We start from the raw sequence: 55422 nt of genomic DNA, 5'->3' as shown, positions 1-55422 counted from the left end.
TTGTTTTCATGCTGCTGATCCTGCTGGTGCGTCCCACCGGCCTGTTCGGCTGGCGTCATGTGGAGCGTGTGTGATGGACCCGTCCGGAATCTTCTTCACGACCCACGCCGGCGATCGCTCCCTGGTGCGAACCCGTGCGCAGCGTGTCTGCCTGCTGCTGCTCGTTCTTGCCCTGGCGACGCTGCCCTATTGGGCCTCCGAGCGCTGGGTGAGCATCGGCTACACCACGTTCATCACGGCGGTGGCGGTGATCGGGCTGCAGATCTGCACCGGCTACGCGGGGCAGATCAACCTGGGCCAGTCGGCCTTCATGGGTGTGGGCGCCTACGGTGCGGCGCTGGCCATGATGGCCGGCTGGAACGCGCTCGCGGCGCTGCTCGTCGGCGGCGCCGGTGCAGCGGTCTTCGGCGTGATGTTCGGGCTCACGGCGGCGCGCATCAAGGGCTTCTACCTGGCGCTCACCACCATCGCGGCGCAGGCGCTGTTCCATTTCCTGGTGCTGAACCTTCCGCAGGGGTGGCTGGGCGGCGCAGGCGGCCTGCACGTGGCGTCGGCCTCGGTGTTCGGCGTGTCGCTGGACAACGACCGCGCGATCTACTGGTTCTCGCTGGCGGTGCTGGCGGTCATGACCGTCGGCGCATTCGGCATCGTGCGCTCGCGCCATGGCCGCAGCTTCGAGGCGGTCCGCGACGACGACGTGGCGGCGGGGATGATGGGCATTCCCGTGGCGGCGACGAAGGCGCGCGCCTTTCTGGTGAGCGCGTTCTACGCCGGCGTGGCGGGCGGCTTGTGGGTGGTGGCGCTGCGGCACGTGTCGGTGGAGCAGTTCACGCTGTTCAACGCCATCTGGATGATCGCCATGATGATCGTCGGCGGCCTGGGCTCCATCGTCGGTGCGCTGATCGGCACGGTGATGATCCAGCTGGCCCGCGAGGGCGTCACCAGCCTGGGCCCGAGCTTCGTGCAGTGGGTGCCCGCGGTGGGACAGGACTTCGTCTTCGCCGCCATGAACGTGCTGCTGGGCACCGTGATCATCCTGTTCCTGCTCTTCGAGCCCAAGGGCGTGATGCACCGCATCGAGCTCTCGAAGAAGGCCTACCGGCTCTGGCCATTTCCGTACTGACCGCCATCGGGGCGGCTTCCTTCACGACGGACGGAAACACCATGCAGATGGCGATCCACCGTCGATCCATTCCACACGAGAGACACACATGACATCCATCAAGAGTTGGGCGGCACGCGCCGCCGCCGCGGCCGGCCTGTTCGCATCGGCGCTCGCGCCTGCCGCGGCGCAGACCGTCTACCAGATCCCCGCGCTGTCGGACTACTCCGGGCCGTTCGCAGCGATCATGCCGATGATCGGACCGGCGCGCGAAGGCGTTGTCGCCTGGTGGAACGCCGAGAACGGCGCCAGGCTGGGGGTCAAGCTCGAACTCAAGACCTACGACACCCGCTACGACACCGCGCAGACCGCGAGCCTGTGGCCCGGCGTGCTGGCGACCAAGCCCGTGATCGGCCTGTCGCTCGGCGGCCCCGACACCTCGGCGCTGCAGCAGCGCCTGCCCACCGACAAGGTGCCCATGATCCTGGGCTCGGCCGCAACGGGCTTCCAGTGGCGGCCCAACCAGTGGGTGCTGGCCACGCGCCCGACCTTCGTGCACGAGGTCGCCGGTTTCCTGGAATGGTTCCAGAAGAACAAGGCCGGCGGCTCGCGGGCGGTGAAGGTCGCGATGTTCACCACCGAGGCCTCGCCCACCTTCGCCGACATGGGCAAGGGCGTCCTGGCCTATGCCAAGGCCAATCCGGGCATCGTGAATGTCGTCGAGATGGTCTACGTGGAACCCCAGCCGGCCGACGTGACGCTGCAGCTGCGCCGCGTGCTCAACGCCGGCGCCGAGCTGGTGCTGGTGCCCACCAACATCCAGCAGGCGGTGGCGGTGAAGCGCGCGATGCAGGCGCTGGGCAAGAACGTGCCGATCGCCTACAGCATCCAGAATTCGCCCGCGATGCTGCAGAAGCTGGTCGGCAGCATGGGCGCCATGGACGGCGACTACGAAGTGCATGCCGGCGTGATCGCCACCGACGAGGACACCGAGTCCAAGCGCTTCTACGACATGTTGGTGGCCAAGTACGGCCTGAAGGCGCCGTGGCACTCGATCACCTCGATCGGCCTGAACCAGACGCTGGTCATGGTGCGCGCCGTGGAGGCCGCCGCAAGAAAGCACGGCGGCGACAAGCTGACCGGCGAGATCCTCTACAACACGCTGATCGACGTCGACTTCCCGGCCAAGGATTTCTTCGGCTTCACCGGCGGCGGCGAGATCGACTTCTCGGTGGAGGCGCCGTTCCCGACCAAGGACCCGCGCGTGAACATCGGCCAGGTGGTGGGCGGCAAGCTGGTCACCGTGGCCAGGGGCGTGCCGGTGCCCAGGCTCTCCAAGTGGTGAGGGGCACGCCGTGTCGCAACCGCTGATCGCGCTGAACAACGTCGAGGTGCTCTACGCCGACGTGATCCTGTCGTTGAAGGGGATCGCGCTGGAGGTGGCCACGGGCGGCTGCACCGTGCTGCTCGGACCCAACGGGGCGGGCAAGAGCACCACGCTGAAAACCATCTCCGGCATGCTCGCCGTGGAGGAGGGCCGCGTGTCGTCGGGGCAGGTGCGCATGCTGGGCGAGGACGTCACAGGCGCCTCCGCCGGGCACATGGTGGCGCAGGGCGTGGTGCACGTGGTCGAGGGGCGCAAGGTGCTGCGCCACATGACGACCGAGCAGAACCTGGTCGTGGGCGGGCACCGGCTCGCGCGGGCCTCGGACGTGAAGCAGGGACTGGAGCGCGTCTACGGATTCATCCCGCGCCTGGCCGAGCTTCGCACCCGCACCTCGGGCTACCTCTCGGGCGGCGAGCAGCAACTGCTGCTGATCGGTCGCGCGATGATGGCGCGACCCAGGCTGCTGATGATCGACGAGCCGTCGCTGGGCCTCGCGCCGCTGATGGTTCGCGAGATCTTCGACCTGCTGGGCAGGCTGCGCGGCGAGGGCATGTCGCTGCTGATCGTGGAGCAGCACGCGCAGGCCGCCCTGGAGATCGCAGACCACGGCTACATCCTGGAAAACGGCCGCGTGGTGCTGGAAGGCACCGCTGCCGAACTTCGGGCCAACGAAGACATCCAGGAGTTCTACCTGGGCCGGCAGGCGAGCGGCGAGCGCCGCAACTACCGGGAAGTCAAGCACTACCGCCGGCGCAAGCGCTGGCTGGGATGAAGCGATGGCGGACATGAACGGCATCGAGGCGACGCCCGTCGCGTCCACCCTGGTCGAGCTGCTCGCCCGCAATGCCGGTGCCCACGCCGACCGTGCAGCGGTGATCGTCGAGGACGGCATCTGCACCCATGCCGCGCTGTACGAAGCGGTGCAGCGGCAAGCGGCGGCGCTCGCGGCGCTGGGCATCGCGCGAGGCGATCGCGTGGTGCTGGTGGCCGGCAATCGCATCGAGGTGCTGGTGCTGCTAGGGGCCGTGGCGTGGCTCGGCGCGATCCTCGTGCCGCTCAATCTTCGGCTTGCACCGGACGAGATCGCCGGGCAGTCGGCCGATGCCGTGCCGGTGCTCGCGGTGGTGGATGCCGCTTGCGCGCCCTTGTGGCAGGCGGCCTGGCCCGATGGCATGCCCCAGGTGCGAACGGTGGATCTCGACGCCGCGTCATGGCCATCGATCGCATTCGCCGGACCCTCGAACGCCGCCGCGGTGCCGCGGCAGGATGCGCCCGAACTCGGCGTGGCGATGCTGTACACCGCCGCGGTGGACGGGCGCGCGCGTGGGGCGCTGCTGGCGCAGTCGCACCTGGCTGCATCGGCTCGGCAAACGGGCCGCGTGTGGTCGCTCGGGCCGGACGACCGCTGGCTGGGCGTGCTGCCGCTGTTCCATGCGGCCGGCATCGGCCTGGCGCTGGCGCTGCTGGAGGCCGGCGGCGCATGCGCGCTGTTGCCGCGCTTCGATGCGGCCTCGGCGGTGGCGGCGGTGCAGCGGCATCGCCTGACGGTGTGCGCCACATTCGCGCCCATGCTCGGCGCCATCCTCGAGGCGGCCGACACAGGCACCGCCTGCACCGCGCTGGCCAGCCTGCGCATCTGCATGGGGCTGGAGCCGCCGGCCACGCTGGAACGCCTGGCCCTGATGTGCCCTGCGGCCGGCTTCTGGTCGGCCTATGGCCAGGCCGAGGTGTCGAGCATGGTGTGCCTGGGCCTGCAGCGCGAGCGTCCCGGCGCCGCCGGTCGCGCGGTCGCGCCATCGCAGCTTCGTGTGCAGGATGCGGCCGGGCAACCGCTGGCCGTGGGCGTGCAGGGAGAGATCGCCGTGAGCGGCCCCACGGTGTTCCTGGGCTACTGGAACGCGGAGACGCAGGGCCCCTTCACGCCGGCCGACCCCTGGCACCGCACCGGCGACCTCGGCCGGCTCGATGAAGACGGCTGGCTGTGGTTCGAAGGGCGCGCGCCCCACAAGCAGCTCATCAAGACGGGCGGCGAGAACGTGTATCCCGCCGAGGTGGAAAAAGCATTGCTGGCACACCCGGAGGTGGCCGAGGCCTTCGTGTTCGGCCTGCCCGACGAACGGTGGGGCGAGGCCGTCCACGCGGCCGTCGCGCTGAAGCCGGGCGCGGTCGCGACCCAGGACGACCTGGTCGACTTCGTCGCACAGCGGCTTGCGCGCTACAAGCGGCCGCAGTCGATCGCCTTCGTGCCTTTTCCGATCGACAGGACGGTGCGGGATGCGCCGTCGTCCACACGCTGATCGGCCCGCTTCGTTCGCGTGAAAAGGCGCTGGGCTGTTTGCGGCGAGCGATCGTGTAGGTGGAAGTACCCCCGTGATTCGGGGCGTTCGGTCATCGCGGACGCAGGTTTGGCAATTGCTGGAGTGCATGGCCCGCTTCAAAAATCCTGGGTGGAAGGCCGCAGGTTTTCGTCACGCGATGCGTACCGGAAACCCACCCGCGGCCAGTTCGCAAACACACAGGAGACAAGCAATGCGTATTCATATCCAGGTCCCGAAACGGGTGCCGGCCGGTCTGGCCATTTCGGCCGTGCTGATCGCCACATTGGCCGGCTGCGGCGGATCGGGTGGCGGCTTCGGCTCGATACCCGTGTCCATTCCCGTCAGCGGCGAGACGCCCGGAACCAGCGTTTCGCTCGCTGCAGTCTCGACCCGGAAGGACATGGTCAGCGACGGCGATGTGGTCGTGGAGGCGACGCCTTCCACCGCGGTGCCGACTTCGCCGATCACCTTCATGCTCAACGGCACCGACGTGACCGACAGGTTGGTGCTGGACAAGTCGACATCGAGAATGCGCGGCCTGCTCACCGGACTGAAGGTTGGCGCCAACGTGCTGACGGCGGTCAGCGCAGGCAAGGAGATCGGCAAGCTCGAGCTGAACAATTTCTCAGCGACCGGCCCCATCTTTTCCGGCACGCGGCAGAGTCCCTGGAGCTGCGAGACGGAAGCCTCCGGACTTGGCCCGCCGCCCGCTTCGGGGCCGTGCGTGGCGAAGGTCCGCTACGACTGGTTCTACCGCACGAAAGCGGGCACGTTCGCACCGCTCGCTGTGCTGAAGCCGCCGTATCCCGCGGACCTTGCGAGAACGACGACCACCGAAGGCAAGGAGGTCGACTACATCGTGAGAGTCGAGTCCGGCACCGTCAATGAGTCGATCTACCGGATCGCGATGCTGGACGATCCGAGCGACCCGGTCCGTGCGCCCTGGAGCAAGGACGGAAAGAAACCCGGCAACGGATGGAACGGCAAGCTGAACTACCCGTTCCTGGGCGGCGCTTCCCCGGGCTTTCGCTCGGGAAAGAACGAAGCCAGGGACGCGCTGCTGGACACGCCGCTCAGCCTCGGCTTCGCCGTCGCGTTCGGAACCCGGAACACCTACGGAACCGGGGAGGACGACGTGACCTCTTCCGAGACGACGATGATGGTCAAGGAGCGATTCGTCGAGCAGTACGGGATACCGAAGTTCACCATCGGCACGGGTGTCTCGGGCGGTTCCATCCTGCAGCACTACATCGTGCACAACTACCCCGGGCTGCTGGACGCGATCATTCCGGGTGCGAGCTTCTCCGACATCCCCACGCTCGCCGTCGACATCATCGACTGCAAGCCGCTGAACAACTACTTCGACACGCTCGCGACCGACCCCGCATCGTGGACCGCGGCGCGCAGGGCGGCCGTGGACGGCGGCTCGGTGGCCACTTCGCCCCTGGCGGGACCCGACATCGGGCGGACCGTGTGCCAGACGAACTGGGCCGGGTTCTCGAATGCCTTCCAGAACCCCGTCAACGGTTTCAATGTCGGGAGTGCGGGGACCCCGGTGGCGGGCCTGCCCATCTACGACCCGGTGAGCAATCCGGGCGGCGTGAGAGGAACCGTCTGGGATTCCAACGTGAACAGCTTCGGCCGCAACGGCAGGACGGGCTTCGCGCGTTCGCCCTATGACAACGTCGGGGTGCAGTACGGCCTGGCCGCGGTCAACGCCGGGAAGATCACGCCCGAGGAATTCGTTCACCTGAACGAGAAGATCGGCGGGCTCGACATCGACGGCAACCTCACCAGGGAGCGAAGCGCCGGCGACCCGATCGCCGTCAGGCGTGCCTATGCGTCCGGCCGTGTCCTCACGTCGTTCGAGGACTTCAGGTTGCCGATCATCGATGTCCGCGTCTACGTGGACAACGCAGCCAACATCCATCCGCGCAACAAGACGCTCGCCTTCCTGGAGCGCCTGAAGAAGGCGAACGGCACGACCGAGAACCAGGTCAACTGGACCACGAACGACGTGACCGGATCGGAGAACTTGGACCTGAATGCGCTGAAGGCGCAGAACGAATGGCTGGACAACATCGCGGCCGACAAGTCCGCCGATTCCTATGCGGTGAAGGTCATTCGCAACAAGCCAGCCCATCTGAAGGACGCGTGCTGGGTCAACGGCGAGAAGACCGAGGAGCCGGTTTCGTGGGACCCGGACACCTCGTGCAACAAGGCCATGCCCATCGACATGGATGTGCGGATCGTGGCCGGCGGACCGTTGTCCGAAGACATACTGATGTGCAAGCTCAAGCCGATCGACTTCTCGGCCTACCAGGTGACGTTCACGCCCTCGCAACGTACGCGCCTTGCGGCCGCATTCCCCAGAGGCGTGTGCGACTGGAGCGTTCCTGGCGAAGGGCAGTCGAAGCCGAAGACCTGGATCGACTTCAGCACCGGCGACTGGGGCGCCTCGAACATCTACAACTAGGCAGGCCTTGCCGGCAGCGCTTGCACCTGGTCAGGGTGGAAGCGCTGCAGCCGGCGGCTCGGCCGGCTCGGCAGATTCGGCAGATTCGGATGCAGGGCCGAACCGGCGGTACGCCCCCGGGGGACTGCCGGTCCAGAGCTTGAACGCCCGCTGGAACGATGCGCTGTCGGCAAAGCCGAGCTCCAGCGCGAGCGCCGCCAGGGAAATCCCCCCCGAATCGAGTCGAACGATGGCGGCATCGAGCCGCAGCTGGTTCTTCACCGATTGAAAAGTGGCGCCCTCTTCTGCAAGGTGGCGTTGCAAGGTGCTGGAACTCATGTTCAACGCGTCGGCCGTTGCGGCCAGGTTCGGCCACTCCGGGCGCCTGGAGTGCAGATAGGCGCGCACGCGGGCGGTGACGCTGTGCTCGCTCACCTTTGGAATGATGATGAAACCTGGCGCGAGCGCCAGGAAGTCACGCATCGCCTTTTCGTCGCGGAGCATGGGTGCATCGAGGCTCTTGGCCTCGAACCAGAACGTGGTGTGCGGCTGGTCGAATCGCAGCGGCCCTGGAAAAACGCGCTTGTATTCCGACGCATGCGTGGGCGTGGGAAAAGCGAAGTCGAAGCGGACCGTGCGCAGCCTTTCCCCGTGAAGCCACACGATCAGCCGCCAGAACGCGCGGATCGTCATCTCGTGCAGGAACACCCGGTCGCCCGCCGACGATTTGAAGACGATGCGCAGACCGGCGATATCGCCTTCGATCGGGTAGACGAATTCGAAATCGTCCTGCAGCAGGTAGAGCGCCTTTCCCATCCGGTGCATGGCATGGCCGAGCGTGCTCGCGCCCAGTATCGACCGGAGGATGAATTCAAAGCCGCCACGGCGCAGCGGACGCGAGAGGAATCCGAGGAATTCATCGTTCAGCCGCTCCATCAGGAGGCCGAACAGCGCGACGTACTGGTCCGAAGTGATCCGGGACGACGGCTGCTCGATGAGGGCCGGATCGATGCTCGCGGCTGCAAGATAGTCAGCGCACGACTTCGAGGGGTAGCCCACGCCCGACAGCATGCCGCGCACAAACTCTATCGATACGGTATCGGGTGGCTTGAGCATGCGGTGCCGCCCGGACCGTCACACCACGAACGGAATGAAGCGCCGCGTGCGGCGCATGTAGTCGCGGTAGGTGTCGCCGAAATGCGCGATGCATTCCTTCTCGTCGCTGAGCGCGGTGAGCACCAGCAGCAGCGTGGCCGCCAGCACCAGCGCCAGCGTGAGCCAGGTGAACTGCTTGAGGAAGGCGCCCCAGGCCAGCAGCATCAGCGCGGTGTACATCGGATGGCGGATGTAGCGGAAGGCGCCCGAGGTCACGAGCGAGGAGGTCTTCTCGAAGCCGTAGAGGGCAGGGTCGTCGTTTCGCGCATCGCTGGGCTTGCCCTGCGCCTTGAGCAGCCGCACCGCGTGGATCGGCAGCCAGATCGACAGCGCCAGGAACACGCACGAAAGGATCTGCGTCGCCGAGAGCGGATCGACATGCCACACCGGCAGGTTCACCACGATCAGCACCAGCATGCATTCCCACGCGAAGAAGCGGTAGAAGCCGTGCGAGCCGGGCTGGCTCAACGGCCCGCGCGAGACGTAGAGCAGGGCGGCCGTGCCGGCGACGAGAAGGAAGATCTGGAACCAGAAGAGCATGGCGGCCGAATTTACACGGGCCGCCCGGCTTCAGCCAGAAATGGAAAACCCTCCGTCGACCGGAATCGCGGTGCCGGTCACGTAGTCGGAGGCGGGGCTCGCGAGAAACACCGCCGTGCCGGCGATGTCGGCCGGCTGGCCCCAGCGGCCGGCGGCGGCGCGGGCCACCACGCGGTCGTACAGGCCCGGGATCTGGCTGCGGGCGCCGTCGGTGAGTTCGGTCTCGAACCAGCCGGGCAGGATCGCATTGACCTGGATGTTGTCGGCGGCCCACGAGAGCGCGGTCGACTTGGTCAGCTGCACGATGCCGGCCTTGCTCGCGGCATAGGCCGGCGCGTAGGGCGCGCCGAAGATGGACATCATCGAGCCGATGTTGATGATCTTGCCGCCGCCGGCCGCCTTCAGGTGCGGGTGGGCGGCGCGGCTGCAGAGGAATGCGCTCGTGAGGTTGGTGTCCATCACCTGGTGCCATTCGGCGAGCGCGAGCTGGTCGACCGGCTTGCGCACCGTGGTGCCGGCGTTGTTCACGAGGATGTCGAGCCGGCCGCAGCGCGCAGCCACGTCGTCGAAGGCCTTCTGCACCGAGGCCTCGTCGGTCACGTCGAGTGCGAGCGCGAAGCTGTCGCTGCCCAGCGCCTTCAGCGCCTCGACCGCGGCGGCCGACTTCTGCGCATTGCGCGCCGCGACGATGACGCGCGCACCGGCCTTCGCCAGGCCCTCGGCCATGCCGAGGCCGATGCCGCCGTTGCCGCCGGTGACGAGCGCTACTTTTCCCGTGAGATCGAACATCAGGTGGTTTCCGGTTTCTTGGAGACGAGGGTCAGGATATCGTAGCTCGCGACCACGTCGCCATCCTGGTTCGTCACCTCCACGTCCCACGCCACCACGCCCTGGCCCTGGCCGCTCGCGTCCTTCTTGTTGCGGTCGATCTTGCGCTTGCATGTGAGGCGCGCGCGGATGGTGTCGCCGATGCCCACGGGCTTGACGAAGCGCAGCGTATCGAGGCCGTAGTTGGCCAGCACCGGGCCCGGCGCGGGCGAGACGAACAGGCCCGCCGCGGCCGACAGCACGAAGTAGCCGTGCGCGATGCGCTTGCCGAACGGCGATTCCTTGGCCGCCACTTCGTCGAAGTGCATGTAGAAATAGTCGCCCGAGATGCCGCCGAAGGCCACGATGTCGGCCTCGCCGACGGTGCGGCGGTGGGTGAGCAGCGAGTCGCCGATGCGCAGGTCTTCGAAGTAGCTGCGGAACGGGTGGACCTCGCTCTCGCGCACGGCCGCGCCGCGCACGTGTTCGCCGGTGATCGCGGCCAGCATGGTGGGCGAGCCTTGCACCGCGGCGCGCTGCAGGTAGTGCTTGACGGCGCGCAGGCCGCCGAGCTCTTCGCCGCCGCCCGCGCGGCCCGGGCCGCCGTGCTTGAGTTGCGGCAGCGGCGAGCCGTGGCCGGTCGACTCCACCGCGGCCTCGCGGTCGAGCACCAGCAGGCGGCCGTGCCATGCGGCGGCGACTGGAATGGCCTTGGCCGCGACGGCCGGATCGCGCGTGACCAGCGTGCCGACGAGGCTGCCGCGGCCGCGTGCGGCCAGGGCCAGCGCTTCGTCGATACCGTCATAGGGCATGAGCGTGCTGACGGGGCCGAAGGCCTCGACGTCGTGCGCGGCGTCGTGTTCGAGGGGCTTGCGGCTCAGGAGCAGCGTGGGCGCGAAGAAGGCGCCTTCGGCAACGCCGTCGCCCACGGGCGAGAAGCCGTCGCGTTCGCCGTAGACCAGCTCGGCGCCCTGCAGCAGCGTGGCCACGCGCTCGGCCACGTCGGCCTGCTGCGCGTGCGAGGCGAGGGCACCCATGCGCACCTCTTCGCGCGACGGATCGCCGATGACGGTCTTGGCCAGGCGCGCGCGCAGGCGCTCCGCCACCGCGTCCAGGTGCTGGCGCGGCACGATCGCGCGGCGGATGGCGGTGCATTTCTGGCCGGCCTTGGTCGTCATCTCGCGCGCCACTTCCTTCACGAAGAGATCGAACTCCTCGTCGTCGGGCGTCACGTCGGGCGCGAGGATCGCGCAGTTGAGCGAGTCGGCCTCGGCGTTGAACGGAATCGACTGGCGCACGATGTTCGGGTGCACGCGCAGCTTGGCCGCGGTGTCGGCCGAACCGGTGAAGGTGACCACGTCCGGGCTTTCGAGCCGATCGAGCAGGTCGCCCGTGCCGCCGATCACCAGCTGCAGGCTGCCCTCGGGCAGGATGCCCGACTGCACGATGAGCCGCACGGCCGCTTCGGTGAGGTAGCTGGTGGCCGAGGCCGGCTTGCCGATGCACGGCATGCCCGCCAGGAAGCTGGGCGCGAATTTCTCGAGCAGGCCCCACACCGGAAAGTTGAAGGCGTTGATGTGCACCGCCACGCCGCCGCGCGGCACCAGGATGTGCGTGCCCGCAAAGCCGCCCTTCTTGCCCAGCGGGAAGGCCGGGCCTTCGTGCACGAGGTTGCCCGAGGGCAGCTCGTTGGAGCCGATGCCGGCATAGGCGCTCAGCGTGCCGGCGCCGCCTTCGATGTCGATCCAGCTGTCGGCGCGCGTGGCGCCCGTATGAGCCGAGATCGCGTAGAGCGTCTCCTTGTTCGCGGCGAGGTACTTGGCCAACGCCTTCAGGCGTTCGGCGCGCTGCTGGAAGTCGAGCTTCATGAGCGCGGGGATGCCGGTGCGGCGCGCGTACTGCAGCGCCTCGGCGAAGTCGATCGCTTCGGCATGCGTGCTGGCCACGGCCTTGCCGTTGACGGCGCTGCGCAGCTGCTGCGCGCTTTCCTTGCCGATCCAGCGGCCGGCGATGTAGCTTTGAAGGGTGGTCATGGGAGTCCTTGAGCAGGCGGTCTCGGGTTCAGGCGACGGCGGGTTCCGCGTTGCGGTTGCCGATGCCCAGGTAGGTGTCGATGATTCGCTGGTCGTGCAGCAGCTCGCGCGCGTTGCCTTCGAGCGCCACGGCGCCCATCTCCAGCACGTAGGCGCGGTCGGCCACCTGCAGCGCGGCGCGCGCGTTCTGCTCCACGAGCAGCACCGAGACGCCATGGCTTCGCAGTTGCGAGACCACGCGCAGCACTTCGCGCACGACCAGAGGCGCGAGGCCGAGCGAGGGTTCGTCGAGCATCAGCAGGCGCGGGCGCGCCATCAGCGCGCGGCCGATGGCGAGCATCTGGCGTTCGCCGCCCGAGAGCGTGGAGGCCATCTGCGGCTTGCGTTCGCGCAGGCGCGGGAAGATCTCGAACACTTCCTCCATGCGTGCGCGCTGGTCGCGCTTGCCCTTGCGCCACTGGTAGAAGCCGCCGAGCAGCAGGTTGTCTTCGACCGACATCTCGCCGAACAGCTCGCGCCGCTCGGGCACGAGCGCCACGCCGCGCGCGACCATCGTCTCGACGCCGGGGCGCGCGATGCGCTCGCCCGAGAGCGTGAGCGCACCGGTGGAAGGCAGAAGGCCCATCGCCGCGCACAAGAGCGTGGTCTTGCCCGCGCCGTTGGGGCCGATGACGGTGACGATCTCGCCTTCGTTCACATGCAGGCGCACGCTGTGCACCGCTTCGACGGTGCGGTAGGCGACGCAGAAGTCTTCGAGTTGGAGCAGGGGAGCGGTCATCGTGCGTCTTCCAGCAGTTCGTCGTCGGCGCCGCCCAGATAGGCTTCCAGCACGCGGGGGTTGGCCTGCACTTCGGCGGGGGTGCCGGTCGCGATGACGGTGCCGAATTCGAGCACCGTGATGCGGTCGGCCAGGTTCATCACGAATTCCATGTCGTGCTCCACCACGAGGATGCCCAGGCCCTCGGCGCGCAGCTGGCTCAGCAGCACGGAAAGCGCGCGCTTCTCCAGGTGGCGCAGGCCCGCGGCGGGTTCGTCGAGCAGCAGCACCGAGGGCTGGCCCGCGAGCGCGCGCGCAATTTCCACCACGCGCTGCTGGCCCAGCGAGAGCGACGCGGCGGGCGTGTCGGCATGCGCGCCGAGGCCGCAGCGTTCGATCTGGCGGCGGGCCTCGGCCATCAGCTCGGCTTCCTCGGCGCGGTCCAGCCGCAGCATCGCGGCGAGCCAGCCGCGCCGGGCGCGCAGGTGGGCGCCGAGCGCGACGTTCTCGACCACGCTGCGCTGCCCGAGCAGGCGCACATGCTGGAAGGTGCGGCCCAGGCCCAGTGCGGCGAAGGCGCGCGAAGGCTTCGTCGCCATCGACTGGCCCGAGAGCCGCACCTCGCCCGAGGTCGGATCGTCCACGCCCGAGATCATGTTGAAGAAGGTGCTCTTGCCGGCCCCGTTCGGGCCGATCAGCGCGTGGATCTCGCCAGACTTGAGCGTCATCGAGATCGCGTTGTTGGCGACGAGGCCGCCGAAACGCTTGCTCACGTCGCTGGCTTCGAGCAGCAGCTCGCCCGATGCAGGCAGCTTGCGTTGCACGAGCTGCACCGTGGAAGGGTGTGCCAGGGCAGGCGCGGCCTTGCGCGCGTCGTCGCGCACCCAGCGGCTCGCCAGGCGCGAGACCGTGGGCCAGAGCCCGTCCGCAAAGCGCTGCAGCACGAAGAGCATCAGCAGGCCGAACACGATCACTTCGAAGTTGCCGCTCGTGCCCAGCAGTGCGGGCAGCACGTCCTGCAGCTTTTCCTTGAGCAGCGTGATCAGCGCCGCGCCGAGCACCGCGCCCCACAGGTGCCCCGCGCCGCCGACCACCGCCATGAACAGGAGCTCGATGCCGATGTTCAGGTTGAAGGGCGTCGGGTTCACGAAGCGCTGCAGGTGCGCATAGAGCCAGCCCGACACCGCCGCGAGCAGCGCGGCCAGCACGAAGAGCTTGATGCGGTGGCGTGCCGTATCGACGCCCATCGACTCGGCCATCAGCCGCCCGCCCTTGAGCGCGCGGATGGCGCGGCCTTCGCGCGAATCGAGCAGGTTGTGCATCGCCCACAGCGCAAGCAGCAGCACGGCCCAGATCACCACGCCCAGTGCGCGCGGCGTGGCGAGCGACACGCCCGCGATCACCAGCGGCGGCACGCCCGTGATGCCGGTCTGCCCGCCCAGGAACTCCATGTTGCCGAACAGGTAGTAGAGGCTCAGGCCCCATGCGATGGTGCACAGCGGCAGGTAGTGGCCCTGCAGCTTGAGCGTGACCGCGCCCAGCGCCCAGGCGAGCGCGAAGGTGAAGACCAGGCCCAGCAGCAGGCCGGCCCACGGCAGCAGCGCGGGGCTCACCGCGCCGCCCATCCACGCGGCGGCGGTGGGCGAAGTGCAGATCCACGCGGTGGCATACGCGCCCATGCCGACGAACGCGGCCTGGCCGAAGGAGGTCATGCCGCCCACGCCGGTGAGCATCACGAGGCCCGCCGCGACCAGCGCGTAGAGCCCGATGTTGCTCAGCACGGACACGGTGAATTCGGGCAGGAAGCCCCAGGCCAGCGCGAGCGAGATGACGAAGACCAGGGTGAGCTGGCGCGGCGTGACCAGCGGCTTGCCGGCGGGCGGCGCGTTGGCTGGGGTGGGGGCGACGGGATTCGAAGACGGGCTCATTCCTCGTCCTCCACATGATGGCTGCGCAGCGAACGCCACCACAGCACGGGAATGATCAAGGTGAAGACCAGCACTTCCTTGAACGGGCTGGCCCAGAAAGAAGCGAAGGCTTCCAGTTGCCCGACCAGCAGCGCGCCGACGAGCGCCAGCGGATAGCTCGCCAGGCCGCCGACGATGGCCGCGACGAAGCCCTTCAGGCCGATCAGGAAGCCGGTGTCGTAGTACACGGTGGTGATCGGCGCGATGAGCAGGCCCGACACCGCGCCGATGAGCGCAGCCAGCGCGAAGCTCAGGTCGCCCGAGAGCTCGGTCGGAATGCCCGAGAGCCGCGCGCCCACGCGGTTGATGGCGGTGGCGCGCAGCGCCTTGCCGACCATCGAGCGTCCAAAGAAAAGGAACATCGCGATCACCAGCAGCAGCGTGACCCCGACGACCACCAGCGATTGCCCGCTGACCGGAATGCCGCCGATGTCGAAGCGCGCGTCCGAGAAGGCCGTGGTGCGCGAGCCCTCGGCACCGAAGAACAGCAGGCCCAGGCCCACCAGCACGCCGTGCAGCGCGACCGAGACGATCAGCAGCATCAGCACGTTGGCATCCGCCAGCGGCCGGTAGGCCAGGCGGTAGAGCAGGGGACCGAGCGGCATGATGAGGACGAGCGTGGTGAGCGTCTGCCCTGCCATCGAGGTCGGCTTGAGCAGCAGCACCAACGCGGCGGCGGCCAGCGGCAGCACCACGCACCATGCGAGCGCCGAGGCCCAGTCGACCACCGCGCCGCGCTTCCAGCGCCAGAGCTCGACGACCAGGACCATGACGGCGAGCGCGATCAAAAGCCAGAGCGTGGCCGGCACGCGGCCGGCCTGCAGCATCGCCATCGAGAGGGCCCCGAAGGCGACGAACTCGCCCTGGGGAATGAAGATGACGCGCGTGACCGAGAACACCAGCACGAGGGCGAGCGCCATCAATCCATAGACGGCACCGTTGACGATGCCGTCCTGCCCCAACAACAGGGCGATCTGCAGATCCATATAACAACAGCCTTCGGGCGGCGCCCGTGAGTCAGATCGGGAACACCGAGGAACCGGCTTTGCCGGGCCTCAGGTGTTGCCCCCGGCAGGGGGTGGGAGAAGCGACACGAAGTGCGCGAAGCCTGGGGGCGAGCTCAGTGATCAGGGCTGGTACTTCCAGGCACCGTTTTCGATCTTGACCATCACGCGCGCGCGCTGGTCCAGGCCCAGGTGGTCCTTCTCCGTCATGCTGAACACGCCGTGCGCGCCCGACACTTCCTTGACCTGCTCCAGTGCATCGCGCAGGGCGGCACGGAATTCAGGCGTGCCCGGCTGCGCCTTCTTGAGCGCGACCGGAACGGCCGAGGTCATCAACAGGCCCGCGTCCCACGCGTGCGCGCCGAAGGTCGACACGGTGCCCTTGCCGTTGGCCGCTTCGTAGGCCGACACGTAGGCCAGCGCAGACTTCTTCACCGGGTTGCTGGCCGGCAGCTGGTCGGCCACGAGCACGGGGCCCGCGGGCAGGAAGGTGCCTTCCACGTCCTTGCCGCCCACGCGCAGGAAGTCGGCATTCGCCACGCCGTGCGTCTGGTACATCTTGCCGGTGTAGCCGCGCTCCTTGAGCGTCTTCTGCGGCAGCGCGGCCGGCGTGCCCGAGCCTGCGACCAGCACGGCGTCGGCCTTGGCGGCCATGATCTTCAGCGCCTGGCCGGTCACCGAGGTGTCGCTGCGGGAGTAGCGCTCGTTGGCCACGACGGTGATCTTCTTGAGCGCGGCGGCCTTGGCGAATTCTTCCGACCAGCCTTCGCCGTATGCGTCGGAGAAGCCGATGAAGGCGACCGTCTTCACGCCGTTGGCGGCCATGTGTTCGGCGATGGCCAGCGACATCATGATGTCGTTCTGCGGCGTCTTGAAGACCCACTTCTTCTTCGCGTCCATCGGCTCGATGATGCGGGCCGAAGCGGCGATGGAGATCATCGGCACCTTGGCCTCGCTCACCACGTCGATCATCGCGAGCGAGTTGGGCGTGGTGGTGGAGCCCAGCACGATGTCGACCTTGTTCTCGGCGATCAGCTTGCGGGTGTTGGCAACGGCCGCGGTGGTGTCGGAGGCATCGTCCAGCACGATGTAGTTGATCTTCTGGCCGCCGATGGTCTTGGGCATCAGCGCGATGGTGTTCTTCTCGGGAATGCCGAGCGAGGCGGCAGGGCCGGTGGCCGATACCGTCACGCCGACATTGACGTCGGCCCACGCCGCGGCGGCCGTGGCGCACAGTGCGGCGATCAGAAGGGGCTTGAAGAATTTCATTTGGACTTGTCTCCGGGTTGAAAAATCGTTGAGGCCGGAAGTATCAACGCTCGTCGAAGGAGAGCGTGACACGTTCGGTGAGGGGATGGGCCTGGCAGGTCAGCACGAAGCCCGCGGCCACTTCATTCTTGTCGAGCGCGAAGTTGCGTTCCATGCGGACTTCCCCGTCCACGCACTTGGCGCGGCAGGTGCCGCACACGCCCGAGGTGCACGAGAACGGCACTTCCAGGCCCGCGGCCGATGCGGCATCGAGGATGCTGGGCTGCCCCTCGGTGAAGGTGATTTCGCGCTGCAGGCCGTCACGCACGATGGTGATGCGCGCCTGCTTGGCGTCGCCGGGCAAGGCTTCGTGCACGACGGCGCCGACCTGGGTGGCCGAGGGCAGCGCGACGCCGAAGCGCTCGATGTGGATGCGGTCTTCCGGCACGCCGGCTGCGAGCAGCGCGGCCTCGGCCTCGTCGTTCATCTGGAACGGGCCGCAGACGTACACGTGGTCGATCTTCCCGGCCGGCACCACCGATTCGAGGAACTCGCCGATCTTCTCGCGGTTCATCACGCCGAAGCCCAGCGGCGAATCGGTGTGCTCGTCGGAAAACACGTGCTGCAGCACGAGGCGCGTCATGTAGCGGTTCTTCAGGTCCTCGATCTCTTCCTTGAACATCGTGGACTGCAGCTGGCGGTTGCCGTATATCAGCGTGAAGCGGCTCGCGGGTTCGCGCGCCAGCACCGTCTTCATGATCGAGAGGATCGGCGTGATGCCGCTGCCGCCCGCGATGCCGACGTGATGCCGGGCCGAAGAAGGTTCGATCGGCACGAAGAAGCGGCCCTGCGGCGCCATGACCTGCAGCGTGTCGCCGGGTTGCAGGCTCGCGTTGATCCAGTTGGAGAACACGCCGCCGCGCACCTTGCGCACGCCCACGCGCAGTTCGCCGTCGTCCAGGCCCGCGCAGATCGAATAGGAACGGCGCAGGTCCTGGCCGTCGATGTCGTGGCGCAGGGTGAGGTACTGGCCCTGCGTGAAGCCGAAGACTTCCTGCAGGTCGGTGGGTACTTCGAACGAGACGATGACGGCCTCGTGCGTGTCGGGCTCGATGGCCTTCACGCGCAGCGGATGGAAAAGGGTACTCATGCCAGATGCTCAGGGTTGCCAGGCGCTTTTCCAGGGCTGCTGTGGAACCGGCTTTGCCGGGCCACTGGCAGCGCCCCCTTGAGGGGGGAGGAGAAGCGACACGAAGTGCGCGAAGCCTGGGGGTGGTTCTTCATATGGGCTTGAAATGTTCGAAAGGCTCGCGGCAGGCCATGCAGCGGTAGAGGGCCTTGCAGGCGGTCGATCCGAAGGCCGAGAGGCGCTCGGTGCGCTCGCTCGCGCAGCGCGGGCAGGCGATGCGTTCGCCTGCGATGCGGCCGAAGAGCTTGATCGGCATCGCGGTGTTGGCGGCGACTTCGGGCGTGAGGTGGGCCGGCGGCGCGATGCCGTAGGCCTTGAGCTTGGCGCGGCCTTCGTCGCTGATCCAGTCGCTGCTCCACGCCGGTGCGCGGCGCAGGGTGGCGCGCGCGCGGCCGAGGCCCGCCTCTTCGATGGCGGCCAGCACGTCGTGCTCGATGGCTTCGGTCGCGGGACAGCCGGAGTAGGTCGGCGTGAGCACGATCTCCAGGCCGTCGTCGTGCGCGATCACCTCGCGCACGATGCCCAGGTCGCAGACCGACACGGCCGGCACCTCGGGGTCGAGCACGGAGTGAAGCACGGCCCACGCCGCATCGACGCGCGAGGCCACCGCGTTCATTGGCGCACCCTTCGGCCTGCGGCCTGTCCCGCCAGGCGGGAGGGAGCTTGCCTGGGGCGGCCCGGCGCGGCGCGCATCACCACACGCCTCCGGGAAAGCTGCGCTGCAGGTGCTGCATCTCGGTAAGGATGTAGCCCATGTGCTCGCTGTGCACGCCTTGCTTGCCGGTGCTGCGGAAAGCGGCTTCCTTGGGCATCGCGAGGCCGGCCGCGTCGAGCACCTGCTGCATCTCGGCGAGCCAGGGTTCGCGCAGTTCGCTCCATGCCGGGCCGAGGCCGCTGGCACTCGCCGCTTCGTCCACCGCATCGCTCTCGAACAGTTCGGGCACGTAGAGCCAGAGTTGCTTCAAAGCCTTCTCCGTGCGGCGGCGCGATTCGTCGGTGCCGTCACCCAGTCGCACGACCCAGTCGCCCGAGTGCTGCTGGTGATAGCGCGCCTCCTTCACGGCCTTGCCGGCGATGGCGGCCACCTCGGCGTCGCTCGATGCAGAGAGGCGCTGCCACAAGAGCTTGAGCAGCGTGGCGACCATGGTGTTGCGCACCACGGCAAAGGCGAAGTCGCCGCGCGGCAACTCGACCAGGGTGAGATTGAAGTAGTCGCGCTCCTCGCGCAGATAAGCGAGCTGGTCTTCGTCGTGCTCGCGGCCGGCGCCTTCGAGCTTGCCGGCGTGCGTGAGCAGGCCGCGGGCCTGTCCGACGAGGTCGAGCGCGATGTTGGCCATCGCGATGTCTTCTTCCAGCACGGGTGCATGGCCGCACCATTCGCCCAGGCGCTGCGCGAGCACGAGGCAGGTGTCGCCGATGCGCAGCAGGTATTGCACGGCGGGCGTGCGGTTCAGTTCGATCGATGCTTGCATGGTGTTGAGTTCCTGTGCCACCCCGATCCGTTCACCCTGAGCTTGTCGAAGGGCTGCGCGATGCGCGCCAAGGCTTCGACAGGCTCAGCCCGAACGGCCGGGTGGGCATTACATGTGGTCGACCTGCTTGGGCAGCGCGTAGAAGGTCGGATGGCGGTAGACCTTGTCTTCCGCCGGATCGAAGTACATGTCCTTCTCGCCCGGGTCGCTCGCCACGATCTGCTCGGAACGCACCACCCAGATGCTGCTGCCTTCCTGGCGGCGCGTGTACACGTCGCGCGCCATCTGGATCGCCATCTTCGAATCGGCGGCATGCAGGCTGCCGCAATGCTTGTGGTCCAGGCCCGCCTTGCTGCGCACGAACACTTCCCACAGGGGCCACTCTTGCTTGGTCGTATCGGCGCTCATGCGGCCTCCTTCAATGGTTGTTTGTTGGCGTGGGCCATCGCGGCTTCGCGGACCCATTCGCCGTCTTCCCAGGCATCGACGCGGGCCTGCAGGCGTTCGCGGTTGCAGGGGCCGTCGCCGCCCACCACGCGCCAGAACTCGCTCCAGTCGATGGCGCCGAAGTCGTGCGCCTGGCGCTCTTCGTTCCATTTGAGATCGGGATCGGGCAGCGTCACGCCGAGGATGCGCGCCTGCTCGACGGCGGCGTCGATGAACTTCTGGCGCAGCTCGTCGTTGCTGAAGCGCTTGATGCCCCAGCGCATCGACTGCGCGGAGTTGGGCGACTGGTCGTCGGGCGGGCCGAACATCATGATCGAGGGCCACCACCAGCGATTGACCGCGTCCTGCACCATCGCCTTCTGCGCGTCGGTGCCGTGGGTCATCATCGTGAGCAGGGCCTCGTAGCCCTGGCGCTGGTGAAAGCTCTCTTCGCGGCAGATGCGGATCATGGCGCGCGCATACGGTGCGTACGAGCAGCGGCAGATCGGCACCTGGTTCATGATGGCCGCGCCGTCGACCAGCCAGCCGATGGTGCCCATGTCGGCCCAGGTGAGCGTGGGGTAGTTGAAGATCGAGCTGTACTTGGCCTTGCCGCTGTGCAGCGCGTCGAACATCTGGTCGCGCGAGGTGCCCAGCGTTTCCGCGGCCGCATACAGGTAGAGGCCGTGGCCGCCTTCGTCCTGCACCTTGGCCAGCAGGATGGCCTTGCGCTTCAACGTGGGCGCGCGGCTGATCCAGTTGCCCTCGGGCAGCATGCCGACGATCTCGGAGTGCGCGTGCTGGCTGATCTGGCGCACCAGCGTCTTGCGGTAGTGCTCGGGCATCCAGTCTTTCGCCTCGATGAAGTCACCGGCATCGATCTGCGCGTCGAAGCGCTCCTCGAGCCGCATCTCCTCGGCCGAGCGCACGGCCTTCTTGCCGTCGCCTGCGTCCTTGCCCATGGTGTCCATTGCCTGGGTGTACATGTGCGTGTCCTTTCGGTGGGTGTGGGGGGCGGCTCAGCGCGGGCGCGTGTCGATCACGCGGCGTGCCTTGCCTGTCTGGGTGCGTTCCATCTCGTTGGGCGCGTGGACCACCACGCGCGTCGAAATGCCGATCAGCGTCTTCACGCGGTGCTGCACCCATTCGCCGATGGCGGTGCGGTCCGCCGCGGCGGCGTCGGCGGGGTTGAGCTCGCAGTGCACCTCGACCTGGTCGAGCTTGTCGGCGCGGCTCACGTGCACCTGGTAGAGGCCCGAGAGGCTCTTGTGCGCGAGCACGATCTCTTCCACCTGCGTGGGGAAGACGTTCACGCCGCGGATGATCATCATGTCGTCGCTGCGCCCGACGATCTTGCCCATGCGGCGGAAGGCGCGCGAGGTGGGCGGCAAGAGGCGGGTGAGGTCGCGCGTGCGGTAGCGAACGATCGGCATCGCCTCCTTGCTGAGCGAGGTAAAGACCAGCTCGCCTTCTTCGCCGTCGGCCTTCAGCTCGCCGGTGTCGGGGTCGATGATCTCGGGATAGAAATGGTCTTCCCAGATCACGGGGCCGTCCTTGCTCTCGACGCATTCGCTCGCGACGCCCGGGCCCATCACTTCGGACAGGCCGTAGATGTCGACCGCGTCGATGCCGGCCTTGGCCTCGATGTCGCGGCGCATCGCCTCGGTCCACGGCTCGGCGCCGAAGATGCCGATCTTCAGGGAGCTGTCTTTCGCGCTGAGGCCCTGGCGCTCGAACTGCTCGATGATCACCTGCATGTAGCTGGGCGTGACCATGATGATGTCGGGCTTGAAGTCCTGGATGAGCTGCACCTGCTTCTCGGTCTGGCCGCCCGACATCGGGATGACGGTGCAGCCCGCGCGCTCGGCGCCGTAGTGCGCGCCGAGGCCGCCGGTGAAAAGGCCATAGCCGTAGGCCACGTGGATCATGTCGCCGGCGCGTCCGCCCGCGGCGCGGATCGAGCGCGCGACGAGATCAGCCCAGGTGTCGATGTCGTTCTTCGTATAGCCGACGACGGTCGGCTTGCCCGTGGTGCCCGATGACGCATGGATGCGCGCGACCTGCGTGCGCGGCACCGCGAACATGCCGAAGGGGTAGTTGTCGCGCAGGTCGCTCTTCACCGTGAACGGGAACTTCGACAGGTCGGCGAGCGACTTCAGGTCGTCCGGGTGCACGCCCTTCGCATCGAAGGCTTTGCGGTAATGCGGCACGTTGTCGTAGGCGCGCTGCAGCGTGGCGCGCAGGCGCGTGAGCTGCAGCGCGGTGATCTCGTCGCGGCTCGCGGTTTCGATGGGGTCGAGTTCGCCGGGGGCGGGGTGTCGGGCGGTCATGGTGGTGGATCTCGTCTCTTCGGTCTCTTCGATCTCTTCAGGCCGGGACGGCGGGGCGGCCCTTGGCGGTGTAGGAGCGGCCGCGGAACATCGCGATGCGCTCGCCGCGCTGGTTGGTGATCTCGGTGTCGTACACGCCGGTGCGGCCGGCCTTGGAGACCTCGTGGCAGCGCGCGGTGAGCAGGTCGCCCTCGCGCGCGGGAGCGATGAAGTCGATCGAGAAACCCGAGGCCACGGTCAGTTCGTTGTACGAGTTGCAGGCGAAGGCGAAGGTCGAGTCGGCCAGCGTGGCCATGAAGCCGCCGTGGCAGGTGGCGTGGCCGTTGAGCATGTCGGGGCGCACGCGCATCTCGATGGTGGCCTGGCCCGGGCCGACCTCCACGATGCGCATGTCCAGGCCCTTGGTGGCGTTGTCGTTGGCGAGCATGCCGTCGCGCACGTACTCGGCCGTCTGCTGGGGTGTGCGGGTGACTTCGGGGGAGCTGTGGGGCATGGCTCAGCGGTCCTTGAACACGGGCGCGCGCTTGGCGCGGAAGGCTTCGACGCCTTCGCGGTAGTCGTTGGCGTTGCCCATCTCGCGCTGGATGCGGGCTTCTTCGGCCAGCGCTGCGTCGAGGTCCATGTCCTGCGCCGCGGCCAGGGCCTGGCGGGTGGCGACGAGGGCGCGCGTCGGCATGGCGGCCAGCCGGGCTGCGAGCGCGGCGGCCGTGTCGGCCAGCGCCGCGTCGTCCACGCATTGCCAGATGAGGCCGATGCGCGCGGCTTCTTCCGCGGGGAGCTTGTCGCCCAGCAGCGCGATGCCCAGGGCGCGCGCGGAACCCACGAGGCGCGGCAGCAGCCAGGTGCCGCCGGTGTCGGGCACGAGGCCGATCTTGGTGAAGGCCTGGATGAAGCTCGCCGAGCGGCCGGCCACGACGAGGTCGCAGCACAGCGCGAGGTTGGCGCCCGCTCCGGCGGCAACGCCGTTCACGGCTGCGACCACCGGCACCGGCATCGAGCGCAGGCGCGCGACGAGCGGGGCGTAATAGGTGGAGATGACGTGGCCCAGGTCCTTTGGCGCGGCGCCGGGCGTGGGGTCCGGGGCGACCGAGGGATCGGCGAGGTCTTGCCCGGCGCAGAAGGCGCGGCCGGCACCGGTGAGGACGACGCATCGAACGCTGTCGTCCGCGGCTGCCGATTCGAGTGCCGCCATCAGTTGGGCATGCAGTTCGGTCGTGAAGCTGTTGAGGGCCGCGGGGCGGTTCAGGCTCAGCGTGCGGACCGCGCCGGCGTCGCCGACGAGAACTAAAGGTTCCGACATGGGGTGTCTCTCATCCTTGTGTGGGTACGAATCGGCTAGCAAACACTATTGACCGACCGTTCGGTTGATTTTAGGATCGACCTCAATCCCGGCACAAGCGGGTTGATTCAGGGCAAACCCTGAGTCCACAAAAAAGGAGACCGACCGAATGCCCAGCTATTCCATCGACGGCGTGATTCCCGTCGTCGATCCGAGCGCGTACGTACACCCCAGCGCGGTGCTGATCGGCGACGTGATCGTCGGCCCCAACTGCTACGTCGGCCCCTGCGCGAGCCTGCGCGGCGACTTCGGCCGCATCGTTCTGGAGGAAGGCTCCAACGTGCAGGACCACTGCTGCATCCACGGCTTTCCCGACAACGACACGGTGGTGGAGGTCAACGGCCACATCGGCCACGGCGCGATCCTGCACAGCTGCATCGTGCGGCGCGATGCGCTGGTGGGCATGAATGCAGTGGTGATGGACGAGGCCGAGATCGGCGAGAAAGCCATCGTCGCGGCCTGCGCTTTCGTTCCTGCCGGCATGAAGGTGCCGGCGCGTTCGCTGGTGGCAGGCATTCCGGCGAAGGTAAAGCGTGAACTCACCGATGAAGAGGTTGCCTGGAAGCTCGAAGGCACGCACGTCTACCAGGCGCTGACGGTGCGCAGCCTCGAGAGCCTGCGCGAGGTCGCGCCGCTTGCCGAAATGGAGGCGGACCGGCCGCGCCTGCCGGCGATCGATGTGCGTCCGCTCATTGCCACGCGGCGCGGATAGCCCGCGCCTCGCTTCATGCAAGATCGCGCGTTGCCCCCAACCTAATTAAGGAACCCGACCCGATGCCGCGTGGAAGATCCGCCACCTACGACGACCAGCGCGAGCTGATCCTCGCGCAGGCCGCCCAGCTGTTCGCGCGCCGGGGTTATCCGGCCACGTCGATGAACGAGGTGGCCGTGGCGTGCAACCTCTCGAAGGCCACGCTCTATCACTACTACAAGGACAAGAGCAGCCTCCTCATCAGCATCGCCGAGACGCACGTGTCCAAGCTGGCGGCGCTGGTGGCCGAGGAAGAGGCCTCCACCCAGACCGATGAACAGCGGCTTCGCCGCTTCATCTACCGCATCGTCGAGGAATACGCCGGCGCCCAGGACGCGCACCGCGTGCTGACCGATGACGTGCGATTTCTCGAAGAGGAAGACCGCGAGCGCGTGCTCGACAAGGAGCGCGAGGTGGTCGCGGGCTTCGCGCGCGCGGTCTCGGCGCTGCGCCCGGGGGCGCCGAGCGACGATCTGGCCAAGCCGCTGACCATGCTGCTGTTCGGCATGATCAACTGGATGTTCACCTGGATGAAGCCCGACGGAAAACTCGACCACGCGGCAATTGCGCCCATCGTGGCCGATCTCTTCCTGGGGGGCATCGGCGCGGTGAAGTCGCCGGACTACGCGGCGATCGCGGCCGCCGCGCAGGCCGATCAGGCCGCCTTCGAGTAGCGCGCTGCCGGCTTGCCGGTCTGCGAGGCGCCGAACAGCGTGGCGCCCGCATCGACGAAGCTCGCGAGCAGGGCCGCATCGTTCACCGACGGCAGGGTGATCGGCTCGCCCAGGTCGAGGCCGGCGAGGGCCGCGTCCACGCAGTCTTCGGCGGCCATGATCGTGCCTTCGGCCAATGCCGACATCGGCACGCCCGAGAGTTCCCAGATGTCGGTGGCCGTGGCTGCCGGCAGCACCAGCTGCACCTTCACGCCGGTGCCCGCCACTTCATCCTGCAGCCCGCGCGTGAATGCGACCACGAAGGCCTTGGTGCCGCTGTAGATGCTGCTGATCGGCAGCGTGTGGAAGCCCAGCACCGAGCCGATGTTCACCAGCGTGCCGCGGTCGCGCGACTTGAAGGCGGCCAGCGCGGCGTGGCTCAGGTGCGCGAGGGCGTTGATGTTCACGTCCAGCATGCTCTGCAGCTGCGCGTTCGTGGTCTGCGCGACGGGCGCGAGCGTCGAGAGGCCGGCGTTGTTGACCAGCAGCGTGATCGACGGATCGGTGGCGATGACCTGGGTCACCCGCGCGAGGTCGTCGGCGGCGGCCAGGTCGGCTGCGAACGTCTGCACTTTCACGCCGTAGCGGGTGCGCAGGGCGGCTGCGACTTCTTCCAGCAAGTCGGCGCGGCGTGCCACCAGCACCAGGTCGTGGCCGCGGCGGGCCAGGCGGTCCGCGTAGATCTTGCCGAGGCCGGCCGATGCGCCTGTGACGACGGCGGTGCCGAGGGTTGCTTGTTCGCTCATTTCAATTCCATTCAAGAGTGGGTTCAACGGTTGTGACTCAAAAGCATGATGACCATCATGTTTGAAGTGGCGAAGCATGATGGGTATCATGCTTAGCGTCAACCGCGGTCCTGAAGTACCCCGGAGCAGAAAGAGGTCACATGCGATACCCAGCAGCGGAAACCGCCGAAAAGCACCAGAAGATCCTTGCCGAGGCCTCGCGCCTGTTCAAGGAGCGCGGCTTCGACGGCGTGAGCGTGAGCGAGATCATGAAAGCCACGGGCCTCACGCACGGGCCCTTCTACAACCACTTCGACTCGAAAGACGCGCTGATGGCCGAGTGCATCGCCCACTCCGGGAGCGCAGCGCTTGCCGACCTCGATGCGGCCGGCCAAACGCCCGAAGGCATGCGCGCCTATGTGCGGGACTACATGAGCCCCGACCATCGCGACGGCCGTGCCGACGGCTGCCTGGTGGCGGCGTTCGCAGCGCAGTCTGGAACCGAGAGCAGCGGGGGCATCAGCGTGCCGCTGACTACTTATCTCAAGTCGGTGATCGACCGGTTCGCCAGGAACTTTCCGTGGCGCACGAAGAAGAACGCCCGTGCCGACGCGATTCGCATGCTCGCGTCGATGTACGGCGGCGTGGTGCTGGCCCGCGCCGTGGACGACGAGGCCCTGTCCGAAGAAATCCTGCGCGAGGTGCTGGCCGGGCTGCAGGCGGCGCCTAAGGCCTGACCTAGAGGATGCGGTTGAACCAGAGCAGCGACAGGCCCGCCGACAGCAGCGTGAGCACCGCCGCGCCGAGCGCGAACAGCGCCGAGATTTCCGTCTCCTTCTTCTCCACGGTGAGCTTGGAGCTCAGCGTTTCGTAGACCTTCTTCAGGTCGTTCGCGGTGCCTGCGTAGAAGTACTCGGCGTTGGTCTTGTTGGCCACGGCCTTGAGCGTCTCCTCATCGAGACGCACGCGCATCGACCAGCCTTCGAAGCCGATGGTTTCGCCATCGACCGTGCCCACGCCCACCGTGTAGATGCGCACGCCGCGGTCGGCCGCGGCCTTGGCGGCATCGAGCGGATCGACGCCGGTGGTGCGCTGGCCGTCGGTCAGCATGATGATCGCGGCCGAGGTGAAGGAGCCGGGCGCCACGGGGGTGAAGTCCTTGAGCTTCTTGTCGGCCTGGTCGATGGGCGTGCCGCGCTGGCGGCTCGGGGCGCTGAACTGCTCGACGTCGATGCCGGCATCGGGGAACAGCGTGGCCAGCGACACCACGATGGCGTTGCCGGTGGCGGTGGCGCGCTGCAGCTGGAAGCTGTCGATCGCGGTCACCAGGTCGTCGTGGTTGGTGGTGGGCAGCTGCGCCACCTGCGCGCTGCCCGCGAAGGCGACGATGCCCACCTTCACCGTGCGAGGCAGGTCCTTGATGAAGCTCTTGGCCGCCTCCTGCGCCGCCACCAGCCGGTTGGGCAGCACGTCGGCCGCGCGCATGCTGCCCGAGACGTCCATCGCGAGGATGATTGTTTGCTGGTTCGAGGGCAGCATCACCACCGCCATCGGCCGCGCCGCGGCCACCAGCATCGCGGCCATGGCCAGGAGGAACAGCAAGGGCGGAATGTGCCTTCTGAAACTTTGCCCGGCGCCCATCGCCTCGCGCACGATCGAAAGGCTCGCGTAGCGCACCGCCAGCTTCTTCTTGCGGCGGATCAGCCAGACGTAGAGCAACACCAGCAGCGGCAATGCCGCCAGCAGCCAGAGGAATTGAGGCCAGAGAAAAGTCATGCTGCCACCGCCTTCACGTTGCCCGAACCGACGCGTGTGCGGCGCTTGCGCAGGTCGGCAAAACGAACGATGGCCTCCACCAGGTCGTCGCTGGTCGAAAGCTCCAGGGCGTCGACGCCGGCCTTGGCGAGCGAGGCGCGCAGCGTCGCCTCGCGCTCGGCGGCCAGGCGCGCGAAGCGCTTGCGGAATCCGGCATCGTGGGTGTCGACCCAGAGCTGTTCGCCGGTCTCTGCATCGCGCAGCGGCACGAGGCCCAGGTCGGGCAGTTCGAGCTCGAGCGGATCGAAGAGGCGCACAGCGATCACTTCATGCCGCTGCACGAGCTGGCCGAGCGGCCGTTCCCAGCCGGGCTCGCTCAGGAAGTCGGACACCACGAAGACCGTGGAGCGGCGAGGCATCAGCGTGGCTGCGGATTTCAGCAGGTCGTCCAGGCGGGTCATTCCTTTTTGCGCGGGGCCGTCCGCCCTGTCGGCGCGGCGCTCCATCGCGTGCAGCAGGTGCAGCACGTGGCGCCGGCCACTGCGCGGCGGGATCACGGCCTCCAGGTCGTTGCCGTAGACCAGCGCACCGACCCGGTTGCCATGCCGCGTGAGCAGCCGCGCAAGCACGCCGACGAAGCCGGCCGAGATCTCGCGCTTGGCCTTCAGGCCCGAGCCGAAGTCGACCGAGCGGCTCAGGTCGAGCACGAACCAGGCGGCCATCTCGCGGTCTTCGGTGAAGACGCGCACGTGCGGCGTCTGCAGGCGCGCGGTGACGTTCCAGTCGATGTGGCGCACGTCGTCGTGGTGCTGGTATTCGCGCAGGTCGGCCAGATCGAGGCCGCTGCCGCGCATGAGGGTGCGGTAGTCGCCCTGCAGGAGGCCGTCGAGGCGACGGATGACCGTCCATTCGAGCCGGCGCAGCGCGCGCTCGGCCCCTCCGGCCACAGCCGATTCGGCGGCAAGCCGTTCGTCGTTCGCGGCCGCGGGGGCCTTACGCCACCAGCTTTTCATGTTCGAGCGGTTTGGGTGGTGCGGGGATGGCCCGCATGATCTTCTCGATCAGGCTGTCGGGTGTCAGGCCTTCGGACAGGCCTTCGTAGGAAAGCGTCACGCGGTGGCGCAGCACGTCGGCCACCAGCGCGGTCATGTCCTCGGGCAGCGCATAGCTTCGGCCGCGCAGCAGCGCGAGCGCGCGCGCGCCCTCGGTGAGGCTGATGCTGGCGCGCGGGCTCGCGCCGAAGGTGATGAAGCGGCGCATGTCCTTCAGGCCATGCTTCTCGGGGGTGCGGGTGGCCGAGACGAGCTTGACCGCGTACTGGATCAGCGAGGGGTCGACGTACACGCGCCGCGCCTCCGCCTGCAGCGCCGCGAGCTGCTCGGTGGTGGCGACCGGGCTGGCCTCCACCGGCGGACCGATCACGCGCTGCACGATGACGAACTCTTCCTCGTCGCTCGGGTAGTCGACCAGCACCTTCATCATGAAGCGGTCGACCTGCGCCTCGGGCAGCGGGTAGGTGCCCTCGGTCTCGATGGGGTTCTGCGTCGCCATCACGAGGAAGGGCCGCGGCACCTTGTGCGTTTCGCCGGCGATGGTGACCTGGCGCTCCTGCATCACTTCGAGCAGGGCGCTTTGCACCTTGGCCGGCGCGCGGTTGATTTCGTCGGCCAGCAGCAGGTTGGCGAACACCGGCCCCAGCGAGGTGCTGAATTCACCCGTCTTCTGGTTGTAGATGCGCGTGCCCACCAGGTCGGCCGGCACCAGGTCGGGCGTGAACTGGATGCGCTTGAAGTGGCCGCGCACCGTGTCGGCCAGCGTCTTGATGGTGAGCGTCTTGGCCAAGCCCGGCACGCCTTCCACCAGCAGGTGACCGCCCGCGAGCATCGCGACCATCACGCGTTCGAGAAAGCGGTCCTGGCCCACGACCACGCGCTTGACCTCGTAGAGGATCTGCTCCATCAGCTCGGCGGTGGCGGGCGCCGTGGCGAAGGAGGAGGGCGTCGGGGTGGTCGGGTTCTCTGTGCTCATGCGAAGGGCTTTCGAAGAAATCAGAAAAATCAGAACGGCTGCGAACCTGCAAGTCAGAACGGGGGCGACCCTGCCGCGGAGGCCGCGTTCTCGATGGGCACCGCGAAGCCGATGCCGATGAAGGTGCGCTGCTGCGTGGGGTTGAGGATGGCGGTGACGATGCCCAGCACCTCGCCGTCCATGTTGATGAGCGGTCCGCCCGAGTTGCCGGGGTTGGCGGCCGCGTCGAACTGGATCAGGTTGCCCAACTCCTGCTTGCCCTCGGGCGAGCGGAACGAGCGCTTCAGGCCCGACACCACGCCGGCCGACACCGAAGGCCCGATGCCGAACGGAAAGCCCACGGCCGCGACCTGGTCGCCGGGCCGCAAGTCGGCGGTGGAGCGCATCGCGGCGGGAATGAGGTCGTCGGGAATCTTCTGCGCCTGCAGCACCGCCAGGTCGTTCTCGGGCTGCACGCCGGTGATGACGGCCACCGCCTCGAGCCCGTCGGCGAAGGTGACCTTGATCTTCTCTGAGCCGGCCACGACGTGCAGGTTGGTGAGGATCACGCCCTTGTCGACGATCACCACGCCGGTGCCGACGCCGCGCTCGACCTCGCCGGGCGCTGTGCCGTCGAGCGGCGCTTCGGGCGGCTTGCCCTTGGCCATGTTGCGGCCGCGCTTCTGGGTCTTGGCTTCGGGCGTGGCCTTCTCGGGGCCGTAGCCCACCACGCGAACGACCGAGGGCCGGATGATGTCGGCGGCCTTGGCGGCGGGCGAGGGGAGGGTGGCGGTCTGCATCGTGCGCAGCACGGCCGCGTCGATGTCCTTCTGCGTGATTGCCTTGCCCTGGCGCGGCCACCACACGGTGCCGCCGGTGACCAGCGCCGCACACAGCACGAGGAGAAGGGCGAAGCTCTTGCGGCCCGGTTGCCAGCCGGCCTGGGCTGGAGCGGTCGGCGGCTGCACGATCCCACCTGCGCCCGCCGCGTCCGGCGATGCCGCGGCATCCGCCTGATCGGCCGCTTGTTCTGCGGCCGGCGGCGGCGTGCGGGGCGAACGGCTGTAGAAAGCAGGCCTGCGCATCGGAGAACCTCCGGCAAAAAAGACGCGTGAAGGAGTTCACAGTAGCACGCTTTCCGCGCCTGCGCATCCCTTCGGGCATCATGGCGCGATGGCTTCGTTTGTCGATACCCACTGCCACCTGGACGCGCCCGAATTCGGTGCGGAGATGCCGCAGATCCGCGCCCGCGCCGCCGCACAAGGGGTTTCCCTGTGCGTGATTCCGGCCGTGGCCGTCTTCAACTTCGGGACGGTGCGCGAGCTGGCCCATAGGCAGGGCGATGCCTATGCCCTCGGTATCCACCCGCTTTGCACGGGCCAGGCGCAGGACACAGACCTCGAGGTGCTCGACGCGGAACTGACCGCGCGGCAGGGCGATCCGCGGCTCGTTGCGGTCGGCGAGATCGGCCTGGACTACTTTGTCGAAGGCCTGGACGGCCCGAAGCAGGAGCGTTTTTTTCACACTCAGTTGCAACTGGCACGCAAGCACGGGTTACCCGTGCTGATCCACGTGCGGCGTTCGGTTGACAAGGTGCTCAAGCATTTGCGCCAGACGGCGGGCGGGCGGCCGTGGCAGGGCATCGCGCATGCCTTCAACGGCAGCGAGCAGCAGGCCCATGCCTGCATCGAGCTTGGGCTGCGGCTCGGTTTCGGCGGCGCGGTGACCTTCGAGCGCGCGCTGCAGTTGCGGCGGCTTGCGACCACCTTGCCGCTCGACGCGATCGTGATGGAGACGGACGCGCCCGACATCCAGCCGCACTGGCTCTACCGCACGCAGGCGCAGCGCGACGCCGGGCAGGCGCATGGTCGAAACGAGCCCGGCGAATTGCCGCGCATCGCCGAAGTGGTGGCCGGATTGCGCGGCATCGGCATCGATGCGCTGGCCGAAGCCACCACCCGGAATGCAGTCCGGACGCTTCCGAAGCTCGAAAGTCTGATGGCTTTGTCGGAACGCGCGCCGCACCCCGCGTAGGCCAATGTCCCGAGTTGCGCCTGGAGGGGCATGGGGCGACTTTTTGCTGTCATCCTTGAAGTTCGAAGTGGCGTTGCTTGCACAGTGGCAAGTCCGTCACTCCAACACTTCACTCAAAAAGGAGTCTTCCATGACCACATCTTTTGTTCGCACCATGCCCGTCGTTCTGGCCCTGGCTCTGGCCTCCATCGGCGTTTCCGCCGTGGCACAGACCGCCGCCCCCGCAACGGCCGAGCCCACCACCACCGAAAAGGTGAAGGAAGCCGGCAGCGACGCAGTGAACGCCACCAAGCGCACGACCAAGAAGGCCGTGAACGCCACCGAAAACGGCGCCGAGAAGGCTTGGGATGCCACCAAGAGCACCACCAAGAAGGCTGCCAACGCCACCGAGCGCGGCACCAAGAAGGCTTGGAACGCGACCAAGAACACCACCAAGAAGGCGACCAACGCCACCAAGAACGCAGCCGCCAAGACCGGCGACGCGGTTGAAACCGCCGGCCACAAGACGGCCGACGGCATGCGCAGCACCGGCGCGGCCATCGGCGAGAAGATTCCCGGCACGGCCGAGAACGAAGCCGCCAAGAAGTAAGCCTGGGCTTCGGTCCGAGCTTTCGAAAAAAACCCGCTGCGGCGGGTTTTTTCATGGGCGGGACTAGGCGCCTTTGAGCAGTTGGATCACCTGATCCGCGAGGGCGTCGGGTGACGGATGGGTTCCGTCGAGGCGCAGCTCCGGCCATTCCGGCGCCTCGTAAGGGGAGTCGATGCCGGTGAAATCGGCGATCTCGCCGCGCCTGGCCTTCCGGTACAGGGATTTCGGATCGCGCGCTTCCGCGATCTCGATCGGCGTGTCGACATGGATCTCGAAGAATGTTCCCGCCGGAAAGAGCGAGCGGGCCATCTTGCGGGCGCTGCGAAACGGCGAGATCAGCGCCACGATGACGGTCAGGTCCGCCGCGTGCATCAGTTTCGCGACCTCCGCAACCCGCCGGGCGCCTTCCATGCGATCCGCATCGCTGAAGCCGAGGTCGCGATTCAGCCCGAGCCGCATGTCATCGCCATCCAGCAGCAGCGTGTGCCTGCCCAGCGCGCGAAGCCGGGTCTCGACCTTGCGCGCGATGGTCGTCTTGCCCGCGCCGGAGATGCCGGTGAGCCAGACGACGCAGGGCGCCTGGTCGTTCATGTCTGCAGCGGAATGCGGGCGAGCACGCCGTCGCCGTAGGCCGGATAGAAGTCCAGGTCGCGCCGGTGGACGTAGCCGATGAAGCAGTCGCACTTGAATCGGCTGCAGGGCTGCTCCGTGAGCATGCCGTCGAGGTCGTCGGCATAGAGGTTGCCCAGGCGCCGCGGAATGAAGTGGCACCGCTGCACCTCGCCCTCGCCATCGACGACGATGGCTTCGGAACCCGCGCGGCAGGCCTTCCCGCGCGACGGTCCGGGCGAATGCTCGTGCACGAACCGCGGGTCCAGCGCATCGAGCCACTGCAGGTCCTGGGCCGTGTAGTAGCCCGGGCCGCGCCGGTCGTAGGCATTGAGCCAGAAGGATGTCGTTTCAGGGAGCACCGACTTCAGCGCGCGAATGGCCTCGTAGTGCTCCTGCCGCGCCACGACCCCGACCGAATGGCCGATGCCCAGCTGTGCGAGCTGCCGGGTCCGCTCGATGAATCGCTCAAGCCGCGTCTGGTCGGGGTGATAGGTGCACCACAGCGAAATCTTGCCGACCGGCGCTTCGGCGAGCCACGACAGCGGACCCGCCAGGTTCGTCTGCAGCGCCACCTGGGACACATGCGGCATGGCGGCGAGCGCCAGCATCGCGTGGCGATAGTGGCGCCGCACCATGGCTTCGCCCCAGGGCGTGAAGAGGATTCGGAGGGGCCGCGTCTGCGCGCCCGTCCAGTCGACGAAGCGCGCCACCTCGGCGGCATCCCGCGCCAGCGTGGCCCGGGAGTCGCGCCGCTTGGCGAACGGGCAATAGCTGCAGCTGTAGTTGCAGCTCGACAGGCTGCCCCGGTATAGCACGGTCAGCATGGCGCGTCGGGCATCAGGCCGCGCACGGCCGCCGATGCGAGCCAGGGGCCGATGGTGTCCGAATAGGAAACGCCCCGCGCGTTGAGTTGGAAGAGGCCCGCCTCGTCCTTCGCGAGTTCCAGGGCGGTGAGCTCCTGCAACTGCGGCAGGTCTTCGAGCACCGGGGCGCCGAAGCGCTGTTCGTAGGCGGCGTGCGAAAGGCCGGGGTCCGTCAGGAGCGACTGGATCGCGAAGCGCCGGCGCTGCTCGTCGCCGTCGAGCGCGAACCCGTAGCGGGCCTCAGCAAACTGCGCCTCGTCGCAGGCGATGAAGTCCTCGATGATGCTGCGCGTCGCGCTGCGTTGCACGGCGTAGCTGGAAGAGTAGTGAAGGTTGCGGGTGTACGAGCGCGCACCTGCGCCGAACCCCACCATGCCGTCGTCCTGGCAGCAGTAGACCGGGCCGCTGTCGCGGGGCGCGTGCGGTGCGCGAAACATGCGCATCGACACCTGCTCGTAGCCGGCGGCCAGCAGGCGCGCCCGCGCCGCGGCATACAGCGCCTGCCGGAAATCGGCGCCCTGCTCGGCCTTGCGGATCACGATCTTTCCGAGCCCCGTCTGCTCGCGCACGTAGAGCGGATAGAGGTAGAGCTCTTCAGGCCCGAACGCCAGCGCGCTCTCGATGGAAGACAGCCAGCTTTCCACCGTCTGCCCGTCGATGCCGTAGATGAGGTCGAGGTTCATGACCGGGAATCCCGCCTCGCGGATCTGGCGGATGGCCTCGATGACCACGGCGTTCTGCTGCGGACGCGCGAGCGCGCGAACCTCGTGCTGCGCAAAGCTCTGGATGCCCATGCTCACGCGCTGCACGCCCATCTCGCGGCATACGCGCATGCGCTCGGGCGTCACGGTTTCGGGCGAGACCTCGATGCCCGACGGCGTGGCCTGCAGGTCGATGCCGAGGATGCGTTCGGCCGCGACGTACAGCCGTTCGAGCAGCGCGGCCGGCAGGTAGCTGGGCGTGCCGCCGCCCACCGCCAGCCGCGCGAACCTGCGCTCGCCGAGGGCGCGGTCCATGGCCTGCATCTGCCGCACGACGGCATCGACGTAGGACTCGACCAGCGCCTCGGCGGGCTGCGCCATCGCGAAGAGATTGCAGAAGCCGCACCGCATCGTGCAGAAGGGCACGTGGATGTAGGCGAAAAGCGCCGAGCGATCTTCCGTGGCCCACGCGTCGCGCAACGACCGCGCGGGCAGCGGGCGATAGGCGCTCTTGTGCGGGTAGCTGTACGAGTAGGCCTGGTAGGGCCCCTGCCGGAGCCATTCGGCGAGCGAGGCTTGGGGCACGGCCTGGATCACAGCTTGGGTCATGAGGCCCCCAGGAAGAAGTGCGCGTACGGAACGGTCCACACGCAATCGTGGCCGATGCGGTGGCCGTGATAGCCGGCGTCGCCATACGCCGTGCCGTGGTCGGAGCAGACGATCACGAAGGTCGGCCCGCGCGACGCGCAGGCGTCGAACAACGGCGCCAGCGCGCCGTCCACATAGCGCAAGGCGGCGGCATGGGTCTCGATGGAATCCTCGGTATGGCCGGGGAGGTGGGCGCGGTTCGGTGTGTGGATCGAGGACACGTTGATGAAGAGAAATACGCGCTGCGCATCGGCATGCAGCCGCTGCACGGCCAGGTCCACCTGGCGCTCGGTGGAATGGCGATGCCCCACGCCCAACGTCGGATGCCAATGGCTTTCCGCGAACATCCCGGGAAACACCCGGCCCAGCGCGTTCTGCTTGTTGAAGAAACCCACGCCGCCGATGCAGACGGTGCGATAGCCGCGTGCGCCCAGGCCCTTGGGAATGTTTTCCTCGTCGAAGACGAAGGTGGTGCGCGCGGTGGTCTCGCTGCCGCGAAAGGCAGTGGCGAACAGCCGCGGATGCGCGCCCGGCCGGGCCGGCGTCGGCAGGTAGCCGGCGAAGAACGCGTGATGCGCAGCGTAGGTGAAGTTGCCTGGCGTGTGCCGCTTCTCCCACCCTTGCGCAGGCAGATGCCTCGAGAGCACCGGCAGCTCGCCGCGCTCGAACGCCGTTTGCGCCACGTCGTAGCGCAAGGTGTCCAGCGTGATCATCACGATGTCGTGGGTGCCGACCACCCGGTTCATGTCGACGGGTTCGTTCATCGCATCGCGCCGTCGCCGAAGGCTGTGGCGTAGGTGTCCTTGCCCTGCCACAACCAGCCCGGCAGCAGATCGCCGAAGGCGTTGGCCTCCAGGACATGGGCCTTTCCCTGGCGCACCACGAGGTCGAATCCGACGACGTTGCTGCGGGGGAAAACGCCCGCGGCGAGCTCGGCCGTCGCGGCGAGCGCCGCCTGGTCCTCGGCCGCGAGCACGCGGTCGGGATCGACGCGCTCGCTGTCCAGGTGGAGGTTGGTCATCGGCCGTTGCCCGAGGCGCGCGATGCGGTGCGCGACGCGGCCGCCGAAGGTCACCGCGCGCAGGTCGAAATGGCCCGCGCCATGGCGCGGCTTGGGTATCCATGCCTCCGCGTACGCGCCCTGTGCGCTCACGAGGTCGACCACGCGGCGCACCTCGTCGTGCCGGGTGTAGCAGGACACGCGCTTGACGTTGAACAGTCGGCCACCTTCATGAAGTTGCGCGGTCGTGGTGGCCTGCTGCTGCCCGCGGCGATTGCGCCGGAATGCGATCACGCCGGATGCGGACGAGCCGTAGCGGGCCTTGAGAAAAACGCGGTCCATGCCGCTGCGGTCGAGCAATGCGACGAGATGCTCGTAGTCGCGCACGAGCCCCAGCAGCGGCGCGGTTGGCACGGCGTTGGACTGCAGTTGCTGCTGGCACTCCAGCTTGTCGGTCATCGCGAGGATTTCCGCGGGCGCGTTGACGACCTGCACATGCGGCATCGCGGCCAGCGTGCGCTCCAGGCGTTTTATCGCGAGACGAAAGCCCTCGAACCACGCATCCGTTTGCGCCAACTCGCCCCGTTCGATCGGGGCGCAGGGCGCACGGCCCAGCTGCTCGCATCCCATGTGCACGAGCGTCATGTGGACCCGGGCGTCGTCTCCGGGCGGTTCTATCTTGAAACGGCAGGGCTGCCGGAGGCGGTCTTCGAGCGCATGCGCATCGGCCAGCCATTCGCGCCATTCGACGAGCCGCACGGACGCCCCCGTTTCCCGGGCCGCGGCGAGCAGGCCTTGCGTGCGCTTGCTCGTCGCAACGCCCAGCACCACCCAAGGCAGCATCGCCGGCGGCCTACTCGCCAACGGCCACGTACCGGTGTCCGTCGTCCGCTTCCTGCGGGTCGTCCAGCACCACGCCGGGGATGGCCGCGCGCAGTTGCGCCTGCACCGGCGCGCCGATGTAGTGGTGCGACAGGTCCAGGCGCTTCAGTTTCACGACGTGCGGGCTCGCGAGCAGGGCCTTGGCGCCTTCGTCGCCGAGCGTGCCGAGCGACAGGTCGAGGGTGTCGAGCTCCGCGACCCAGCCTTCGGTCGCGAGCCATGCGGCGACCTCGTCGGCGATTTCCGAATCGCGAAGGCCGAGGTGGCGCAGCTTGGGCGTGCGAAGTTTCTGCAGCACGCCGCGCAAGAGCTCGACGTCGCCGTCGAAGCCGTATTCGTCGGTGCCCAGCCACAGTTCGAGGTGCTCGAGCGACGGCAGCGTGGATTGCGCCAGGCCCTCGCTGATTTCGCGCGGCAGGCCGCCGGATTCGATGACGAGCTCACGCAGCGCGGCGTGGCTGAACGCAGGCAGTTGCAGCGAAGTAGCGCCGCGGATGCGCAGCACCTCGAGTTGGGGAAAGGCCTGCAGCAGGGCTTCGTAGTTGCCCTGGATGATCCAGGAGATCTCGCAGTCCTCGAAGGTCATGTCGCCGACGAACAGCGCCTTGAGGCTCTTGAGTTCGGCGGCGTGCGCGATCAGGACCTCGAACGCGTCGTCGGGGCCGGTGTCGTGGGGCTCGGACCACGGCCCGAGGATCAGGGCGTCGAGCGCGGACTTGTCGATCTTGGAGAGGTACTCCTCGAGCAATACGCCCATCGACTTGTCGTCGTCGTAGTCCAGGCACAGGCGGTGAACGATGCCCGGGCCGCCGGCCACGTCGCCACCTTGATAGTCCTCGACACGCTTGCCGAAAAATGTCTCGGTACGGTCCGAGATGGTCATGCTGTTCCCTCCGCCACGTTGTGCCTGTGAAGCGGGGGAGAATAACTGACGGGCATGGCTTGCCCGTGACGGTTCGGCCCTCCCGTTTCGTCGTTGGCTTCGACACCCGGGCACGGGCAAGGACGGCAGCCCAGGACGGTGGGCGGCGACAGTGCCAAGATGCAGCCCATGAATCCATCCGCCGCACCCGACCCCGACAGCCTGGTGCTCACGGGCCTCGCACCGGTCGTCTCCCCGGCCACCGTCGTGCTGATCCTGGGCAGCTTTCCGGGCGTCCGTTCGCTCGCGCAGCAGCAGTACTATGCGCATCCCCAAAACCAGTTCTGGAAGATCTTGCAAGCCGTCTGGCCCGACCACCCGCTGCCGACCGGCGCAGACAGCTACGCGAAGAAGAAGGCGTGGCTGCTCGATCGCGGCCTGGGCGTGTGGGACGTGTATGCGGCCTGCGAACGCGAAGGCAGCCTCGATTCGGCGATTCGCGCGCCCGTCGCGAACGACATCGCCGGCCTCGCGCTGCCCAAGCTTGCCGCCATCGCGCACAACGGCGGCGAGAGCTTCAAGCATGCGCGCCACACGCGCACCCTCGGCGTGCCGGTCTACCAGTTGCCTTCCACCAGCCCCGCCAACGCGTCGTGGAGCTTCGAGCGCAAGCTCGCGGCCTGGCGCGAGGTCTTCCACGCCCACCAACTCACCTGATGGCAACGCGCTCCACACCCGTTCTTCCCGAAGTCAATTTTTCCGACTGGGGCGACATCCGCTATCTGCACCTGGGCACCGAATGGGTCCAGGGCTCGATGAAGCTCGATGCGCCGTTCGAGATCGAGCTCGAATATGTCCAGCGCATGATGGCCTGGCTGCTCTTCGTCGACGGCAAGACCGTCGCCAGCCGCCATGCGATGCAACTGGGCCTCGGTGCGGCCACGCTCACCAAGTTCAGCCGCAAGACGCTGCGCATGCGCACCACGGCGGTCGAGCTCAATCCGCAGGTGGTGTCGGCCTGCCGCGGCTGGTTCAAGCTGCCGGCCGACGACCCGAAGCTGCGCGTGGTGATCGCCGATGCGGCGGTGGAGGTCCGCAAGCCCGAGTGGCACGGCACGGTCGATGCGTTGCAGGTCGACCTGTACGACCATGAGGCCGCCGCGCCAGTGCTCGACAGCGAAGATTTCTACGCCGACTGCCGGGCATTGCTCACCGAGGACGGCTGCATGACGGTCAACCTCTTCGGCCGCTCGTCGAGCTACGAGCGCAGCCTGGAGAAGATCGCCGGCGCGTTCGGCGCCGATGCCGTCTGGGCCTTCAAGCCGACGCGCGAAGGCAACACGGTGGTGCTGGCGCAGCGCACGCCGAGCCGTCCGAAGCGCGAGATGCTTGCCGAGCGCGCGCAAACGATCCAGACTCGCTGGAGTCTGCCCGCGCCCAAGTGGCTGCGGGTGTTCAAGCCCCTGAATACTTCCATCACCCGAACCTCCGGCCCATGAGCGCTGTTCCCGCCGTTTCCGCACCCGCACCCCTGGCCGCCCGCCACGAAGGCCCGCTCGAGCTGCGCCGCCTGATCGAATGGCTGGCCACCGACGGCGTGATTTCCCCCGTCGAAGCCAAGCGCACCATCGCACGCTGCGCGCAGGCCGAGAGCCGCCAGGCGCCGCTGGTCCGCCTGGCCAACGTGGCGATGACGCGCGAGAGCGACAACAAGCCGCTCGACCTCGAAGCCCTCACGCAATGGCTCGCCGGCCGCGCAGGCCTTTCGTACCTCCGCATCGATCCGCTGAAGGTCGACGTGGGCAAGGTCGCCGACACCATGAGCGCTGCCTACGCCGAGCGCCACAAGGTGCTGCCGGTTCAGGTGCTGCCCAACGAGGTGGTGGTGGCCACGGCCGAGCCGTTTCTCACCGACTGGATCGCCGAGGTCGAGCGACAGTCCAGGCGCACGGTGCGGCGCGTGGTGGCCAACCCGGCCGACATCCAGCGCTACACGGCCGAGTTCTTCGCGCTCGCGAAGTCGGTGCGCGCGGCGCAAAAGGCCGGCGGCAACACCGGCGGCGCGAGCTTCGAGCAACTCGTGGAGCTGGGCAAGAGCACCAAGCAGCTCGACGCCAACGACCAGAGCGTGGTGCAGGTGGTCGACTGGCTCTGGCAGTACGCCTTCGACCAGCGCGCGAGCGACATCCACCTGGAGCCCCGGCGCGAGCAGGGCGTGATCCGCTTTCGCATCGACGGCGTGCTGCATCCGGCCTACCAGATGCCCATGGGCGTGATGAACGCGATGGTCGCGCGCATCAAGCTCCTGGGCCGCATGGACGTGGTGGAAAAGCGCCGTCCGCTCGACGGCCGCATCAAGACCCGCAACATGCGCGGCGACGAAGTCGAAATGCGCCTGTCCACCTTGCCGACCGCGTTCGGCGAAAAAATGGTGATGCGGATCTTCGACCCCGACACCGCGGTGAAGGACCTCGACGCCCTTGGCTTCGCGCAGCACGATGCGCAGCGTTGGGAGCAGCTTGTCACGCGCCCCAACGGCATCATCCTGGTGACCGGCCCCACGGGCTCGGGCAAGACCACCACGCTGTACTCCACGTTGAAGCGCGTGGCGACCGAAGAAGTGAACGTGAGCACGGTGGAAGACCCGATCGAAATGATCGAGCCCTCGTTCAACCAGACGCAGGTGCAGCCGCAGCTGGACTTCGGTTTCACCGAGGGCCTGCGCGCGCTGATGCGGCAGGACCCGGACATCATCATGGTCGGCGAAATCCGCGACCTCGCCACGGCCGAGATGGCGGTGCAGGCCGCGCTCACCGGCCACCTCGTGTTCAGCACGCTGCACACCAACGACGCGCCGAGCGCCATCACGCGGATGATGGAACTGGGCGTGCCGTCGTACCTCATCACCGCCGTGATGCTCGGCGTGCTGGCGCAGCGCCTCGTGCGCACGCTGTGCCCGCACTGCAAGCAGCCCGACGACACGGTCACGCGCGAGAGCCTCGAGGCCGTCGTCAAGCCGTGGCAGATCACAGGCTCGGTGCGGGCCTACAAGCCCGTGGGTTGCGTCGACTGCCGCATGACCGGCTACATGGGCCGCATGGGCCTTTACGAACTGCTGAGCGTGACCGAGGCCTTCAAGGACAAGGTCACCAAGGAGCCCAACCTCACGGGCCTCAGGCGCCAGGCCGTGATCGACGGCATGCGGCCCCTGCGCCTGGCCGGCGCACTGCGCGTGGCCGAAGGCGTGACCACCATCGAAGAGGTACTGAGCGCCACGCCACCCCTGGAGTGAGTGTTGCCATTTGGGTTAACCCTAACCGTTCGGTTAGTGAAATCCACATCCGCCTGACCGCAAGCTGACCGGACAATCCCGCATCGAAACTTGTTCGAGGAGACTGTTCGTGAAAATCAAAAGTCAGAAAGACTTTTTCTCGGGACTGATGTTCACCGTCGTGGGTGTGGGGTTCGCCTGGGGCGCCACCACCTACAGCGTGGGCAGCGGCGCCCGCATGGGTCCCGGTTACTTCCCGTTGATGCTCGGCATCCTGATGGCCCTGATCGGCCTGGGGATCATGTTCAGCGGGCTCACCGTTGAAACCACCGACGGCGAAAAGATCGGCAAATGGGCCTGGAAGCAGGTGGTGTTCATCCTGGGCGCCAACCTCGCATTCGGCATCCTGCTGGGCGGCCTGCCCAGCATCGGCGTGCCGGCCATGGGCATGATCATCGCGATCTACGCGCTCGTGATCATCTCCAGCCTCGCGGGCCACGAGTTCAAGCTGCCCACCGTGCTGATCCTGGCCACGGTGCTTGCCATCGGCAGCTACGTCGCATTCATCTGGGCGCTCAAGCTGCAGATCCAGGTCTGGCCGACCTTCATCACCGGTTGAGAAGAAAGCTGCTCACATGGAACTGTTTGACCACCTCTCGATGGGTTTTGGCGTTGCCTTTACCTTCACGAACCTGCTGTACTGCCTGGTCGGCTGCATTCTGGGCACGCTGATCGGCGTGCTCCCGGGCATCGGCCCGGTCGCGACCATCGCGATGCTGCTGCCCGCCACCTACGCGCTGCCCCCCGTGTCGGCGCTGATCATGCTGGCTGGCATCTACTACGGCGCGCAATACGGCGGCTCGACCACCGCCATCCTGGTGAACCTGCCGGGCGAATCGTCCTCGGTCGTGACCGTGATCGACGGCTACCAGATGGCGCGCAAGGGCCGTGCGGGTCCGGCGCTCGCGGCTGCGGGCCTCGGCTCGTTCTTCGCGGGCTGCGTCGGCACGCTGATCCTGGCTGCCTTCGCGCCGCCGCTGACCGAACTGGCCTTCAAGTTCGGCCCGGCCGAGTACTTCTCGCTGATGATCCTGGGCCTGATCGGCGCCGTGGTGCTGGCTTCGGGCTCGCTGCTGAAAGCCATCGCGATGATCGTGCTGGGCCTCCTGCTCGGCTTGGTCGGTACCGACGTGAACTCGGGTGTCGCACGCTACAGCTTCGACATTCCTGAACTCACCGACGGCATCGGCTTCGTGGCCATCGCCATGGGCGTGTTCGGCTACGGCGAAATCATTGCCAACCTCTCGCGTCCGGACGACGAGCGCGAAGTGTTCACCGCCAAGGTCTCGGGCCTGTTCCCGACCAAGGAAGACTTCAAGCGCATGGTGCCTGCCGTCCTGCGCGGCACGGCGCTGGGCTCTGCCCTGGGCATCCTGCCCGGCGGCGGTGCGCTGCTGGCGGCTTTCGCGGCCTACACGATCGAGAAGAAGACCAAGCTGAAGCCGGGCGAAGTGCCCTTCGGCAAGGGCAACATCCGCGGCGTGGCGGCTCCCGAGTCGGCCAACAACGCCGGTGCGCAAACGTCCTTCATTCCGCTGCTGACGCTGGGCATTCCGCCCAACGCCGTGATGGCGCTGATGGTGGGCGCGATGACCATCCACAACATCCAGCCGGGCCCGCAGGTCATGACCAGCAACCCGGAACTGTTCTGGGGCCTGATCGCCTCGATGTGGCTGGGCAACGCGATGCTGATCATCCTGAACCTGCCGCTGATCGGCATGTGGATCAAGCTCCTGTCGGTGCCGTACAAGTTCCTGTTCCCGGCGATCGTGCTGTTCTGCGCGATCGGCGTGTACTCGACCAACAACAACACCTTCGACATCTGGATGGTGGGCATCTTCGGCCTGGTGGGCTACACCTTCTTCAAGCTGGGATGCGAGCCTGCGCCGTTGCTGCTGGGCTTCATCCTCGGGCCGATGATGGAAGAGAACCTGCGCCGCTCGCTGCTGCTCTCGCGTGGTGACTGGAGCGTGTTCATCACCCGTCCGATCTCCGCGAGCCTGCTGGCTGCCGCAGCGCTGCTGCTGGTGATCGTGCTGCTGCCTGCGGTGAAGTCCAAGCGCGAAGAGGCCTTCGTCGAGGAATAAGCGGAGCTTCGGCTCTTTTCAAAAGACGGCGCCTTCGGGCGCCGTTTTTATTTGCCGGTGCGCGGCGGCTTCATGTGCTGCCGCGCCATCGCCAAAAAGGCCAGGGCCGCCGGGCTGAGCGGATGCTTGGCCAGCCGTACCGCAACGACCGGGTATTCGAGCGTCGGGCGCGTCACAGCCACCGCACGCAGGTTGCCGGGCATCAGTACCTCCACGTAGCGTGGAAGCAGCGCCACGCCCGCGTCGGCCTGGATGAGGCCGAACGCGGTCGACAGCATCGACACGTGATGGACCACGTGCGGATACACGTTGGCCACGCTGGAGAGCTGCCGGCTCACCGCGCGCCAGATGTTGGCGTCGGGGTTGACGTGGATGAAGGGCAGCGCGTCCAGGTGCTTCGCGTCGACCACCACGCGCTGCGCGAGCGGATGGTCGTCGCGCACGAAGAGGGCCATGCGTTCGGTGAACAGCGGCTCGGTCGCGAGCTCGGAATGCTTCTGCCCGATGTCCGAGCCGAAGCCCAGATCGGCTTCCTGCGAGAGGATGCGCGAGATCATCTGCTCGGCCGTGCTATCGAGCAGCGTGGTGGCGAGCGTCGGGTGCTTCTGCGAGAAGCGCCCGAGCATCGGCGGCAGCAGGGCGCCTGCCGTGAGGTGGCCGACGGCCAGCACCACGCGCCCCTCGCGCAGCTGCGACTGCGAGCGGCAGGCGCCGACCGACTCGTCGATCAGCCGCAGCGCCCGCACGGCGGTCTCGACCATCACCTGCCCCGCGCTCGTGAGCTGGATGCGGCGGCCCCGCACGATCAGCGGCTGGCCGAGCTGCTCTTCCATGCGCTTGACCAAGTGGCTGATGGCCGGCTGCGTCAGCTGCAGGCTCTCGGCCGCGAGTGTGAAGCTGCCCGATTCGGCGACCGCCGCCAGCGCCCGCAGCTGCTGCAGCGAGACCTCTTCCGTGGCGTTCTTTGTCATAAGCCGCGCTCATAGTTGAATAAGCTGGATTATCTGGCTTGATGCGAGGCGGCTGCATAGCATGGGAGGTTTCCCCACGGGGCCAGAATCCGAGCACCATGAAAAGAATCCAGTTCCTTCAAGGGGCCGCCGTTGCGCTGCTGTGCATGGCCGCCTCGTCCGCCAGCCTGGCGCAGGGCTATCCGAACAAGCCGATCCGGCTCATCGTGCCGTTCCCCGCGGGCGGCGCCACCGACCTCTTCGCCCGCACGCTCGGGCAGAAGATGGGTGAGAAGCTCGGCACCCAGCTGATCATCGACAACAAGCCCGGCGCTGGCGGCGCCATCGGCTCCGACCAGGCCGCCAAGGCGGCGCCTGACGGCTACACGCTGCTGCTGGCCACGACCAGCACGCATTCGATCGGCCCGGCCGTGATGCAGAAGCTGCCCTACGACACGGTGCGCGACTTCACGCCCATCGGCCACGTGGGCGACGCGCCCAGCATCATGCTGGTGCCGGTCACTTCGCCCGCCAAGACGGTGCGCGAGTGGATCGACTACGCGAAGAAAAACCCCGGCAAGCTCAACTACGCATCCAGCGGCAACGGCACCATCGTGCAGCTCACGGCCGAGCTCTTCAAGGCGCAGGCCGGCGTGTTCGTCACGCACATTCCCTACAAGGGCACGGCGCTCGCCATTCCCGACCTCATTAGCGGCAAGATCGACGTGCTGTTCGACTCGCTCCCCACCGGCATGCCGCACGTGCGCGACGGCCGCCTGCGCGCCCTGGGCGTGACGACGCTCAAGCGCTCGCCCCTCGCACTCGAACTGCCGCCGATCGCCGACACGCTGCCGGGCTACGAGTCGAACACCTGGTTCGGCTTCTACGGTCCGAAGAACCTGCCGGCCGACATCGTGGCGCGCGTCAACAAGGCCGCCAACGAGGCGATCGCCGATCCTGAAGTGAAGGACAAGCTCGCGCGCCTGGGCATCGAGCCCGCTGCGGCCGGCACGCCCGAGCAGTTCGCCAAGATGGTGGCGGCCGACGCTGCCAAATGGAAAAAGATCGTGGTCGACCGCAAGATCACCAACGAGTAAATCGGCTCGCCCCAGGCTGCGCGCACGTCGTGTCGCTTCGCCTACCCCCAGCCCGGGGGCAACACCTGCGGCCCGGCAGAGCCGGTTCCGCGGTGTTCCCGGATTGTTCAAATCGTCTTTGAAGGCACAGCATGAAGTTTGACTACGCCAACCCCTACCTCTCCACGCGCATCCCGATCTTCGCGCGCAACGTGGTGTCGACTTCGCACCCGCTCGCCTCGCAGGCGGGCCTGCGCATCCTGCAGCAAGGCGGCAACGCCGTCGATGCGGCCATTGCCACCGCGGCCGTGATGACGCTGGTCGAGCCGGTGAGCAACGGCCTGGGCAGCGATGCTTTTTGCATCCTGTGGGACGGCAAGGAACTGCACGGCCTCAATGCCTCGGGCCCCGCGCCCAAGGCCTGGACGCCCGAGTACTTCAAGGCCAAGTACGGCGACGACGCCACCACGCCGCCGATGCGCGGCATCGACTCGGTCACCGTGCCGGGCGCGGTGCGCGGCTGGGTCGCGATGAGCGAGCGCTTCGGCAAGCTGCCGTTCGCCGACCTGCTGGCGCCGGCCATCGACATCGCCGAGCGCGGCTACCTCGTGCCGCCGGTGGTTCAGGGCAAGTGGGCCGCGGCCACGCCGCTCCTGGGCGCGCAGCCCGGCTTTGCGCAGGCCTTCCTGCCCTGGGGCCGCGCGCCCGAAGTGGGCGAGCTGTTCCGCTTCACGGCGGCAGCGCGCGCGCTCAAGGCCATTGCCCGCACCAAAGGCGAGGCCTACTACACCGGCGAGATCGCCGAGGCGCTCGCGAAGTTCTCGACCGAGCAGGGCGGCTCGCTCACGGTGGCCGATCTTGCGGCCTACCACCCCGAGTGGGTCCAGCCGATCTCGCGCGACTACCGCGGCCACACGCTGCACGAGATTCCGCCGAACGGCCAGGGCATCGCTGCGCTCATCGCGCTCGGCATCCTCGAGAAGTTCGACATCGCCTCGCTCCCGGTCGACTCGGTGCAATCGCAGCATCTGCAGATCGAAGCGATGAAGCTGGCCTTCGCCGACGTGTACCGCTACGTCTCGGAGCCATCGTCGATGACGGTGACCCCCGCGCAAATGCTCGATGACGCGTACCTCGCATCCCGTGCCAGACTCATCGACGTGAAAAAGGCGCAGGACTTCAAGGCCGGCAACCCCGTCAAGGGCGGCACCATCTACCTCACCGCGGCGGACGAGAGCGGCATGATGGTCAGCTTCATCCAGAGCAACTTCATGGGCTTCGGCTCGGGCTGCGTGGAGCCCGAGTTCGGCATCAGCCTGCAGAACCGCGGCCACGGCTTCAGCCTCAATGCCGAGAGCCCGAACGTGGTGGCGCCGGGCAAGCGGCCGTTCCACACGATCATTCCGGCGTTTCTCACCAAGGACGGCCAGCCGGTCATGAGCTTCGGCGTCATGGGCGGCAACATGCAGCCACAGGGCCACATGCAGACGCTGGTGCGCATGCTCGACTACAAGCAGAACCCGCAGGCCGCCTGCGATGCGCCGCGCTGGCGCTTCAACGCGGGGCTGGAGATCAACGTCGAGGCCGCGATGAACCCGAGCACCGTGCAGGGCCTGCGCGACCTGGGCCACCACCTGGACGTGATCAACGATTCGTACCAGGATTTCGGCGCGGGCCAGTTCATCTGGCGCGCGGGCGATCCGTCGGTCGAAGGCTATGTGGCCGCGAGCGACCCGCGGCGCGACGGCGTGGCGGCAGGGTTTTAACGGGCGCGCGATGATCGGGGGATGACCAAGACCGCCGCACAGTCCGGCATTCCCCTTTCGCAGGGCGGCGCAAAGAGCATTGCGCCCGGCCTCATCCTCGCCTCGCTGGGCGCCATCGCGTTCAGCGGCAAGGCCATCATCGTCAAGCTGGCCTACCGATACGGCGTCGATGCCATCACGCTCATCATGCTGCGCATGCTCTTCGCACTGCCGCTGTTCGCGGTGATGGCGTGGTGGGCGGGGCGCGGCAAGCCGGCGCTCACCTTTCGCGACTGGCTCGGCGTGGTCGGCCTGGGTTTCTCGGGCTACTACCTCGCGAGCTTTCTCGACTTCGCGGGGCTCGCTTACATCTCGGCGAGCTTCGAGCGGCTGATCCTGTATCTCAACCCCACGCTGGTGCTGCTGTTCGGCTGGCTCCTTTACCGGCGGCGCGCCACGCGCCCGCAGGTGCTGGGCATGATCGTGAGCTACGCGGGCGTCCTGCTGGTGTTCGGCCACGAGCTCTGGACCGGTGGCGGCGGCAAGGGCGGCGGCGCCGCGGCCTGGGGCGCGTTCCTCGTGTTTTTGAGCGCGGTGAGCTACGCGGGCTACCTCGTCTACAGCGGCGAGTTCGTCAAGCGCCTGGGCTCGTTGCGGCTCGTGGGCCTCGCGACGACCGTGGCCTGCGTGCTGTGCATCCTGCAGTTCGTGCTGACGCGGCCTATCAGCGTGGCGATGCAGCTCGCGCCCGAGGTCATCTGGCTGTCGGTGCTCAACGCCACGGTGTGCACGGCGGTGCCCGTCCTGATGGTCATGATGGCCATCGAGCGCATCGGCCCCGCGGTGGCGGCGCAAACCGGCATGATCGGGCCCCTGTCGACCATCCTCATGGGGGTGGTCATACTCGATGAGCCGTTCACCGCGTGGATCGCGGCCGGCACGGTGCTCGTCATTGCGGGCATCTTCGTTTTCACACGCAAGGGGCGAGAAGCCCCTGCACGTTAGGAGCAAAAAACATGGATCTGGGCATTGCAGGCAAGACCGCGCTGGTGTGCGGCGCGAGCAAGGGGCTGGGCTACGGCTGCGCCGAGGCGCTGGTGCGCGAAGGCGTCAACGTGGTGATCGTGGCGCGCGGCGCCGAGGCGCTGGAAGCGGCTGCGAAGAAGCTGGCCGAAGCGGCAGGCGCGTCGGGTGCTCCGTTCGTCAAGCACGTGGCGGCCGACATCACCACCGAAGCCGGCCGCGCGGCCGTGTTCGCGCTGGGCCATGACTTCGACATCGTCGTCACCAACGCCGGCGGCCCGCCGCCCGGCGACTTCCGCAATTGGGACCGCGAGGCCTGGATCAAGGCGGTCGACGCGAATATGCTCACGCCCATCGAGCTCATCAAGGCCACGGTGGACGGCATGGCCCAGCGCGGGTTCGGCCGCATCGTGAACATCACGTCGAGCTCGGTGAAGTCGCCCATCGACATCCTGGGCCTCTCGAACGGCGCGCGCAGCGGCCTCACCGGCTTCGTGGCCGGCGTGGCGCGCACGGCCGTCGCGGCGCAGGGCGTGACCATCAACAACCTCTTGCCCGGCTCATTCGAAACCGATCGCCTCAAGGGCACCATGGCCGGCACCGCGCAGAAGACCGGCCAGGACTTCGACACCGTGTGGGAAGCCCGCAAGAAGAACATTCCTGCCAAGCGCTTCGGCACCCCGGCCGAGTTCGGCGCGATCTGCGCGTTTCTCTGCAGCCTGCAGGCCGGCTACATGACCGGGCAGAACGTGCTGGCGGACGGCGGCGCCTACCCCGGCACCTACTGACGCGGCTCACGGGCGAGGGGAGGCGCATCGTGAGCAGCAACAGGTCTTTCGAAAAAATAACGCTGGTGTCCGTTACCGGCCTCGCCGACGCGCGCGGCGCGGCGATGGCCCTGCAGCACAGCCAGGCGCAGATGCCCGGCACCCGCGCGCTGCTGTGCAGCCCGCGGGCGCCGGCCAACCTGGCGCCGGGCATCGAGCATGTGCCGATCGCGCCGCTGAACTACCACGAGTACAGCTGGTTCATGATGTTCGCGCTCTGGCGCGTGGTGCACACCGAATTCGCGCTGGTGGTGCAGGACGACGGCTGGGTCGTCAACGCCGGCAACTGGCGCGACGAGTTCCTCGGTTTCGACTACATCGGCGCACCGATCCACTTGGCGAAGATCGACACGCCGCAAGGCACGTACTGGCGCAACCGCTTCGCATGGGCCGACGAATTGCAAAAGCCCGGCCATGTCGTCACGCCGATCCAGAACGGCGGCTTCAGCCTGCGCAGCCGCCGCTTCATGCGGGCGCTCGTTGACCATCCGCACATCCGCGTCGAGATTCCGCCGCCCGATGCGGTCGAGGGCGATCCGCTGAAGATGCACTGGCAGCACAACGCGCTGCTCGAAGACGTGCAGCTCAGCGGCGTGCTGCGTCCGGCGCTCGAAGCGGTCGGCATGCGCTTCGCGCCGCTGGAGCTGGCGCGCAGCTTTTCCATCGAGCACGCGGGCCCCCAGCTGCACCACGGCTACAACGCGATGCTGCTGTTCGGGCACCACGCGAAGATGCGACAACTGGCGAGCCTTGCGCCGCTCACGCTGCGTTCGCTGATTCCACAGTCGCAACTCGATGCGTGGTACGGCGAGCGCGACATCCTGCAGATGTTCGAGCGCAACGGCTACCGCATCGAGTTCGCGCCGGAGCCTCACGTGCCTGTGTCGAACGCGGCGCCGCGCAAGGTGTACGACTGCATCACCTACAACGGCGAGGCCGACATCCTCGCGGCGCGCCTGCACGAGCTGGCCGACGTGGTCGACTGCTTCGTCATCGTGGAGGCCGACCGCACCTTCAGCGGGGAGCCGAAGGCGTTGCGCTTCGATGCGGCCGATGCGCGCATTGCCGCCTTCCTGCCGCGCATCCGCTACGTCGCCGTGCACGACATGCCGCTCGTCGATGAAACGGCCGACGCGGTGCCGGTGGTGGGCGACTGGCTCTCCGACACGCCGAAGTCCGGCTTCTGGATCCGCGAGAAATTCCAGCGCAACCAGATCGTGCGAGGGCTGCACGATGCGGCGCCCGACGACTTGGTGCTGATCTCCGATGCCGACGAGATTCCACGCGCATCGGTGGTGCGCGCGATGCGCGACGACCGGCGGCACGCGATCTTCGGACTGTGCCTGGCCTTCTATTACTTCTACGCCAACTACCGCAACGTCGAGGGGCCGGAGGCATCGTCGGTCTGGACCGTCGCGGCGACGCGCGCGCAGCTCGACGGGCTCACGCCCGACCAGTTGCGCATGCGGGTGCGAACCGGGGCGCAGCCCGCGCTGATCCTCGGCGATGCCGGCTGGCACTTCTCGTACCTTGCAATGGACGAGGACGCCGTGCGCGCCAAGATCCGCGGTTTCGCGCACCAGGAATACAACGCGCCGGAATTCCTGGCTGGCATCGACATTCCGGCGCTGCTGGCTTCAGGCAAGGATCTCTACGACCGTCCGGGCTATGCCTGGCGCGTGGTCGGGCGCGGCGAGGCGCCGCAATGGCTGGCAGGCCAGCCCGAGCTGGAGCGCCTGTTCGCAGCGGCGCCTTAGCGCCGCGACGACACCACGATTCCGCCCACGATCAGCAGAAACGCAACCCCGTGGTACCAGTGCGGCGCCTCGCGCAGGAACGCCGCCGACAACAGCGCTGCGAACAGCGGCGTGAGGTTCATGAAGATGCTCGCCGCCTGCGGCCCCGCGCGCTGCACGCCGGTGCCCCAGCAGCGGTAGGCCACCACCGCAGGGCCGATGCCGATGAATGCCATCGCGGCGACCAGCGGCCAGCCCAGGTCGATGTGGGCATCGGTCAGTGTCCATTCGCCGGCGGCCAGCGCGCCCGACCAGACCAGGCCGAACACCAGTTGGGCCATCAGGAAGGCGGCCCAGTCCTGCCGCACTGCCTTCGGCTCGTGCGTGCGCGCCAGCATCCAGCTGTAGAAAGCCCAGGCGATGGTGCCCAGAATCATGTAGAGGTCGCCCGGCACCAGCCGCAGCCCGAGCAATTGCCGCCATTCGCCGCGGCTGAGCACCAGCAGCACGCCAAGCATCGACAGCAGCGCGCCGCCGATCTCGCGCCCGCTCACGCGCGCGCCGAAGAAAAGCATGCCGACGGCGAGCATCCACAGCGGCAGGCTGGAGCCCACCAGCGTGACGTTGATCGGTGTGGACGTTTGAAGCGCGAGGTATTGGAAGGCGTTGTACAGGCCGATGCCCAGGAGGCCCAGCACCGCAAAGCGCTTCCAGTGCGCCCAGAGCGGGCTGTCGCCGCGCAGCACCGATGACGCAAGCGGCAGCAGCAGCGCGAACGCGATGGCCCATCGCACGAAGTTCAGCGTGAGCGGCGAAACCAGCTCGCGCACCAGGCGGCCGACGACGGCGTTGCCGGCCCACAATAGCGGCGGCGTAGTGAGCAGGAGGACGGTCAGGGGCGTGAGGCGCGGTGTCTGCATGGACGCCGACTCTAACGGCCCTGTCGGGTGTGCTTCGGACGCCCCAAACATGGCACGATCCCCGGGATGACTTTCGATAACGCCAGAGGCAACGAGGATGCGCTGACCATCCTGGTGCCCACCTACCGCAACGATCCGAAGGCCCGCCGCGTGCTGGCCGGGCTGGCGGCGCTGGTGGCCGCCAGCGAAGGGCGCATGCGCCTTGCGGTCGGCGACAACAGCCAGGACCCGCATAAGCACGAGTTCCTCCGGCGGCTGGCCGAATGGAGCCCCAGCCTGATCGACATCCATTGCCGGCCGAAACGCATCTCCGGGCAGATGAACCTGTTGGACCTGTACGGCAGGTCGGCCTCCGGCATCCTGATGTTCCATGCGGACGACGACTACATCTCTGATGACTACATGGTGCGCGCGCACGAGATCCTGCGGCAGGACCCTGGTGTTTCCGCCGCCTACACGTCGTACATCGTGAGCAAGGGCGGCGCCATCCTGACAGTGCCCCAGACGGCACCGCAACTCGACCAGGCATCGCCGGTCGAGCGGCTGATCGAGAACCACAATTGCTGGGGCGGCTATAACCTGTTGTTCTATTCGGTCTTCAGGAAGCGCAGCCTGGAGGGCACGGTCGCCTTCCTGAACGCCTGCCCGATCGAGGCGCCTTTCCACGACTGGTGGTTCAGCTACGCGATGGTCTGCAGCGGGAGCGTGCGCAATGCCGCGGTGGGCCAGATCCTGTATGCCGCCGAAGGGACCCACGAGATGGGCGGCAACGACTCGGTCGCCCACTACGCGGCGCTGGGCCTGCCGCCTGCCGTGAGCCACCTGCAATTGCTGTTCACCGCGGCCGAGGGAGCCTGCTTCTTCCTCGGGAAGTATTCACCGCTGGCGGATGCCGGCGCGCGCCATGCCTGTGCCCAGTTCATGTTCGAGAACAACATCCGGATCGCCACCGCGCGGCTCAAGCAGAGCCACCTGCCCGCGATCGGCATCGAAGGCGAGGTATTGCAGCAACTGACCACGGTCGTCCTGAACCACGACTGGCTCACGCTGGAGAAGACCATCGATTTCCTTCACCTCGTGCTGGCCCGCACGCGCACCGACCTGGCCGACCGGTACCGCAACTTCCTGAACGATGCGATGAGAATCCCTGCCTGAGACCCGGGCCGGGTTTTTCGTTACTGTCCGCTCCACCTTCCTTTCCGAGAATCACTCCATGAGCAAAGCCATCCGTATCGACCGCCATGGCGGCCCCGAAGAACTGAAGATCGTCGACGTGGAAGTCGGCGACCCCGGCCCCGGCGAGATCCGCATCCGCCACAAGGCTGTTGGCCTGAACTTCATCGACACCTACCAGCGCAGCGGGCTCTATCCGTTCCAGATGCCGCTTCAGCTGGGCATGGAGGCCTCGGGCGTGGTCGAGGCGGTAGGCCAGGGCGTTTCGCACCTGGCGCCCGGCGACCGCGCTGCCTATGCCAGCCAGCCGCCCGGCGCTTACTGCGAGGCGCGCGTCATGCCGGCCAAGACTGTCTGCAAGTTGCCCGACGCCATCTCCTTCGAGACCGGCGCGGCCATGATGCTCAAGGGCCTGACCACGCAGTACCTGCTCAAGAAGACGCTCCCCGCCGAAGGCCTGCAGCCCGGCGACTTCATCCTGTTCCATGCCGCGGCCGGCGGCGTTGGCCTCATCGCCTGCCAGTGGGCCAAGGCGCTGGGCCTGCAGTTGATCGGCACCGCCGGCAGCGACGCCAAGTGCAAGCTGGCGCTCGAACACGGCGCGGCGCACGCCATCAACTACAGCACCGAGAACTTCGCAGCCCGCGTCAAGGAGATCACCGGCGGCAAGGGCGTGAAGGTGGTGTACGACTCGGTGGGCAAGGACACCTACGAGGGCTCCATCGAATGCCTGCGTCCCTTCGGCCTGCTGGCCGTCTTCGGCAACGGCTCGGGGCCGGTGCCGCCGATCAGCCTGGGCACGCTGGCCTCCAAGGGATCGCTCTACGTGACGCGCCCCACGCTGTTCACCCACATCGCCACGCGCGAAGCCACGCAGGCAATGGCCGACGACCTGTTCGCGGTGGTCGCGAGCGGCGCGGTGAAGATCCCGATCGACCAGCGCTACGCCCTGGCCGACGTGCAGCAGGCGCACCGCGACCTGGAAGCGCGCAAGACCACGGGCTGCACGATCCTGACGCTCTGATGCGCCGGCGGGAGGGCAGGGCCGGCGTTCAGCCAGTCTTGTCCTACCCGCGGTGGGGTGTCATGCCTTCGACTTGTGGCGGGCGCACTTTGTAGGCTGTGAGCCAAGCGCCGAGGCAAGAAGTCATGAACACCGTCCGCACCTTCATCGTCGAAGACAACCCCACCATCCGCGAGAGTCTCGTTGGCACATTGCGCGAGGTCGCCCGCGTCGATCCGATCGGCGAGGCCGAGACAGAGGCCGAAGGCTCGCAATGGCTCACCCGCAACCTCGCGTCCTGGGACTTGGCCATCGTCGACCTGTTCCTGAAGGACGGCACCGGTTTCCGGGTGCTCGAAGCCTGCCGCCACCGCAACCCGATGCAGAAGATCGTGGTGCTCAGCAATTACGCAACGCCCGAGATCCGGCGCAAATGCGCGCACCTGGGTGCCGACGCCGTGTTCGACAAGGCCACCGAGATCGAAGACCTGATCGACTACTGCCAGCGCCGCCGCCAGGAGCGGTTCAGCCCGCAAACTGCACACTGAGGCGGGGCATTCGGGCGCCGGCCGGCAAGCGATGCGGCTTGTCCCCGAAAATCACCCTTCAAGGGCGCGAGGAGCACGCGCCGGGCTCCGCAAATTGGCGACGAGATTCATGCGCGGAAATCACTCATTCTTCTGCTGAATCTGCCGCACGGGTCGCGTCGTGGGGCGCTCGTTCCGTCATGTCCCGCTCCCGCTTTCTCCCCGACAACTTCACCTTTGCACTGCTCTCCGTCGTCACCCTGGCCAGCTTGCTGCCCGCAAGCGGCGATGCGGCGCACTTTTTCGAACTGCTGACGACGGCGGCCATCGGCCTCCTGTTCTTCCTGCATGGTGCCAAGCTGTCGCGCGAGGCGATCATGAACGGCATCACGCATTGGCGGCTGCACCTCTTGGTATTCGGCAGCACCTTCTTGATGTTTCCGCTGCTAGGGCTGGCGCTCAAGCCGCTCCTCCTGCCGCTGGTGACGCCCGAGCTCTACACCGGGGTGCTGTACCTCTGCGTTCTGCCTGCCACGGTGCAGTCGGCAATCGCGTTCACTGCGATGGCGCGGGGGAACCTGCCTGCGGCGATCTGCAGTGCGTCGGCCTCCACGCTGCTGGGGGTGTTCATCACGCCTTTGCTGGTCAACCTCGTGGTCCTGCCCAATGGTGGGCATGCGAGTTCTTCGCTGGGGTCGATCGGGCGCATCCTGCTGCAGTTGATGGTGCCGTTCCTCGTCGGACACCTGTTGCGCCCCTGGATCGGCCAATGGATCCAGCGGCGGGCGGCGGTGCTGAAGTTCGTGGACCAGGGGTCGATCCTGCTGGTTGTCTATACGGCCTTCAGTGCGGCCGTGATCGAGGGGCTTTGGCGGCAGGTGCCTGCGCATGCATTGGTCGGGTTGCTTGTGGCATGTGCGGTGGTGCTGGGACTTGCACTGGGCATGACTACGCTGTTGGCGCGCAAGCTGGGGTTCGATAGGGAGGACGAGATCACGATCGTTTTCTGTGGGTCGAAGAAGAGCCTGGCCAGCGGGATTCCTATGGCGAAGGTGCTGTTTCCTTCGCACGCTGTGGGGGCCATCGTTTTGCCTTTGATGTTGTTTCATCAGATGCAGTTGATGGTTTGTGCTGTGTTGGCGCAGCGGTATGCGCGGCGGGGAGTTGTTAAGACCTCTGTCTTGAAGACGGTTGAGTAGGTTTTGGTTTCCGAGGCCGGGTCTCGGCCCGGCGGCCGACCTACTTTTCTTTGCTTCGCCAAAGAAAAGTAGGCAAAAGAATGGCGACCCCACTGTCTGCGACCCTTCGCTTCGCTGCGGGCAACCTGCGGTGCTCGCGTTTCGCGGGGTCTCG

At 67.5% G+C, this 55422-nt stretch carries 54 protein-coding genes (1 of these 54 only partly in view); 25 read left to right on the top strand and 29 right to left on the bottom strand.

What is annotated here, in order from left to right; all coding sequences use genetic code 11:
* From RT97_RS10955 to RT97_RS10930, 6 genes are all read left to right on the top strand, one after another.
* Window positions 1–74, top strand: partial view of a branched-chain amino acid ABC transporter permease gene (locus tag RT97_RS10955; protein ID WP_042578805.1) — the end only. Its footprint begins 811 nt before the window's first position; the window shows 74 of its 885 coding nt (coding positions 812–885); its start codon lies beyond the left edge, outside the window; it ends in the stop codon at window positions 72–74.
* Window positions 74–1123: a branched-chain amino acid ABC transporter permease gene (locus RT97_RS10950; protein ID WP_042578804.1), complete on the top strand. Its 1050-nt coding sequence runs from the start codon at window positions 74–76 to the stop codon at window positions 1121–1123. The genes RT97_RS10955 and RT97_RS10950 overlap by 1 nt, the downstream gene beginning before the upstream one ends.
* Before the next feature lie 88 nt (window positions 1124–1211).
* Window positions 1212–2447, top strand: a complete 1236-nt coding sequence (locus RT97_RS10945; RefSeq protein WP_042578803.1) for an ABC transporter substrate-binding protein — start codon at window positions 1212–1214, stop codon at window positions 2445–2447.
* 10 nt (window positions 2448–2457) lie between these two features.
* A complete protein-coding gene (locus RT97_RS10940) occupies window positions 2458–3261 on the top strand; it encodes an ABC transporter ATP-binding protein (protein ID WP_253278206.1) in 804 nt (267 codons plus the stop codon).
* A gap of 4 nt (window positions 3262–3265) precedes the next feature.
* On the top strand, window positions 3266–4786 hold the full coding sequence (locus RT97_RS10935) for an AMP-binding protein (RefSeq protein ID WP_052810620.1): 1521 nt from the start codon (window positions 3266–3268) through the stop codon (window positions 4784–4786).
* Window positions 4787–5018: 232 nt separating this feature from the next.
* Window positions 5019–7283, top strand: a complete 2265-nt coding sequence (locus tag RT97_RS10930) for a DUF6351 family protein (protein WP_155403784.1) — start codon at window positions 5019–5021, stop codon at window positions 7281–7283.
* A 30-nt stretch (window positions 7284–7313) separates the two neighbouring features.
* Here the strand turns inward: RT97_RS10930 and RT97_RS10925 are convergent, their stop codons facing one another.
* From RT97_RS10925 to RT97_RS10850, 16 genes are all read right to left on the bottom strand, one after another.
* Entirely contained in the window at window positions 7314–8378 is a 1065-nt protein-coding gene (locus RT97_RS10925; protein WP_042578802.1) for an AraC family transcriptional regulator, read from the bottom strand.
* 18 nt (window positions 8379–8396) lie between these two features.
* Window positions 8397–8957 carry a methyltransferase family protein gene (locus tag RT97_RS10920; RefSeq protein WP_042578801.1) on the bottom strand — a complete coding sequence of 187 codons (561 nt, stop codon included), beginning with the start codon at window positions 8955–8957 and terminating at the stop codon, window positions 8397–8399.
* Between the two features lie 30 nt (window positions 8958–8987).
* Window positions 8988–9746, bottom strand: coding sequence for an SDR family NAD(P)-dependent oxidoreductase (locus tag RT97_RS10915; protein ID WP_042578800.1), 759 nt, complete (start codon window positions 9744–9746; stop codon window positions 8988–8990).
* Window positions 9746–11797: a phenylacetic acid degradation bifunctional protein PaaZ gene (gene paaZ, locus RT97_RS10910; RefSeq protein ID WP_042578799.1), complete on the bottom strand. Its 2052-nt coding sequence runs from the start codon at window positions 11795–11797 to the stop codon at window positions 9746–9748. Before paaZ ends, RT97_RS10915 begins: the two co-directional genes overlap by 1 nt.
* Before the next feature lie 28 nt (window positions 11798–11825).
* On the bottom strand, window positions 11826–12575 hold the full coding sequence (locus RT97_RS10905) for an ABC transporter ATP-binding protein (protein WP_042578798.1): 750 nt from the start codon (window positions 12573–12575) through the stop codon (window positions 11826–11828).
* The gene (locus tag RT97_RS10900) at window positions 12572–14482 is read right to left on the bottom strand and encodes a branched-chain amino acid ABC transporter ATP-binding protein/permease (protein ID WP_052810618.1); all 1911 of its coding nucleotides are present in this window, start codon (window positions 14480–14482) and stop codon (window positions 12572–12574) included. The genes RT97_RS10905 and RT97_RS10900 overlap by 4 nt, the downstream gene beginning before the upstream one ends.
* A complete protein-coding gene (locus RT97_RS10895; protein WP_042578797.1) occupies window positions 14479–15507 on the bottom strand; it encodes a branched-chain amino acid ABC transporter permease in 1029 nt (342 codons plus the stop codon). The genes RT97_RS10900 and RT97_RS10895 overlap by 4 nt, the downstream gene beginning before the upstream one ends.
* A gap of 141 nt (window positions 15508–15648) precedes the next feature.
* Window positions 15649–16794: an ABC transporter substrate-binding protein gene (locus RT97_RS10890; RefSeq protein WP_042578796.1), complete on the bottom strand. Its 1146-nt coding sequence runs from the start codon at window positions 16792–16794 to the stop codon at window positions 15649–15651.
* Between the two features lie 43 nt (window positions 16795–16837).
* Window positions 16838–17923 (bottom strand): 1,2-phenylacetyl-CoA epoxidase subunit PaaE, encoded by a 1086-nt coding sequence (paaE, locus tag RT97_RS10885; protein WP_042578795.1) that lies wholly within the window; start codon window positions 17921–17923, stop codon window positions 16838–16840.
* A gap of 130 nt (window positions 17924–18053) precedes the next feature.
* Window positions 18054–18578 (bottom strand): 1,2-phenylacetyl-CoA epoxidase subunit PaaD, encoded by a 525-nt coding sequence (paaD, locus tag RT97_RS10880; RefSeq protein WP_042578794.1) that lies wholly within the window; start codon window positions 18576–18578, stop codon window positions 18054–18056.
* Window positions 18579–18654: 76 nt separating this feature from the next.
* Complete coding sequence (gene paaC / locus RT97_RS10875; protein WP_042578793.1) at window positions 18655–19434, bottom strand: 1,2-phenylacetyl-CoA epoxidase subunit PaaC; 780 nt, start codon at window positions 19432–19434, stop codon at window positions 18655–18657.
* Window positions 19435–19542: 108 nt separating this feature from the next.
* A complete protein-coding gene (gene paaB, locus RT97_RS10870) occupies window positions 19543–19842 on the bottom strand; it encodes a 1,2-phenylacetyl-CoA epoxidase subunit PaaB (protein ID WP_042578792.1) in 300 nt (99 codons plus the stop codon).
* Window positions 19839–20846, bottom strand: coding sequence for a 1,2-phenylacetyl-CoA epoxidase subunit PaaA (gene paaA, locus RT97_RS10865; RefSeq protein ID WP_042578791.1), 1008 nt, complete (start codon window positions 20844–20846; stop codon window positions 19839–19841). Before paaA ends, paaB begins: the two co-directional genes overlap by 4 nt.
* A 33-nt stretch (window positions 20847–20879) precedes the next feature.
* Window positions 20880–22190, bottom strand: coding sequence for a phenylacetate--CoA ligase PaaK (gene paaK, locus RT97_RS10860; protein ID WP_042578790.1), 1311 nt, complete (start codon window positions 22188–22190; stop codon window positions 20880–20882).
* A gap of 37 nt (window positions 22191–22227) precedes the next feature.
* On the bottom strand, window positions 22228–22683 hold the full coding sequence (gene paaI, locus RT97_RS10855) for a hydroxyphenylacetyl-CoA thioesterase PaaI (protein ID WP_042578789.1): 456 nt from the start codon (window positions 22681–22683) through the stop codon (window positions 22228–22230).
* A gap of 3 nt (window positions 22684–22686) precedes the next feature.
* Entirely contained in the window at window positions 22687–23490 is an 804-nt protein-coding gene (locus tag RT97_RS10850) for an enoyl-CoA hydratase-related protein (RefSeq protein WP_042578788.1), read from the bottom strand.
* A gap of 148 nt (window positions 23491–23638) precedes the next feature.
* On the opposite strand from RT97_RS10850, the gene RT97_RS10845 reads away from it, so the two are divergent.
* A complete protein-coding gene (locus tag RT97_RS10845) occupies window positions 23639–24241 on the top strand; it encodes a phenylacetic acid degradation protein PaaY (RefSeq protein ID WP_042578787.1) in 603 nt (200 codons plus the stop codon).
* A gap of 62 nt (window positions 24242–24303) precedes the next feature.
* Window positions 24304–24954 carry a TetR/AcrR family transcriptional regulator gene (locus RT97_RS10840; RefSeq protein ID WP_042578786.1) on the top strand — a complete coding sequence of 217 codons (651 nt, stop codon included), beginning with the start codon at window positions 24304–24306 and terminating at the stop codon, window positions 24952–24954.
* Here the strand turns inward: RT97_RS10840 and RT97_RS10835 are convergent.
* Window positions 24936–25739: an SDR family NAD(P)-dependent oxidoreductase gene (locus tag RT97_RS10835; protein WP_042578785.1), complete on the bottom strand. Its 804-nt coding sequence runs from the start codon at window positions 25737–25739 to the stop codon at window positions 24936–24938. The genes RT97_RS10840 and RT97_RS10835 overlap by 19 nt on opposite strands.
* A 140-nt stretch (window positions 25740–25879) precedes the next feature.
* Between RT97_RS10835 and RT97_RS10830 the strand changes: the two genes are divergently transcribed.
* Entirely contained in the window at window positions 25880–26455 is a 576-nt protein-coding gene (locus RT97_RS10830) for a TetR/AcrR family transcriptional regulator (RefSeq protein ID WP_042578784.1), read from the top strand.
* Between the two features lies 1 nt (window position 26456).
* On the opposite strand, the gene RT97_RS10825 is transcribed toward RT97_RS10830, so the two are convergent.
* From RT97_RS10825 to RT97_RS10810, 4 genes are read right to left on the bottom strand one after another with little or no spacing between them, the layout of a single operon-like run.
* Window positions 26457–27494, bottom strand: a complete 1038-nt coding sequence (locus RT97_RS10825; RefSeq protein WP_042578783.1) for a VWA domain-containing protein — start codon at window positions 27492–27494, stop codon at window positions 26457–26459.
* Complete coding sequence (locus tag RT97_RS10820; protein WP_042578782.1) at window positions 27491–28486, bottom strand: DUF58 domain-containing protein; 996 nt, start codon at window positions 28484–28486, stop codon at window positions 27491–27493. The genes RT97_RS10825 and RT97_RS10820 overlap by 4 nt, the downstream gene beginning before the upstream one ends.
* Window positions 28467–29501, bottom strand: a complete 1035-nt coding sequence (locus RT97_RS10815) for an AAA family ATPase (RefSeq protein ID WP_042578781.1) — start codon at window positions 29499–29501, stop codon at window positions 28467–28469. Before RT97_RS10815 ends, RT97_RS10820 begins: the two co-directional genes overlap by 20 nt.
* A gap of 53 nt (window positions 29502–29554) precedes the next feature.
* A complete protein-coding gene (locus tag RT97_RS10810; RefSeq protein ID WP_042578780.1) occupies window positions 29555–30565 on the bottom strand; it encodes a S1C family serine protease in 1011 nt (336 codons plus the stop codon).
* A gap of 88 nt (window positions 30566–30653) precedes the next feature.
* On the opposite strand from RT97_RS10810, the gene RT97_RS10805 reads away from it, so the two are divergent.
* Window positions 30654–31514 (top strand): TatD family hydrolase, encoded by an 861-nt coding sequence (locus RT97_RS10805; RefSeq protein ID WP_042578779.1) that lies wholly within the window; start codon window positions 30654–30656, stop codon window positions 31512–31514.
* Window positions 31515–31644: 130 nt separating this feature from the next.
* Window positions 31645–32103, top strand: coding sequence for a hypothetical protein (locus tag RT97_RS10800; protein WP_042578778.1), 459 nt, complete (start codon window positions 31645–31647; stop codon window positions 32101–32103).
* Window positions 32104–32166: 63 nt separating this feature from the next.
* Here the strand turns inward: RT97_RS10800 and cysC are convergent, their stop codons facing one another.
* From cysC to RT97_RS10770, 6 genes are read right to left on the bottom strand one after another with little or no spacing between them, the layout of a single operon-like run.
* Entirely contained in the window at window positions 32167–32694 is a 528-nt protein-coding gene (gene cysC, locus RT97_RS10795) for an adenylyl-sulfate kinase (protein WP_042578777.1), read from the bottom strand.
* On the bottom strand, window positions 32691–33539 hold the full coding sequence (locus tag RT97_RS10790; protein WP_042578776.1) for an STM4011 family radical SAM protein: 849 nt from the start codon (window positions 33537–33539) through the stop codon (window positions 32691–32693). Before RT97_RS10790 ends, cysC begins: the two co-directional genes overlap by 4 nt.
* Window positions 33533–34888, bottom strand: a complete 1356-nt coding sequence (locus RT97_RS10785; RefSeq protein WP_080898256.1) for an STM4012 family radical SAM protein — start codon at window positions 34886–34888, stop codon at window positions 33533–33535. The genes RT97_RS10790 and RT97_RS10785 overlap by 7 nt, the downstream gene beginning before the upstream one ends.
* Complete coding sequence (locus RT97_RS10780) at window positions 34885–35691, bottom strand: STM4013/SEN3800 family hydrolase (RefSeq protein WP_042578775.1); 807 nt, start codon at window positions 35689–35691, stop codon at window positions 34885–34887. Before RT97_RS10780 ends, RT97_RS10785 begins: the two co-directional genes overlap by 4 nt.
* Entirely contained in the window at window positions 35688–36770 is a 1083-nt protein-coding gene (locus RT97_RS10775; protein ID WP_052810617.1) for an STM4014 family protein, read from the bottom strand. Before RT97_RS10775 ends, RT97_RS10780 begins: the two co-directional genes overlap by 4 nt.
* A gap of 10 nt (window positions 36771–36780) precedes the next feature.
* On the bottom strand, window positions 36781–37692 hold the full coding sequence (locus RT97_RS10770; protein ID WP_042578774.1) for an STM4015 family protein: 912 nt from the start codon (window positions 37690–37692) through the stop codon (window positions 36781–36783).
* 168 nt (window positions 37693–37860) lie between these two features.
* Here RT97_RS10770 and RT97_RS10765 point away from each other — a divergent pair, with 168 nt between their 5' ends.
* From RT97_RS10765 to RT97_RS10745, 5 genes are all read left to right on the top strand, one after another.
* Window positions 37861–38388, top strand: a complete 528-nt coding sequence (locus tag RT97_RS10765; RefSeq protein ID WP_042578819.1) for a DNA-deoxyinosine glycosylase — start codon at window positions 37861–37863, stop codon at window positions 38386–38388.
* The gene (locus tag RT97_RS10760) at window positions 38388–39170 is read left to right on the top strand and encodes a spermidine synthase (RefSeq protein WP_042578773.1); all 783 of its coding nucleotides are present in this window, start codon (window positions 38388–38390) and stop codon (window positions 39168–39170) included. The genes RT97_RS10765 and RT97_RS10760 overlap by 1 nt, the downstream gene beginning before the upstream one ends.
* Window positions 39167–40963: a GspE/PulE family protein gene (locus RT97_RS10755; protein ID WP_042578772.1), complete on the top strand. Its 1797-nt coding sequence runs from the start codon at window positions 39167–39169 to the stop codon at window positions 40961–40963. Before RT97_RS10760 ends, RT97_RS10755 begins: the two co-directional genes overlap by 4 nt.
* Window positions 40964–41072: 109 nt before the next feature.
* Window positions 41073–41561, top strand: a complete 489-nt coding sequence (locus tag RT97_RS10750) for a tripartite tricarboxylate transporter TctB family protein (protein WP_042578771.1) — start codon at window positions 41073–41075, stop codon at window positions 41559–41561.
* A gap of 16 nt (window positions 41562–41577) precedes the next feature.
* Window positions 41578–43089 (top strand): tripartite tricarboxylate transporter permease, encoded by a 1512-nt coding sequence (locus tag RT97_RS10745; RefSeq protein WP_042578770.1) that lies wholly within the window; start codon window positions 41578–41580, stop codon window positions 43087–43089.
* A 47-nt stretch (window positions 43090–43136) separates the two neighbouring features.
* Here RT97_RS10745 and RT97_RS10740 read toward each other — a convergent pair whose 3' ends face one another.
* Complete coding sequence (locus RT97_RS10740; protein WP_042578769.1) at window positions 43137–44060, bottom strand: LysR family transcriptional regulator; 924 nt, start codon at window positions 44058–44060, stop codon at window positions 43137–43139.
* A 98-nt stretch (window positions 44061–44158) separates the two neighbouring features.
* Here RT97_RS10740 and RT97_RS10735 point away from each other — a divergent pair, with 98 nt between their 5' ends.
* From RT97_RS10735 to RT97_RS32475, 5 genes are all read left to right on the top strand, one after another.
* A complete protein-coding gene (locus RT97_RS10735) occupies window positions 44159–45136 on the top strand; it encodes a Bug family tripartite tricarboxylate transporter substrate binding protein (RefSeq protein ID WP_042578768.1) in 978 nt (325 codons plus the stop codon).
* Between the two features lie 131 nt (window positions 45137–45267).
* Entirely contained in the window at window positions 45268–46881 is a 1614-nt protein-coding gene (locus tag RT97_RS10730) for a gamma-glutamyltransferase family protein (RefSeq protein WP_042578767.1), read from the top strand.
* A gap of 21 nt (window positions 46882–46902) precedes the next feature.
* Window positions 46903–47865, top strand: coding sequence for a DMT family transporter (locus tag RT97_RS10725; protein WP_042578766.1), 963 nt, complete (start codon window positions 46903–46905; stop codon window positions 47863–47865).
* 11 nt (window positions 47866–47876) lie between these two features.
* Window positions 47877–48671, top strand: a complete 795-nt coding sequence (locus RT97_RS10720; protein WP_042578765.1) for an SDR family oxidoreductase — start codon at window positions 47877–47879, stop codon at window positions 48669–48671.
* Window positions 48672–48700: 29 nt separating this feature from the next.
* The gene (locus RT97_RS32475) at window positions 48701–50467 is read left to right on the top strand and encodes a DUF5672 family protein (protein ID WP_080898255.1); all 1767 of its coding nucleotides are present in this window, start codon (window positions 48701–48703) and stop codon (window positions 50465–50467) included.
* Here RT97_RS32475 and RT97_RS10710 read toward each other — a convergent pair.
* The gene (locus RT97_RS10710; RefSeq protein ID WP_042578764.1) at window positions 50464–51366 is read right to left on the bottom strand and encodes a DMT family transporter; all 903 of its coding nucleotides are present in this window, start codon (window positions 51364–51366) and stop codon (window positions 50464–50466) included. The genes RT97_RS32475 and RT97_RS10710 overlap by 4 nt on opposite strands.
* Window positions 51367–51432: 66 nt before the next feature.
* Here RT97_RS10710 and RT97_RS10705 point away from each other — a divergent pair, with 66 nt between their 5' ends.
* The 4 genes from RT97_RS10705 (at window position 51433) to RT97_RS10690 (ending at window position 55268) form a co-directional block, all read left to right on the top strand.
* On the top strand, window positions 51433–52521 hold the full coding sequence (locus tag RT97_RS10705; RefSeq protein ID WP_042578763.1) for a glycosyltransferase: 1089 nt from the start codon (window positions 51433–51435) through the stop codon (window positions 52519–52521).
* A 58-nt stretch (window positions 52522–52579) separates the two neighbouring features.
* Window positions 52580–53563, top strand: a complete 984-nt coding sequence (locus RT97_RS10700; RefSeq protein ID WP_042578762.1) for a quinone oxidoreductase family protein — start codon at window positions 52580–52582, stop codon at window positions 53561–53563.
* 125 nt (window positions 53564–53688) lie between these two features.
* On the top strand, window positions 53689–54090 hold the full coding sequence (locus tag RT97_RS10695) for a response regulator (protein WP_042578761.1): 402 nt from the start codon (window positions 53689–53691) through the stop codon (window positions 54088–54090).
* 179 nt (window positions 54091–54269) lie between these two features.
* Complete coding sequence (locus RT97_RS10690) at window positions 54270–55268, top strand: bile acid:sodium symporter family protein (protein ID WP_042578760.1); 999 nt, start codon at window positions 54270–54272, stop codon at window positions 55266–55268.
* The last annotated feature ends 154 nt before the right edge of the window (window positions 55269–55422 follow it).

This window comes from Variovorax paradoxus (assembly GCF_000834655.1).
Classification (GTDB): domain Bacteria; phylum Pseudomonadota; class Gammaproteobacteria; order Burkholderiales; family Burkholderiaceae_C; genus Variovorax; species Variovorax paradoxus_F.
The sequence above is the reverse complement of the archived record's forward strand: the minus strand, read 5'-3'. Positions and strand labels throughout refer to the sequence as shown.

Excerpts from the sequence above, each read along its gene's own strand:
- RT97_RS10950 (WP_042578804.1), top strand. The coding sequence starts at position 74 with ATGGACCCGTCCGGAATCTTCTTCACGACCCACGCCGGCGATCGCTCC.
- RT97_RS10945 (WP_042578803.1), top strand. The coding sequence starts at position 1,212 with ATGACATCCATCAAGAGTTGGGCGGCACGCGCCGCCGCCGCGGCCGGC.
- RT97_RS10935 (WP_052810620.1), top strand. The coding sequence starts at position 3,266 with ATGGCGGACATGAACGGCATCGAGGCGACGCCCGTCGCGTCCACCCTG.
- RT97_RS10930 (WP_155403784.1), top strand. The coding sequence starts at position 5,019 with ATGCGTATTCATATCCAGGTCCCGAAACGGGTGCCGGCCGGTCTGGCC.
- RT97_RS10925 (WP_042578802.1), bottom strand. The coding sequence starts at position 8,378 with ATGCTCAAGCCACCCGATACCGTATCGATAGAGTTTGTGCGCGGCATG.
- RT97_RS10920 (WP_042578801.1), bottom strand. The coding sequence starts at position 8,957 with ATGCTCTTCTGGTTCCAGATCTTCCTTCTCGTCGCCGGCACGGCCGCC.
- RT97_RS10915 (WP_042578800.1), bottom strand. The coding sequence starts at position 9,746 with ATGTTCGATCTCACGGGAAAAGTAGCGCTCGTCACCGGCGGCAACGGC.
- paaZ (WP_042578799.1), bottom strand. The coding sequence starts at position 11,797 with ATGACCACCCTTCAAAGCTACATCGCCGGCCGCTGGATCGGCAAGGAA.
- RT97_RS10905 (WP_042578798.1), bottom strand. The coding sequence starts at position 12,575 with ATGACCGCTCCCCTGCTCCAACTCGAAGACTTCTGCGTCGCCTACCGC.
- RT97_RS10900 (WP_052810618.1), bottom strand. The coding sequence starts at position 14,482 with ATGAGCCCGTCTTCGAATCCCGTCGCCCCCACCCCAGCCAACGCGCCG.
- RT97_RS10895 (WP_042578797.1), bottom strand. The coding sequence starts at position 15,507 with ATGGATCTGCAGATCGCCCTGTTGTTGGGGCAGGACGGCATCGTCAAC.
- RT97_RS10890 (WP_042578796.1), bottom strand. The coding sequence starts at position 16,794 with ATGAAATTCTTCAAGCCCCTTCTGATCGCCGCACTGTGCGCCACGGCC.
- paaE (WP_042578795.1), bottom strand. The coding sequence starts at position 17,923 with ATGAGTACCCTTTTCCATCCGCTGCGCGTGAAGGCCATCGAGCCCGAC.
- paaD (WP_042578794.1), bottom strand. The coding sequence starts at position 18,578 with ATGAACGCGGTGGCCTCGCGCGTCGATGCGGCGTGGGCCGTGCTTCAC.
- paaC (WP_042578793.1), bottom strand. The coding sequence starts at position 19,434 with ATGCAAGCATCGATCGAACTGAACCGCACGCCCGCCGTGCAATACCTG.
- paaB (WP_042578792.1), bottom strand. The coding sequence starts at position 19,842 with ATGAGCGCCGATACGACCAAGCAAGAGTGGCCCCTGTGGGAAGTGTTC.
- paaA (WP_042578791.1), bottom strand. The coding sequence starts at position 20,846 with ATGTACACCCAGGCAATGGACACCATGGGCAAGGACGCAGGCGACGGC.
- paaK (WP_042578790.1), bottom strand. The coding sequence starts at position 22,190 with ATGACCGCCCGACACCCCGCCCCCGGCGAACTCGACCCCATCGAAACC.
- paaI (WP_042578789.1), bottom strand. The coding sequence starts at position 22,683 with ATGCCCCACAGCTCCCCCGAAGTCACCCGCACACCCCAGCAGACGGCC.
- RT97_RS10850 (WP_042578788.1), bottom strand. The coding sequence starts at position 23,490 with ATGTCGGAACCTTTAGTTCTCGTCGGCGACGCCGGCGCGGTCCGCACG.
- RT97_RS10845 (WP_042578787.1), top strand. The coding sequence starts at position 23,639 with ATGCCCAGCTATTCCATCGACGGCGTGATTCCCGTCGTCGATCCGAGC.
- RT97_RS10840 (WP_042578786.1), top strand. The coding sequence starts at position 24,304 with ATGCCGCGTGGAAGATCCGCCACCTACGACGACCAGCGCGAGCTGATC.
- RT97_RS10835 (WP_042578785.1), bottom strand. The coding sequence starts at position 25,739 with ATGAGCGAACAAGCAACCCTCGGCACCGCCGTCGTCACAGGCGCATCG.
- RT97_RS10830 (WP_042578784.1), top strand. The coding sequence starts at position 25,880 with ATGCGATACCCAGCAGCGGAAACCGCCGAAAAGCACCAGAAGATCCTT.
- RT97_RS10825 (WP_042578783.1), bottom strand. The coding sequence starts at position 27,494 with ATGACTTTTCTCTGGCCTCAATTCCTCTGGCTGCTGGCGGCATTGCCG.
- RT97_RS10820 (WP_042578782.1), bottom strand. The coding sequence starts at position 28,486 with ATGAAAAGCTGGTGGCGTAAGGCCCCCGCGGCCGCGAACGACGAACGG.
- RT97_RS10815 (WP_042578781.1), bottom strand. The coding sequence starts at position 29,501 with ATGAGCACAGAGAACCCGACCACCCCGACGCCCTCCTCCTTCGCCACG.
- RT97_RS10810 (WP_042578780.1), bottom strand. The coding sequence starts at position 30,565 with ATGCGCAGGCCTGCTTTCTACAGCCGTTCGCCCCGCACGCCGCCGCCG.
- RT97_RS10805 (WP_042578779.1), top strand. The coding sequence starts at position 30,654 with ATGGCTTCGTTTGTCGATACCCACTGCCACCTGGACGCGCCCGAATTC.
- RT97_RS10800 (WP_042578778.1), top strand. The coding sequence starts at position 31,645 with ATGACCACATCTTTTGTTCGCACCATGCCCGTCGTTCTGGCCCTGGCT.
- cysC (WP_042578777.1), bottom strand. The coding sequence starts at position 32,694 with ATGAACGACCAGGCGCCCTGCGTCGTCTGGCTCACCGGCATCTCCGGC.
- RT97_RS10790 (WP_042578776.1), bottom strand. The coding sequence starts at position 33,539 with ATGCTGACCGTGCTATACCGGGGCAGCCTGTCGAGCTGCAACTACAGC.
- RT97_RS10785 (WP_080898256.1), bottom strand. The coding sequence starts at position 34,888 with ATGACCCAAGCTGTGATCCAGGCCGTGCCCCAAGCCTCGCTCGCCGAA.
- RT97_RS10780 (WP_042578775.1), bottom strand. The coding sequence starts at position 35,691 with ATGAACGAACCCGTCGACATGAACCGGGTGGTCGGCACCCACGACATC.
- RT97_RS10775 (WP_052810617.1), bottom strand. The coding sequence starts at position 36,770 with ATGCTGCCTTGGGTGGTGCTGGGCGTTGCGACGAGCAAGCGCACGCAA.
- RT97_RS10770 (WP_042578774.1), bottom strand. The coding sequence starts at position 37,692 with ATGACCATCTCGGACCGTACCGAGACATTTTTCGGCAAGCGTGTCGAG.
- RT97_RS10765 (WP_042578819.1), top strand. The coding sequence starts at position 37,861 with ATGAATCCATCCGCCGCACCCGACCCCGACAGCCTGGTGCTCACGGGC.
- RT97_RS10760 (WP_042578773.1), top strand. The coding sequence starts at position 38,388 with ATGGCAACGCGCTCCACACCCGTTCTTCCCGAAGTCAATTTTTCCGAC.
- RT97_RS10755 (WP_042578772.1), top strand. The coding sequence starts at position 39,167 with ATGAGCGCTGTTCCCGCCGTTTCCGCACCCGCACCCCTGGCCGCCCGC.
- RT97_RS10745 (WP_042578770.1), top strand. The coding sequence starts at position 41,578 with ATGGAACTGTTTGACCACCTCTCGATGGGTTTTGGCGTTGCCTTTACC.
- RT97_RS10740 (WP_042578769.1), bottom strand. The coding sequence starts at position 44,060 with ATGACAAAGAACGCCACGGAAGAGGTCTCGCTGCAGCAGCTGCGGGCG.
- RT97_RS10735 (WP_042578768.1), top strand. The coding sequence starts at position 44,159 with ATGAAAAGAATCCAGTTCCTTCAAGGGGCCGCCGTTGCGCTGCTGTGC.
- RT97_RS10730 (WP_042578767.1), top strand. The coding sequence starts at position 45,268 with ATGAAGTTTGACTACGCCAACCCCTACCTCTCCACGCGCATCCCGATC.
- RT97_RS10725 (WP_042578766.1), top strand. The coding sequence starts at position 46,903 with ATGACCAAGACCGCCGCACAGTCCGGCATTCCCCTTTCGCAGGGCGGC.
- RT97_RS10720 (WP_042578765.1), top strand. The coding sequence starts at position 47,877 with ATGGATCTGGGCATTGCAGGCAAGACCGCGCTGGTGTGCGGCGCGAGC.
- RT97_RS10710 (WP_042578764.1), bottom strand. The coding sequence starts at position 51,366 with ATGCAGACACCGCGCCTCACGCCCCTGACCGTCCTCCTGCTCACTACG.
- RT97_RS10705 (WP_042578763.1), top strand. The coding sequence starts at position 51,433 with ATGACTTTCGATAACGCCAGAGGCAACGAGGATGCGCTGACCATCCTG.
- RT97_RS10700 (WP_042578762.1), top strand. The coding sequence starts at position 52,580 with ATGAGCAAAGCCATCCGTATCGACCGCCATGGCGGCCCCGAAGAACTG.
- RT97_RS10695 (WP_042578761.1), top strand. The coding sequence starts at position 53,689 with ATGAACACCGTCCGCACCTTCATCGTCGAAGACAACCCCACCATCCGC.
- RT97_RS10690 (WP_042578760.1), top strand. The coding sequence starts at position 54,270 with ATGTCCCGCTCCCGCTTTCTCCCCGACAACTTCACCTTTGCACTGCTC.